Here is a 57,671-nt window from a genome sequence, read left to right as displayed (position 1 = left end):
GCCGAAATCTTCTTTTCTTCTTTATTGCCATTCCCAGTTAAAGGGATCTTGTAGACGTTCCCAAGGGTTCTGAAACTCTTCATTTGTTAACAAACAGTTGTCCAACTGTTTAGTGATGTCTTCTCGATCTAGATCAATGCCAATAATCACAAGTTGTGTCATTCGATCTCCGAACTCTTCATCCCAATCTTCCAATACTTCAGGGCTTTGCTGGAATACATCCTGCTGCTGGGCTTGAGAAAGTGCCGCTACCCAATAAGAGACTGGTTCAGTTTTTGCAGATGACCCCGCTTGCGATAATAATAGCGCAACTTCCTGATGTCTTGCACTCCAAATAATACCCTTCGCTCGTACTATTGAATCTGGCATGTGATCACACCACTCAACAAAGCGCATCGGATGAAACGGTCTTTTGCGTTTATAGGTAAAAGAAGAGATCCCGTACTCCTCAGTCTCTGGTGTATGGTTTTCATGACCAAGCTCCAACTCCTTTAACCAACCAGCCGATTCAGAGACACGTTCAAAGTCAAAGCGCCCCGTATTTAAAATTTCAACTGGATCAATAACACCATTTGTTGTACGTATAAGTTTTGCCTCAGGCTGTAATGCACGTAAAATACGTTCTAATCGCTCAAGCTCCTCTGCGGATACTAAATCGCACTTATTTAAAATAAGGACATCACAAAATTCAATTTGATCAATAAGAAGGTCTGCAACATCACGCTCATCTAATTCACCAACAGCTTCCTTCCGCTCCAATAAGCTTTCCCCAGACTGAAAATCATGCCAAAAACGATGGGCATCTACGACAGTAACCATTGTATCTAATCGACAAAACTTCGTTAAATCAATGCCAAGCTCCTCGTCTAAATAACTAAATGTTTGTGCAACTGGAATCGGCTCACTAATCCCTGTCGATTCAATCAAAATGTAATCAATATTGCCTAGCTTCGAAAGACGTTCCACCTCCTGCAATAGATCCTCTCGTAATGTACAGCAAATACAACCATTCGATAGCTCCACAAATTTCTCTTCTGTACGTGATATACCGCTACCATTTGCGATAAGCTCCGCATCAATATTAATTTCACTCATATCATTCACAATAACAGCGACACGTAAATCCTTTTTGTTTTGCAATACATGATTCATCATTGTTGTCTTACCAGAACCTAAATATCCACTCAATACTGTAAMMKRWATTTTCTTTGTCATTTTTACAACTCCTCAAATCGTAATCATTACTATTTACAATTTGTAATTAAATCATATTACTTTGGAAAATGCAAAGCTTTTTATTACTAGWGAAATTAAACTTGACAATCTCCAGTGAGAAATATATTGTATMAATCGTAATAATTACTATTTAAAAGGAGGTCCTTCAATGCGTGTACAAGTAACGCTAGCCTGTACTGAAACAGGTGATAAAAACTATATTACTACTAAAAATAAACGCAATAATCCCGAAAGATTGGAGCTTAAAAAGTACTCCCCTCGCCTGAAGCGTGTAACCCTGCATAGAGAAACAAAATAATATTGGAATGGGGGTCATGATGAGATCCTCATGAGCGGTTCTGACCTGTTTTAGAGCGGTGTCTTCTACTTTGTGAGCGAGGTTAACCTGCTTTGGAGCGCCTTCCTCTTCTTTGTGAGCGGTTGAACCTTCTTAAAAGCTTTTTATGCAAATCAAAAAATGACTGTTTCAAAGGCATACTTTTGAAACAGTCATGATGAAATTTTATAGCTAAAGCTGCTCACTATTGATTTCTAACGCTAGTTCATTCAATTTCTCATCTAATTCATCGAGCATGCGTAATCTAAAATCTATTTGTTCATCAATATTAACTCCTTGTTTCATTAATGGGCTACCATCCTTAGATTGTTTCTTTAATGCAACTATTTCATTGGATAATCTCTCAATATCTAGATTTTTCGTCTCTAACTCACTTAGTAAATGTCGATGAAGGCTGTCCGATTCTACTTTCTCTCTATGGTATTTTTCTAGTGTCTCTAAAATATTCTCCATTTGTTTACTTGCTATGGTTGTATAGTCACTTAACTTTTTATCTATGCTTTCCACAATAGACCTTTCATTTGAATCGATCGAAGCCTCCTTTGATGCTTGAAATTTGTCCATCAATGACTTTTTTTCAGCCCGCAATTCTGCCAATTCCTTTAATAATGCCTCAATGGATGCAATTTGCTTTTTTCTTTGTGCTTCTCTCTTCTGAATTTCTTCATCGTAAGCTTGCAATTCTTTATCAAAGTCTCTTTTCAACTTTAGGAGTTCCATCGAAAGTTCTTTTTTATGCCTTGTTAATTGAACATTTTCTCGTTCAAGTCGAAGAACCAAAGCATAATAATCACTATCTCTAAGTCTTTTTACTTCATTTTTGTACTTGGCTAACTCGGCCCTTAAAAAAATAATCATTTGTTGGAGCTGTATTGGATCATTGTTTTTCACAATATCATTGTCCATCATCACACCCCCTAGCCTGAATATCTTTTTAGTAAATCGACCACCTCTTCAAGCTGCTCTCTACTTTCCTCTAGTAAATCATCCAGCTGCTTCATCCATTTTTCTTCTAACTTTGAATTCTCTATTTGTTCAACATGACTCTTTTCGTCTGAAACAAGATAGGCTATTAATAGCTGTAATGTACTTTTTTCAAGAAAGGCAAAGCTATTATCTTGTTCATTACGACGACTTAGCTGTTCCTTTACTAATTGTTGAATTACACTACCAAACTCTTGTTTTTCGTTGTCACCCATTGTCTTCCTCCTGTGTTTGGCCCATTCCATTTAGATTAATTGGATTTAAAACAACAACACCTTCTGTGAGCTGATCGCAATATGTAAAACCCATAATCGTGCCTGAATATGATAAATTATGGGACCATTTTATTTGAAAATTGGTAAATGAAATGGTTTCATTCGGTTCGATTGTTGATTTACCAACTGGTCTCAGCCAATACTCCTCTTTGCTTGATTTGTCATTAAAACGCTCCCACTGACTCTGCCCCTGTGTTTTAAAATTCGGAGTGAAATTTTCATGAACATATCTCCCTGAAAAGTAAAACGGTGACTCCTTGGGTATTGTTATACACAAAGATGGGTTCGTGACGGCTGCACTACCAATATTACGAATATGATAGGAGCCTAAACATAAACTCTCTTGCTCAGGATCATAAGAAATATTAATTGCAGTTGTAAAATAACTAATGAGGTTAATCCTATTCGGAATTGCTAATTCCTCAACCAATCTTTTAATATCATGAACATAGGCATTTGTTTGTTCTTTTAGTGCCTGTATCTTGTCTTCAATACGATCTGCCACTTTAAACCTCCTTGTTATTTCCATTAAAAAAAGAGAGGATTACCCTCTCTTCATAGTATGACTTTCTTCTTTTTGTTATCACAATTAACCAACAGTTGGGAAAATAACTGGGCATTGTTGTGGACGAACCGCAGTTGGACATGAGAATGGTAAGTCTGCTCTTGGTTCGCAGAAAGTTGCTAAAAATTCCACAGTAACTGGGAATGTAGATTGAATACTTTGACAAACAGCAACAGTAATTGTCAACGCAGAGAACGTGATTGTACCTGCTGCAGCACCTGTTCCAACACTAAGTGTTCCAGTTGTACAAACGAAGCAATCTAAATCTGTGTATAAAATTTCAACGTCTGTTCCCTTAGGTGCACATAATGTMACTTGCTCACAGCGAGAAACTGGAATATTATTGCTTGTGAAAACAGTACCATTAGGTAAAGTAACGACAATTGTTAGAATGAAGTTCTTTTGAACATTTAGATGTTGCAGACAAACAGTTGATCCATCAATAGAGAATTGGCGATTCTCACGGTTCAGAATCACAATTGGATTTGTAGTTGCTGGAATTACTCGACAAGTAACAATAGCACCTGTTAAGTCAGTAGTTGCTGTAACACCTGGGAATGTAATTGGTCCAGTAGGTGAAATATCAAACGACATTTCTTTTACAATCCAGTCGTATACCTTATCAACATTTATACAGATTAGTTCCTGCGCCTGGGATGGCATATGCTCTTGCATCCTTTTGACACCTCCATAAAATTTTTATCTTTCGTTTGTAGCATATGTTTTTCAGCTATAAGTGCATGGGCTAACAAATAGTTACATTGGATATTTATTAAAATCAATCAAGATTTGTTTTCATACACTTCCCTCATTAACGATACGAATCAAAATGTTGAAAGAACCGTTATATTTGTAACAGAAAGTCAATGTTTTTAATAAACTAATAATGGACTGAAAGGGGTGAACTACAATGGAAGCGTCAAAATTGTATACCACTCAAGAAATTGAAAATTTAAAGGAAAAAATTGAATCTTATAGAGAATCGTTAACCTCGTTAAAAATGGGGAAGKCAATTGAAGATTTCCTTTATATGAAGCAGGAGTTTGATGGACKAAAAACACAGATGGCCCATTTARAAGGGATTACAGAGACATTTGATACTAAACAAAATTCATATATAAAAGGATACGACGATCAAATTAGGGTTCTTTCAACACAGCTTGAGTCTTTGAATCAAACCATTGAAGGAATGAACCAAGAGATTTTATCAATTTTAAATAAACTGTTGCCAGTTAAAGGAAATGATACAAAAACCATAATGCCCTCCATTGACATGCCTGCTCAAACCTATTCTAATCTTTTACCTAGACAACCTAGAATGACACAGACAGCAGATCAAACTACAATTACATCAGCACAACCTTCTTATAGACTACTACAAAGTGTGGCAGGTAAAGCCAAAAACCACCAACCAAATGTAAATATCGGGGGTCCCTCTCCTCAGAATGGTCTACCGGAAACTAAACCTGAAGAACGGCATTTTAATCAGCAATATTTCCAATCAATCAATACGCACCCCAGCCAAATATACAATGGTTTATACAGAAACACGACAGTTGAATCCACCTTCCATTTTAAAAATGCCATGGATGCAAAGGAAGTTCCAGTAAGTGTATATGATCCATCTGCCGTACAGCCTGCTTCAAGAGAAGAAAACATCGAGAATGATACTTTACAATCTTCTATAGTTAATGAATCAGATAGCACTAAAACTGAAACATTAAATAATCCTATCGAGGCTGTGAAAATTGAGAATGAACATAACAATCTTGAGAATCCCATTGTAACGAATGAATCGATAGAACAAGTTATCTTGGAGMAACTTAGCGAACCTGTTAGTCAAGACATTGAAGCAATAGCTAGTGAGCCTCTCAACCAAATCATTGCAGAAACAGTAGCAGAACCTGCAGCTATAGATCATTCTCCTTCATTAGAAACAGAAGAATCTGTTGAAGTGTATCATGCTGATGCAACCTATGAGGTTCATCCGTCCTTTGAAGAAGAAATCATGCAACTTGAATCTGTAAACAAGCCGATTGAGGAAGAACATAAAAAGGGAAAAAACTCATTTTTCGATTTCTTTAAAAGATGGAGTTAACATTATCTTAAACATCCACTATGTCAAAACATACATAGTGGATGTCTTTATGTGTCAAATAAAAGCAGTCATAAAGAAATCATTGAATTTATAGGTGAAATAGATAATTGCCCTTAACCCCTAATCTGAAATGAATAGAATAATGAAGAAAGGGGGTGTAAAAATGTGTTTGAATAACTCAATGTGTGGCTGTTCAGGTAACGGTCATGGTAACGGGGAGTGTACTGCACTAGGACCTTTTGTTGCAATTGACGCTGCATGTATTACTCCACCAGTAGCTACTGGTTCTATTATCCCATTCTCATCAGGAATAACTCCTGTTGCATTAGTAGCTGCTGCTACTGGTTTAATTGCAACTGTAAGTCTTGTAGGTTTTGGTACAGCAGTTCCAGGGATTACTCTTGCTGGCGTTAATATTGATTTAACAACTTCTGCTGCTACAGAAGCATTTACGGTTCCACGTCCAGGTACTATTACATCTATTTCTGCTACAATCTCAGCAACTGCTGCTTTAACTCTAACTGGAACAGCAACTGTCAGAGCACAGATTTACCGCGCAGTTCAAGGAAGCAATGTATTCAGCCCTACTGCAGCATTTGTTGATTTATTACCACCTTTACCACTAATAGCATTAGCAGTAGGTACGATTGCAAGTGGTAATGCAAACGTTTCAGTACCTGTAAGTACTGGTGATCGTTTACTAATGGTATTCTCTATGACTACTACAGGAGTTGCTGCTACACTTGCTGGTAACGCAAGTGCTGGTATTACTATCGTATAAAATAAASTTAAATAAAAAATGAAAASAAGTGAYTTCCTCATTAGCAGAAATCACTTGTTTTTTCATAAAACATCCATATTTATTTAACCAAAGCATTCTGAATATGTGCCAAATGATGCTTACCATGCCATGCATAAAGGCCAATTGCATGCTCAAGAGTCGTCAGGCCTGAATCAGGATGATTAAAGGCTCTTTGTAATTGTTCATCCGATAAGCTTGACAGTAAATAAACCCAACGTTCATGTAAGCTTTCAATTAAATTAAAAGAAATTGCTACTGGCATTTCAGAATCTGGTAGCTGTGCCCATTCTGCCTCATTGTATGGCTTAATGGTTGGTACATCCTCTGTTAACGCTAGCTTAAAACGAATATAGCTATTCATATGACTATCAGCAATATGATGGACTAGCTGTGTCACTGTCCAGCCATTTTCACGATAAGATTTTACTAAGTCTTGCTCGCTTGCACCACTTAATGCCTCTGCAAGTTGTTTTGGTAACAAACGAATTTCATTAATCCACTCTAGTACTTGCTGTGAATTCATTTCTTTGGGAAATTGGAATTGTCCAATAGGATAACGTAAATCTTTCATATTGCTGACCTCCATTTTACTTTTTATCTTACCAATTTAATATTTTTCTTGCTACAACCTTGCACTGTAATTATCTATGTTCAATAGCTTTTCGTATTTAAATTTTTGAATGGCGTCTTCAGCATCTTGTGCATTTCAGAAATATGAAAGCAATACACAATGCAAGCTTACATGCGCACACCATACACCTCCTTTCCCAATACATATACAAACATCAAAAACCCTTATTTTATAAGTATAAATAATTACAAAATAAGGGTTTACTATTATTCCTGGATATCGTATATCAAAGTATCAAAGTATTTTTCATTTGTATACAGTAGAATAGCCCATTCACCAGGCTTAGGAAATTTCACATGAGAAGGTGTATGAGCATCTGCTCCATTAACAGGTCCTCCCAGTCCTATGCTCCAACCATTCGCTAAAATCGGTTGTATGACTTTAGAGTCTCTATGGTATCCAATAACCGTTAATTCTGTATCTCGTACTTCATCTATTCCCCATAGATGCCACATCCATTTTTGTGTGCTTAGACTAGGCATATTCGCACCAATGACACCCGACTTATCAGCATTACCAATAATGCCTCTTTCACCAAATTCCTGTGCCTTTTGATTCCAATCAACTGATGCAATATCACTTTCTTGCACAAAATCAGGTAGATCCTCTGGCATTGTAACATTTGCTTTGTCTGTACAACCCACTAAAAATAATAGCAATATACATACAAATACAACTCGTTTCATAACATCCCCCTTTCTTATGAAACGTTTGTTTTAACCAGATTGTTACAGATAATTCTGTAAATTATGAAACTATCATTTTATCTTACTCTTTACAATATCAACTAATGACTTTAATGGATGGAGAATTGTAATTGCCGTGTGATCTTCAAATCGTTGCGCTGCATCCACCATCGATAGCTGGGCAACTGATATGGATTTTTCTTCAGCTGACAAAGTATGTAAAGCCCTTAAAATAGCATCATCATATGCTTCCTTTTTCCCCTGCATAATGAGATTAAATGTATGCTCAATAATTTTTCCCTCTACATCTACTGATACTCCTTGATGCTTAGCATATTGGTGAAGTCTTGCCATCGTTCCTTCGACAGTTGCAGGATTTGTAAAAAGAATAAATTGAGGCTGTTGCTTACATATACTTTCAAAATAGGGCTCATCTATCTTTATGATAGGGGTCGAGGGATCGAGCAAAGTTTCATCCTCTAATAAAGCAATATAATTTGTACACGTTATTAAAATGGCATCCACATCACAACTAATTATCCATTCAATTTGCTCCTTAACTTTACGTGCTAAACCATCACTACCTTTAGACACGTGCTGTATCACGCCAGGGTCTACAAAATGGAGTATCTCTATGTCTTCAGCGCTTTGAAAAGCCTGCTCAATGTATTGTATATTGGAATAATGAGCATGCAAGCAGGCGACCTTTTTTCTCAATTAAACTCCTCCTCATTGGAAAGTCTCTTTTCCATGGTTGCTATTACTAGAGAGTTACCATTACGATTCTTCACCATTTCCTCTTTCGTTACAACATAACCTAAAGAACGATATAACTCAATATTACGTGGAACACTCATACGTACTTTGCACTGACTAATTGTAATCCCCTTCGATAGTGTATATTGTTCAAGCCAAGAAATTAGTGTTTTAGCTAAACCTTGTCCCTGTCTTTCTGGGATAACTGAAAGTCTAAAAAAATAAATTCCCTTTGTACTGAGGGTAAACCTTACCATGGCAACTGGCTGTTTTTCGATATAGCCAATAAACGCTTGTTCACTTTGCTGCATTGCCTGCTCAATAGAATCCACCGTTTCACTTAGTGCACTGGATGGTGGAGTAGCTTTTTCATATTCTTGAAACGCCTGTAGCATCACCTGATGTATAACTGGGGCATCCTTGCTCTGTGCTAAAACAATTTCCATCCTAAACCACCTCTTATCGTTTTTTATTCATAATAGTGCATATTAAAACAAAAAGAAACCGTATTATTTCGAATACGGCCTACTACTTAGTATGTTTGTCTTTCACTTTTGCTTCCTTTTCAATATGCTTTCTCGCTATTTTCAAACGTTGGATATCCTTTTTCTTAAGAGGAATAATCTCTTCCTTCATCATCTTAATATAAGAAATCATTAATAAAAGTAACACCACTGTAAAGGGTAATGCAGCAATTAACGAGGCCGTTTGTAATGCTTCAAGACCTCCTGTATACAATAAAACACCTGAAATAGCTGCCATCAAAACACCCCATACAAACTTTGATAAAATGGTGGGATTTAAAGATCCTTTTGTCGTCATACTTGCCATAATAAAGGTGGCGGAATCAGCAGAGGTAATTAAAAATATTATGATTAAAAGTATTCCAATTGTGGATGCAATCATTGAAAGTGGTAAGTGTTCAAAAAGCTGGAAAAGAGCAACCGTTACATCATTATGAACAGATTGAGCGATTTGTGCATCTTGATGTAAATCAAACCACATCGCAGTTCCTCCAAAGGTCGCGATCCAAAAGCAGGCAATGAGGGGCGGAATAATTAATACACCTATAATAAATTCTCGTATAGTCCTGCCTTTGGATACACGAGCTATAAAGGAGCCTACAAATGGTGACCAAGCAATCGCCCATGCCCAGTAAAAGATTGTCCAATCCTTCACCCAAGTTCCACCAACATATGGCTGCATCCTTAAACTATATTGAATAAAATTTGAAATATAATCACCAATAGCTAATGTAAAGGTTTCAAGTATAAAGATTGTTGGGCCTGTAATAAAAACAAATAAGAGTAAGACGATTGCTAAAGTCATATTGACATTACTCAGAATCTTCATCCCTTTTTGTAGACCTGTTGTGGCTGATAACATATAGCCAATAAACATGATAAGAATAATGGCCACTTGCAAGATAAATGTATCTGGCAAACCAAAGACAAATGTCAAACCTCCATTTGTTTGTAATACGCCTAGCCCTATAGACGTTGCTACCCCCATGACGGTAGCAATTACTGCGAGAATATCGATCGTTCCTTTAACGACTCGATTTGTTCCAGTGACAGGCTCTAAAGCAGTGGAGATGAGCATATTTCTTTTTTTATTGAATTGTACAAAGGCCATAACAAGGCCCAATATGGCATAAACAGACCACTGGCTTAATCCCCAATGAAAGAATGAATATCCCATCGCCAGTCGGGCTGCATCCGTTGATAGCGGTTTTGTGTCACTGAAGGGTGGTGAAAAATAATGACTCATTGGCTCAGCTACTCCCCAGAAGACCAAACCGACACCAAGTCCAGCTGAAAAGAGCATGGAAATCCAAGTTAGAAAACTAAACTCAGGGCGACCATCTTCCGATCCAAGGCGAATGGTACCATATTTGCTAATTGCCAAGCCAAATAAAAAAATAACGATAATAAAGACTGACATTAAATAAAACCAGCCAAAATAATCCGTTGTCATATGAAATACGCTGTTTGCTACGTTCTTAAATTTTTCTGGTATCGTTGCTCCGATAATGACCAAAAGAAAAATTGCTCCACTTGAAATAAGAAATACTGGGTTTCTTAAAATTTTATTTTGCATACAGCGCCTCCATTTATCCCAGACAGATGACCAAATTTCCTTTATTATGCGTATCATTCGTTAATTTTATTAATAAATAAAAAAGAAACCGCATTATCAAAAGACAATGCGGTCTACTATTAATGTGATTTATGCATAAAACGTATGGCTCTACTCATAACAGTTGGTACGATCGAAGCATGATTTTCGTTTAAAGCCTCATAAAATTCAACATTCATTATTTTTTCTAATACTGTCGCCATTTGGCGCGCATCATCCACCATAAAGGTTTCAAGTTCACCAGCGCTCAAAAACAAAGTTTCGTTCATGTCTTGATGCTCGTTCAGAAATACTGAAGCACACTGCACTAATTCATGCTCATTCCACCAAATGGATGGGCTAATAGCTAGATAGCGCTGGAAGCTGGATTGGTGGTGAAATAGTTGCCACAGTGCAAAGTAACCTCCTAGGGAATGACCAAATAAAGCTTGCTGTGCTTGATTTACTGGATATTGTGCCTCAATCGTCGGCTTTAGCTCTTCTTCTATAAAGAGACTAAAATCCACTGCTCCTCCAAGCTTCTCATGACCTTTTCCTTTAAATCTTGCTGGATAAATATAAGACTCCGCAGGTGCTGTAAAATCATAAAATCTTCTTTCACGCATATCGTCGCCATGACCAATTCCAATAACAATAGCTGGAAGGATACCTGTTTTTGGTGCATTACGACTTTGTAGACGCACCGCTTCCTTTACAAGGTTAAAATAGGATGAGCCATCAAGTACATACAAAACTGGAAAGCCATCTTGTGGCGCTTCCTCCTCTGGCACATAGATATTAATCGTGTACAAATAATTTGTCAATTTTGAAGTCATATGTTGTGTAATGTAGTCTACTTTAGTTGTATTCATTAGATATCCTCCTTCAAAATTTCATAGCCATAACATACAGGTGTATTGGTTACAGGATCTTCCATAATGCGTGCATCAATATTAAATACTTTACGCATTACCTCAGCACTTAAAATTTCCTGTGGCGTGCCAGTTTGCATAATAATACCCTTACGCATTGCAATAAGATGATCTGAATATCTGGCCGCGTGGTTAATATCATGTAGAACCATCACTACTGTACAGCTGTGGTGCTCATTTAAACTTTTAACAATGTCCAATACCTCTAGCTGATGCGCCATATCTAAATAAGTAGTAGGTTCATCCAATAGCAAGATATTTGTTTCTTGTGCTAAGGCCATAGCTAGCCAAACACGCTGACGCTGACCTCCTGAAAGCTGGGCAAGCTCCCTATTTCGATATTCCATCGTATTAGTAACTGTTAAAGCCCATTCAATCATTTCCTCATCCTTATTCGTTAAACGATTGACATTGTTGCGATGTGGATAGCGACCATACGCAATTAACTCCTCCACTTTCAATTGACCAGGAGCTATAGGTGTATGAGACAATATTGCTAGTTTCTTGGCAATATCTTTGGTCGATAAATTTTGCATATTTTGCTCCTGCAAATATACCGTACCTTGTTGTTTTTTTAAAATACGTCCTATCGTTTTAAGGAGTGTAGATTTACCACAACCATTTGGACCGATGATTGTAGTCACTTTGCCCTCTTCTATCGTTAAATTTAACCCTTCAAAGACACGTACCTGCTCATAACCTGAAGCCAAATTTTCCATTCTAAATGCAGTTTGCACGCCATTTCCTCCTATGCCTTAGATTTCACCAGTAAATACAAGAAATATGGAATCCCAATAATTGAAACAACAATACCTACAGCCAGTTCCGATGGTGCAAAAACGGTTTTACCAATAAAATCAGCGAGGATTAACAGACCTGCACCAATTAAAGCACTCACTGGCATAACGTAACGGTGCTGAATACCAACAAGCTGCTTGGCAATGTGGGGGGCCATTAAACCTATGAAGCCAATACTCCCTGATACAGACACACAAGCACTGACAAGACCTACACTGGCTAGTAACAGCTTCATTTTCTCCTTTTCAACAGCTATTCCTAAACTTGTGATGCTATCCTCTTCAAGCTGAAAATAATCGAGTAAATATGATTTTCTATGCACATATATTCCTAAAATCAAAAGCCAAGGTAGCATCGTAAGCGCAAAGATCCAATTCGCATTATAAATTGAACCTGCCATCCAAATAGCCGCTGATTCAAAATCTTGTGCACTCATTTTTAAGGATAGGAACAAGGACAAAGCTCCAAATCCACTATTGATAGCTATACCAGTTAAGATTAATCGCTGCATATCCAGATGACCATTTTTTAAAGCAAATGAAAAAATCAGGATAGCTGCAATTGTTCCACCGATAAAACCGAATAGTGGCATCATTAAAATTGACATCCAGCTGTTCATATCTGCACTCACTAGCTTTACTTGAAAGAAGTACATGAATAGTACGACTGCTGCACCAGCTCCAGCATTAATCCCTAATATTCCTGGATCTGCTAGTCCATTGCGTGTAATCCCCTGTAATACAACTCCTGCCATACCTAAGCCAATACCGACAAGTCCAGCAATGACAATCCGAGGTAAACGGAATTCAAATATAACAAGATCAAACTTTGAATTTGACTCGATCCGCAGCAATGTTTTGATAACATCCATTACAGACATATCAAAAACACCATTTGTAATATGTAAATAGCTCGCAACTAAAATCATTAAAACAAGCATCAGCATGGTTAAAAAGAATACACTTGAGGTTTTTTTACGCACGTTTTTCACCTCCGTGCTTACGAACTAAATATAAGAAGAATGGTACACCGACCAATGCGGTTAAGACACCAATTGGCGTTTCAAATGGATAATTGACAACGCGGCTCAGGACATCACAAAGCACTAAGAAAAAGGCTCCAATGACAGCTGCACAAGGAATAATATAGCGATAATCAACACCAACAAGGAAGCGTGTAATATGTGGTATGACTAACCCTACAAAGGCGATTTTCCCTACAAGTGCAACCGCTGTCCCTGYCAAACATACGACAGCTAGCATGCTAATAATACGTACTACTTTTGTTTTCTGTCCTAGCCCCATGGCAATATCTTCACCTAATGAAGTAATGGTAATCGCTTTTGCCGATAATAAAGCCAAGATCAACCCAGTTAAACCAAATGGAATAGAAAGAATCAGCATATCCATATTTACCATATGTACCTTTGTGTTATACCAAGCACTTACTGTTTGTGATACTTGGAAATACATCGCAATAGCAGTAGCAATACTACTTAAAAATGTGCCAATGACCGTTCCAATTATGGCTAGCCTTACTGGAGATAAGCCATTGCGGATTAACGAGCCAAAACCAAAGACAATACCAGCTCCCAATGCAGAACCAAGCATCGATAATAAAATCATTTGATAGTTTGGTAGCCCTGGAAAAAAAACAATGGCTAATGTAATGACAAATGCAGAGCCATCATTGACACCCATTAATGAAGGCGAGGCTAAATAGTTTCGTGTAATCCCTTGCATGACTGCACCGGCAACTGCTAAAAATGCTCCAACTAGTAATACCGCGGCAACTCTTGGAATACGGCCTGTTCTTATAATTTGATGATCGACATCCGATGGATCAAATGCTGTCATCGACTGCCATACTGTAATGGCACTAATATCTTTTGTCCCATACATAACAGAAATAAGTGCCACAAGGGCAATAAGGAAAGGAGATATCGCTAATATTGAAAACGACACTATGTTTGTTTTTTTCAACTTTCACACCTTTTTCTTTATCCATTTTGCGGTACACAATATCAATCACTTAAGTGTATACCCTTAACAACTGCCTGCAATGAAAAATGCCACATCTTACAAAAGGCTGGTAATAGCCCGGTGATACCACCAAATCTACTACCAGCCTGTTTATACTATTTAAATAATTTTTCAGCTGCAGCATCTAAGAATTTCACCTTAGACCAAGCAGTACCACCTTGTGCTAATGGCTCAATTGTGTTGACAAAAACTTGATTATTTTGTGTTGCCTTTAAGCTAGTGAAAATTGGATTCTTTTGTAGCTCCTCTAAAGCTTTTGGCGTATCCTTATTCTCTGAATCCTCGAATTGCAGGAAAATCACATCTGGATTTACTTGTGCTAATGTTTCAAGTGATAGTTCCGCTTGCGCCTTAGCTGTTGTAACAACTTCTGGTACAGGTGCTCCTAAATCTTCATATAGAACAGGGTTTAAATAAACGCCTGCTGGATAGATGTACATCACTCCACCACGAACACGGATGATTAATACTTGCTTATCTGCTAATTGCTCCTTGGATTTTACTTGGGCATCAGCAACTTTGGCTTCATAGTCAGAGATGATTTTCTTTGCATCCTCTTCCTTCCCAGCTAATTGTGCAAGCAATGTTAAATTTTCTTTCCAATTTGTTGAAATATGTGAGTATGGAATCATTGTTTGAATTTTGTTGAGCTTTTCAGCCGTTTCTTCAGGGAATTTCGAAGTACCCACAATTACATCAGGATCCAGATTAAGAATGGCTTCTGCATTTGGCTCCATTTTATTTCCTACAAGTGTAGCTCCTTCAAAATCTGTTGCTAGATAGGCAGGAACTTTTCCACCTACTTCTAGAACACCTACCGGCTTAATACCAAGCATTGCCGCATCTTCCATTGATTCAAGACTGGCAGCGACAATGTTCTTTACTTCGGCTGGTAGCTCATATTGCTCGCCTAAGTACGTGATGGTCTGCGTTGATTTAGCTTGCTCTGTCTGTGATTCTGTTGCACTTGTTTCTGCTGTATTAGCTGTTGATGTTGATTCCTCTGCTTTGTCTGTTCCACATGCGGCCAGTGATAATGCTAATAGTGCTGGTGCACACATTTTAAAATATTTATTCATAGATATTCTCCCCTAACGAGCTCATATTGATAATGATAATCGTTTTCATATATAAGTCAATATATAATTGATACTCATTATCATTTACGGATACTATCCTAACAAAGTGAAAAAAGATTGTGAATGGACGATTTCGAAAATGACATGGATTTTTGCCGATTTAAGCAATAAAAAAACTGCTTCTTTTTTATAAGAAACAGTCAATTATACATATCTGGCTTCCTCTATTTTTAACTTCCGATAGGCTGAGGGAGATAAACCCGTACACTTTTTAAATACTCTGCTAAAATAAAAACAATCTACATATCCAACACATTCTGCAATTTCAGCTACAGGTATTCCACCATATTCTAGTAAGTCTTTCGCACGTCGTATACGGTATTCTGTTATATATGTACTTGGATTCATACCTGTATGCTGCTCAAATAAATAAGCAAAACGACGACGCTCAATGCCCAATTCCATCGAGATATTTGATACTGAGATTTGCTGTGCATAATTTTCGTGTATATACTGTAATGCCTGTTCCATTAATTCGCTGGCACTATCTAAAACCTGCATTTTTGCCGCTACAAGGATATCTTCCAACAAATTCATAAATAATGTCTTAGACTTGAATACAGCCATATTACCAGGAAAGGAATAGCTTTCTACTAATTGCTGAACATGGCTAATAATTTGTGTGTTAAAGCCTGTATTGATTAGAAAATGTTGCTCGGCTAGCGGATATAGATTTATTTCTTCTGTAGGTAGGCTGTAATGAACAACTGCATACTCCCAACCTTTATGGCCAGTCGCTCTCACTTCTATCGGCATCTGGGGGCCAGCATGGGCAATCATTCCTGGCTCCATCATATAGGGGGTTCCATTAAAGCTAAAGATCGCACTCCCTGCAAGTGGCACTACTAAACCACACTTTTCTGGAGCTGTTGTTCTACCAGCATCTACTTCACCTGGCTCCATTTTTTTAGTAAAAACATCTGTAAATTTTACAGAAGCATGTGCAAAGTAATCAATTAAATACTTGATATCCATATGCTAACTCCTATACATGTATAACATTCTGAATCTGTGAAAAATGATGTAAATCATGATTGATTAATCCAACAAAATAGTCGATTATAGTCATTTCTGACGGCCCAATTTTAAATGACTGTTGCCATTGCTCGTCTGTCCATTGCTGAATGTCCTGCAATAATTGACGCCTTGTGGAAATAAAATCATTCAATGTTTCCTCCATTGTTTGTTCACGGCTTTTCTTAGCTGCCATCGAATTCAAATGTGCTACATCTGGCCCTTTCGGCAGACGCTCATCTGTAAAGAGAAAAGGAATTCGGTACTTTTGCACAAACTTGTCCCATGGAGGAAGATGCCCAATTACCTCTGCAACCGACCATTTCCCAGGTTCAATGGGCATACGCCATTGTGCCTCAGATAACCCTCGTAAATTATCTATCCAATCTAAAGATTTTATATAGTGTTTAATGACATAGGTTTTATCTTGTTGCAATTGTTCCCCCTCTTTCTTTTTTTATTGAAGATGAATTTTCAATTCTGGCCAACATAAATGCCATTGTTTTTGCTGAATTCTTTGACGATAAATCGCATAGGCATACTTATTTTCTAGGTAAAACGATGTTGGCTCTACTATGCCTGCTCCTAAAAGATGAATACCGTACGGTGCTGCAATCTCTAGTACCCCATCTGATAATTTTACTCCAATTGCCGTTGGGATTTCTGGGAAATGAGAGATTCCATCAACAGCAGACTGATATGGTTTACTACCATTTAGGACATGCATTCGTGCTTGATTTTTCACGGACCAAGGCTCGTTTGGAGATAACTTTCTCAGTTCTTGCTCATACTGCTTCTCTACTTCTTCTGCTAAATTTTCTTTATCAAAATATATCACATCAATATCAGCAATTGGTGTTCTTTCCTCCTTATTGTGAAGGTAATCCCATACCTTTGAGCGAATAATTCCTGCGCATATCCACCAATCTGGTAGTTGCAAGTTTTCTACTGTGGATAAAATGCTCATCATCCAGTCATCAGATGCAATTAAGTTCTTCAGCTCTTCCTCCGATTGAAGCAACCTCATTCTGTCAGCCTCCATTAATATAAATTAAATTTATAAATCACTAAAAATTATATATTAGATTTATACATTAACACCATTTACCCTAAAGCTAATAAAAGAAAGGGAGAAGCTTATGAATAAAATGATCATGCTGTTATTATTTGTACTACTTAGCTTAGTTGGACTTTTCTATACAAACATTTCTTTAACACTCATATGTATCGGAATGGTAGCTGCTTTTATTGGTACACTTGCGGGAGGTGGTGGACTAATTACACTTCCTGCCATGATGCTTGTCGGTATCCCTATTCAAACAAGTATTGCCACAAACAAATTTTCGACAGGCATTTCGTCTTTATCCAGTATTTTTTATCTACTCTATCAGAAGGAGCTACATCTCACATCTATCATCAAATATATAGCTCTTGCTATTGTTGGGGGGATTTGCGGCTCACTTTTAGCGGTTTCGCTGTCTGAGCAAACTATGAACTATATGGCCTGTGTACTACTTCTTTTGGCTTTAGTCGTAACTTTAAAAAATAAGGCGTGGACGGAAGTTCCTGATTCGCTAGAACATCAAGCACCTCATTTTTGGCAACCATTTTTCATCGCTATGTATGATGGTGGTTTCGGCCCTGGCTCTTCGACATTTAGCATCTTACACTATCTACGTACTCATCATACTTACATAAAGGCTGTACAGCTCACTCGAGTACTCCTCTTCGGGAGCTGTACAGGAGCATTTATTGTGTTTTATCACACTAGCTTTATTCAATGGCACTATGCATTTGCTATGGCAATTGGCTCCATTATAGGCTCCCAATTAGGTCTTATAGTGCTCCCATACATTCCATTAAAAATAGCCAAAACACTACTAACATTGATTATTATATTGTTGCTTGTTCAAGTTACATTGAAAATAATTTAATGACCACTACTCAAATGCTCATGAATTACCTTCCATTGATCCTTAACTAATGTAAAAATATTAGTTGCTCTACCGCTACCTGATACAAACTTTTCGTTATGATAGCCTTCATAGTGATATGTATAAAGACAGGTAGCCGTCGTTTCATCAACGGTTAACCATTTTACATCAGTAGCTGAATAAACCTCTTCTTTAATGACATTCCATGCATGCTTGAAATAAGCCTCAATCTCCTCTGTTGTTGTGCATGTTTTATCAGAGAACCAATAAATTGCTTGTGGATGCAAAATAGCCTTTACTTGATTAAAATCATGGGTATTTGTTGCTTGGATATAATGTTCCAATGCTTGTTGATGTGTCATCTTCACCTCTCCTTTTTTCACAATATTATCCGATAATTAACTTTTTATAAATCACTAGTTCTGTATCCCTTTCTGCTTTGACAGTAAATAGATGGCAGCTATAATTAAGAAAAAACCACAGACCTGAAGATTAGTTATTTTTTCATCCAATAGAATAGAAGATAAAATCATACTACTAATTGGCAATAAGCTAGTAAGTACGCCTGCCAAGATGCTGAAATTACTGCAAGACCCTGTTGCATCAAAAGAAACGCTATGACGGTTACAACAATGCCGAAATACAATACTAATCCCCACTCTGCAACTGATATTTCTTTAAATTCAAAATATCTGCTTTCAGCTACAGCAAATGGGAAAAATAATATGACGCCAAATAAGCTAACCATAGTTGAGACTGTAAGAGCACTCATACGATAAGAAATTAACTTACCAATGATGAGAAATAAAGATTCACAAAATACTGCACCTAAAATGAATAGATTGCCTAATAATGAAGTTGAATAATGGTTAGTAGTAGAATGGTTAGCAATGTTCATAAGGATAGCTCCCACTACGGCAAGAAGTATGCTAATACCCATATTCCTCGTTAATTTCTCCTTCAAAATAAAATAGGATAGGAATGCCGTGCAGACTGGCAGAGTACCAGTAATAATACCAGCTTCCATAGCAGTCGTTTTTGAAAGACCATGGAGCATTAATAGATTAAATAAAAACACCCCTAATAACGCTTGTAAAAAAATCGCTACTAACTCTTTTCTGTTTAATGTTGAAAATCCCTCTATCTTTATCCACAAAGGAATCAAAATAATTGCAGCCACAAGAAATCTTAGTTCATTAGCTAAGAAAATTGGAAAACTTTGAACAACCAATTTGCCCGCAACAACTGAACTACCAACGATACTCATCGCCACAATAACTTTCCCACTACTCCAGTTCCACCTACTCATTTTTCTATACTACTCGTTCCATGGATTCATTAATAATATCGGTTACTGCTAAATATAGGTTTTCAGGGTGTTCAGCAATTCGGTGGCAAAGATATAAGTACCACTCAATTCCATACGTTAAATATACTCTACAACGATAATCTTTCCTTCTTAATTCATTGAGTAATGTAGGGCGTACACCATAAAGCATCTCAACTTCAACATTTGGGTTCTCAAGATATTGACGTCGCTCTATCTCTTGAATAAGCATTTCATCATGTGTAGCGATTGATAACGGATGATTCGCATTTACTAACTGATCAACATAATCAAGATAATGCTTATTCAGTTCTTCTGATCTGATCATGGCTATATCGACAGACTCTTGAAAAGCCCCTTTAACAAGTCTTATTTTCCCTGGATATTGCATAAGTTCTTGTAAATCTATCTTTGTACGATAAAGATGCACTTGCAATGTAATCCCAACATTTGTATACTCCGTTGCTATTTTTTTGTAAAGAGTAATAATATCACTAGTCTTTGAGGACTCTTCCATACTTATCATCAAAGTTATTCCATACCGCTGAGCTTTTTGTGTAAGCTCTTCAAGATGCTTAAAAGCTATCTCAGCATTAATAGAAAGACCTATATGAGATAAATCGAAAGATACTGTTTGCTTCAAAGATAAAAACCCCATTTCCCCAATTACTTGTAAAAGCTCATCCTTTGCTCTTTGACAATCCCTTAAATTGGTTGTATTTTCCCCAATATATTCAATGGAGATATTATAATTGTCATTAAGATAATTACGTGCAGCAGCGATGGCATCCTCTCTTTTTTCTCCTGTTACATACCTTTTTGCTGCTTTCCATAATAATGGGTAGAGCTCTGTTGATTGCTGCACCGCATATTTCAAGCGCTCGTCTCGTGCCGCGGCTTTTAAGGCCTGAATCACTAATTCTTCTGTTTTCTTCATATTTATTCCCCCTCTTCGGTATTGGTAAGTATTTTATCATGATAAAATTGGTAACTGTAGAACCACTTTAAAGTGATTTTAAAGGTACCACTTTCAAATCGGAGGTATGTAAAATGTTATGGATACCTATAGATCGAGCATTAGATATTCCTTTAAATCGTCAAATCTATCAGCAAATACGGGAAAAAATTTTAAGTGGACAACTTCAGGCAGGTGAAAAATTAGTATCAACACGAGAGCTTTCAGTAGAATTAAAAGTATCAAGAAATGTCATATTAGAAGCTTATGATCAGTTACTTGCCGAAGGATTTTTATTTGCACGAAGAGGAGCTGGTACATTTGTTGCAGAAGGCACATTGTTACCACAACAGACCAAACCTCTTATTACAAATAAAGCAGGAGATCCAATAGTAGGGAAAGAGGTTGTAAACTTACGCTCGGGTATTCCAGCACTCGACTTGTTTCCTCGTAAAACTTGGGCGAGGATAAGTCACCAGCTATGGCACGATAGTGAGTCCTCCATATTAGGATACGGGGTTCCAGAGGGGCGCATAGAATTAAGGCATACTCTTGCCCACTACTTATTAAGGACAAGGGGCGTTGAATGTCATCCAGAGCAAATTATTATTACATCTGGTGCGACACAGGCAATGATGCTTGTGTCGAGATTATTGCTGTCATCTAATGATATTGCTATTATGGAAGATCCTATAACGAATGATATTCAAACTATCTTTAAAGCTTCTGGTGCTACCATTTATCCGGTACCAGTAGATGAATTCGGGATGAAAACAAGCCTATTACCAGATAATATAGATCCTAAACTTGTCTTTCTAACTCCCTCTCATCAATTTCCTTTAGGGAGTACCTTACCTATTCAGCGTAGAATTCAATTAATTGAGTATGCTAGAAAGAATCATTGCTTTTTAATAGAAGATGATTATGATAGTGAGTTTCGCTACGAAGGGCCACCTGTTAGCTCTTTACAGGGCCTAGATCCAGAGCTAGTTCTCTACATCGGTTCTTTTAGTAAAATTCTCTCTCCCGCATTAAGAATAGGATACATTATCCTTCCAACACAGCTTACTGAAAAATGCCGTCAATTAAAATGGTTTACGGACTTACATACACCTTCCTTAGACCAGCTTATCCTTTCTCGCTTTATACAGGAGGGCTATATGGAAAGACATATCACAAAAATGAAGAAGTTCTATAAAAGCCAACGTGATTTTCTGATTCAATGTTTACAATCCACTTTTTCACATAACATAAAAATATTTGGCTATTCTACAGGTATGCACTTAGTTGCAGAATTTGAGAAGATTGATTTTACACGAAACTTATTAGTGAAAATAGAACAATTTGGTGTAAAGGTTTACCCAGTAGAGGATCATACAATTCAAAAGGGAAAATATAATAACAGATTGATTATTGGCTATGGTCATTTACAAAAGCATGAAATTGAACTAGGCATCACTAGACTTTTTCAAGCAATTTATCATTAGGAGGATGTCTGTGCTAGCTACTATTGAAAAACAATCAAATTACCATATTGCTACATTCAAACGGCCATTACTATATTCAATAGATGCCGTTTGGGCCGCTATGACTAACAATGAAAACCTACAAAAATGGATGAGTAATTTAGAAATAATTGAGCTACGTAAGAACAGGAAAATACATTTTAATATGAATGATGGAACAGGTAATTTTGAGGAAATAACCATCACAGATTATGTTGAGAAAGAAGTATTAGAATTTGGTTGGGGAACAGATACGGTGAGATTTGAATTATTTTCTACTGAAAAGGGTTCTTTATTGGTATTAGTGGAGACACTTCAAAATCTGACAGAGCATACACCGAAGGATTTAGCAGGATGGCATATTTGTCTTGATATGTTAAAAGATCTACTAAATGGCGTTGACCATCAATATTTCCCAATGGATGAATGGCAGCAAAGATTCAGCGAATACCAAAAAATGCTGAATAGTATAAAGTAAAATAATACAAAAAATCCTAGAGCATCATTACTCTAGGATTTCTATTATTGATAAAAGGCTGTAGCAATTGCTAGTGCTTTTAAAGGATCTTTGATTGAATCCAGTGTGTAAACAAGCTTTTCATCCTGCCACACAATTAAATTACCTGATTGATAGACATCTAGCTGAGCCATGCCATATTGCCTTGGAATAGGCAGCATGTGGTTTTCTAAATACGCTACTGCCTGCTTAGCAAGTTTGACACCTGCATCAGGATTATCAGTTCGTGTATGAGTGGCAATTGCCCATCGCCCTTCGTTCCAACCAGTCCATAATGAACCAGCGCCTGCATCTTGATAACCTTTTATATTGTAACCAAGATCAACCTCTTGCCCGCCATTTTGATTAAAATTATCAAATGCTATCTGTGTGCTTGCACCTTCCACACTTTTATATTTCTTGACCAGCAATCTTCCAATAACAGTCGCTGATTTCTTTAATCGAATATCGTTAATTGGCATATTCTCTTTGCTCTCATAAAAAATAACTTCAACCTGGTCGCCCTGTGTTCTTGCTGTAGCTGATAAAAATGTACCCTCTGCAATAGGTAACGTTGTTGGCATTTTTATTGGAACATTGAAATGTATCTGCTCCTTTATTTGTTGAAGAGCTTCAGTTGCTTGAACCGTATCAATTTGATCATTATTAGACAGTGCTACAGATGTACTTGTTTCAATCTCATGTTCTTGTGCATTCTTATTTCGTTCAGCACAAGCACTTAAGCTACAAATGCTTAACAATAAAAAGAGAAATACTACCTTTTTCAACATGTTAACCCCCATTTAAGAAATGCCTTCTCTCCATATTTTCCCCTGAAAAAGGTTAACTTAAACGCTTCAGCTATCGAAGTTCATTGATGCGCTTCGTCAGCTCATTAAACTTCTGATCGAGCATGGTGTAGTCCTTATCTTTTACTGTTAGAAAGCTCAGTTTGCCTAAAATCTCTTGTCTTTCCGTTTCAAGCTTTAAACGGAGAGCCGCTGTATCATCCACTTTATTCGGTGTGACTTCTGTCCACTTTTTCTTGATGTGCTGACCGTGAAGCTCCCAAACACTGTTCGTGACTTTTTCTAGAAAGTATCGATCATGTGAAACGACAAGCAATGTTCCATTATATTGAGTAAGAGTATGCTCTAACTGCTCACGAGAAGGTAGATCAAGATGGTTTGTCGGCTCATCTAAAATAAGAACATTTTTATCCTCTAAAATATAAGCCATCAGCTTACACTTTACGCGTTCTCCCATACTCATTTTGCCTATGGGAGATGTCCAATGTGTCAGTGTAAACCCTAAATTCTTCATCAAGTTGCGCACTTTAGCACGCTCTTCAAATGTCTCTTGATAAAAATATTGCTCTGGTGTCTGATCAAGTGGTAAATCAAATACTTCCTGTGTCAGATAACCAATGTTTGCAGCTGGTGATACCCATACTTCACCCTCAGCTTCTAGCTTGCCTAAAAGAACTTTTAAAAAGCTTGTTTTCCCACTTCCATTCTTTCCTGTGATAGCTATCTTATCTCCAAATTGAGCCGTAATATTCACATCGTTAAATAGTATGCGTTCACCAAATTTTAAAGATAAATGCTTGATTTCCAGTAAGCGTTTGCCGACTCGTTGATTCGTGCCTAAAGAAAAACGAATCTCTGCTTCTGGCTCCACTGCTTCCACTCTTGTCTTCGCAAGTTCAGCCTCTAATCGCTTTTTCTTAGATTTCACCTGAGAATCTAAACGCTTTGCTTTCACACGATGGTACTCCTTAAAACCTTCCAGTTTTGTTGACTGGGCGTGGCCCTTTTGTGACCAAGACGTCAGTTCCGACATTTGAGCCTCAATTCGTTCAATGTTTTTTTGCTGCTTCTCGTAGGCACGTTGCTGTGTTAATCGTCGGTGTTCCCTATCAGCCATGTAGCTTGTATAATTGCCATCATGTTCAATCAGGCTTTTTGCCTCAATAGACCAGATTTTTGTGGCAACCTTATCTAAAAAATAGCGATCATGTGATACCACGATGATTGTCCCCTTATAGTTTTGTACTTGTCTGATGAGGAATGCGGTACTTTGTTCATCTAAATGATTCGTTGGTTCATCAAGTAATAAAATTTGAGCATTCTGGGAAAAACCTTCTGCAAGACGCATTTTCAGCTTTTCACCCCCACTTAACGCTGCARATGACACATTAGGTACCTGCCACTTAGCCAGCAGATCAGCTTCTCTTGCGGATACTTCTAGTTTGTCAAAATGAGCTAGCTCCTGTTCAACAAATGTAATTTTTAAAGCCTGTGCTCCCTGAATTACTCCCATAGTTGGTGATAATGTACCTTGAATCAATTGTAATAATGTCGATTTCCCAGCACCATTCCTCCCTATAATGCCGATGACTTCGCCTTTTTTTACTGTGCCTGTCACATGCTCAAATAACAACATATCCTTTATTTCATAACGTACATCCTGTAATTTKAAAAGTTACTTCATACTATCCATCCTCTCCAGTTGGAGGGAMAAAAAAATCMCTCCAATTCATTTGGAAGGATTAGTCGCTACAATATCATACACAAATAAGCTCCAAAACTATTGTGAAAACAAGCTTTGGAGTAGCTAATTATCGGCAGTGGTTTGCGAATATAAAGCAATTATTATGAAAAATGGGCAGACTAATCCTATTTTTGTTGTTCGTGAAATATAAAATTTCCTATACAAAAATTAAGATTAGTTATTCATTAGCCACCCATCTTCCCTTCATTCATCGTTATCGTCATTGTAACATCATTTTTTTAAAAATAAAACTCCATACCTTGAGCTAAGTCTATCTAAAACATTCATAGGAACGAATTTGGCTTCTAGAAATGGTACGGAAATACCAGCCATATCTTCGACTCCATCTAAAGCCAGCAATGATTTCCCTTCCTACAGCTGTTGGGAAAAACCAAAAACTTCTACCACTATTCATCCAAATATACGTATTTCTAAATAAACAGGAGCGTATACCACTAGAACCTTCTCGCCAAGCAGGAATTGGTGGTGAAAAACCTGGTGGTGTGCTTATGGGCATTTGTCCTGCGGGAGGGGGGCCGAAATGAGTTGGCCCAAATGACGTTGTTTCAAAATCATTATAACCTCCCCAACCACCAGGTCTTCTAAAATTATCTTCTCTAAATGGATTATTATACACACAAACCCTCCTTTTACATTATTCAATATATGTAAAAGGGCGATTCACCGTTGAGCCATTGCCCATTTACCAAAGGTTACCTAGTTCCTATTATTATATAATGGAAGGAAAATCATTCAAAAAGGAGTACTTATGAAAAAATTATTGATACTCTTATTAGCCCTGCTTATCTCAGGTAGTATGTGGATGCTGCTTGCTAAAAATTCAGTCTCTTCTTCCACAAGTATCCAAGCAAAGCTTGCTGATGTGAAAGATTACACATACTACTTAGATAAAGGCAACGATGCCATTGGCAAGAGCATGACGAAGTTAGATTTAGTGATTGTAGAACCTCTTGAAATGCAGCAAAAGTATATCGTCAATGCTCAAAAAAGCGGTACTTTAGTGTACGGCTATATTAATGTGATGGAAGCAGACAAATGGAATACAGCACTCTATCAACAATTGAAGGAAGAAGATTTTTATCGAGACAAACAGGGTGAAAGAATGTATTTTGCCAAATGGGATTCTTTTTTAATGGATTTGACTTCTACGCACTATCAAGACATTTTGCTAGCAGAAATAGAGCAGCAAATTGTTCAGAAAGGCTTAGACGGTGTGTTTTTAGATACGGTTGGTAATATCAATTCCTATTTACCTGAAGATGAACAAAAGTGGCAAAATGAAGCCATGTTATCTTTTATCCAACAAATCAAAAAACGACATCCAAATATATCTGTTGCTCAAAATTGGGGATTTCAAACACTCGCCGATTATACAGCACCATTTATTGATTTTATTATGTGGGAGGATTTTTCGTATCCTGTGGTAGGAAAAGATGAATGGTCACTCGATATGATGCAACAGCTTGTCCACATACGCAATAAATTWGGTACACAAGTGATGACAATTGGTTTTGAAGAAGAAGCAAAAAGCCGTGCTTTAGCTGAGAAGCATCACTTCAAATTCTTTTACAGTCCTGCTGGCTCTTACTATAATAGCTGGCAATCATCCTTACTTCCCTCTGACAAACGACTGTTTTGAGGGATATTTGTTTAAGAGCTCATCTCAGGGGTAGACTAAAAGAAAATCAGCTTGAGGTGATAGGATTGGATACGACCAATATGTATGAAGAACAAAAACATAAGCATGAAAATCGCTTTCAATATAAGCAGCGTAACATGTGGACTGGGATTTTATTTGGGCTTGGGGTTGTTGCATTTATAGATGAGGTGATTTTTCACCAATTATTACACTGGCATCATTTCTATGATAAGTCTACAGCAGCTATTGGACTAGTTTCAGATGGTTTATTTCATGCATTCAGCTTTTTTGCTACGATTGGATCTGCTTTTTTATTGGCTGATCTACATAGAAAACATGGGTTTTGGCTAAAAAGATGGCTAGGCGGTATTTTTCTTGGAGCAGGCTCATTTCAGCTTTACGATGGAATTATACAACATAAATTCATGAAACTTCACCAAATTCGTTACAATGTTGAAATACTTCCCTATGATATCGTTTGGAACATTTTGGCGGCGCTATTAATAATTATCGGTATTGTCTTACTGCTCCAAACAAATCAAAAAGATCGATAGGAGGTGGCGCATCTTGCATTCTCACGATGTTCATGCTCAAAACTTTCCTATGATGGTTCAGCTTTTACTGGCCTTGCCATTTGTTCTAGCTCTTATAGGCTATATGCTCGCTGTTATGATTTCTAATCAACATAAAAAACGATGGCCTCATTTCCGTACTTTCTGTTAGATTGTTGTAAATGTCTGTGCTCTGATTACATTAATCGGCCCATTGGCTGCTCTTAGTCATATTCATTTTGACGCACATATGATAGGACATTTATTGCTTGGCATGCTGGCACCATTACTTATGGCTTTAGCAGCACCCATGACTCTGCTGTTAAGAACCTTACCAGTAAACAAGGCACGTATTCTCTCTCGGCTACTAAAAAATCCGTATGTTCGTTTTATTCGTCATCCAATTATTGCATCTATTCTAAATGTAGGAGGCCTATGGTTACTCTATACAACCTCACTTTTCAATTTGATGCATGAACATATACTACTGTATGTATTCATTCATCTCCATATTTTTCTAGCGGGTTATTTGTTTACTATTGCCTTTATTTATATTGATCCTACTCCACATTCATACTCTTATGTTTTTCGATCCCTTACATTAGTAGTAGCATTGGCTGCTCATGCCATATTGGCAAAATTTATTTTTGCAAATCCGCCTCATCATGTACCATCCACTGAGGCAGAACTAGGTGCTAAGATCATGTACTACGGTGGAGATGCTATTGAAATCCTTCTTGTGTATATTCTCTTTTATCAATGGTTTAAAAGCACAAGGAATAGTATTCACCCCAAAGCAGCTACTTCATCACGCTAATCTCGCCCTGTTGATTAGGCTAAATAGGATTGGATAATCCGCCAGTCCTCTAGCTTTTCAGTGAACGTTTTAATATTTTTCCCTGGTATTGGACTTGTTGATGGCATTTTTTTATAGGCTCGTCCTTCTAGAAGCCCTAAGCCAATATGCTTTTTAAAAACCTCAAATGCTTTCGCTCCATTAAAAAGCACTAATTGAATATTAGGGTATTGTTCAAAAAGGGTTTGAAAATCATTGGGCTTTTCATTGCGTATCGCTGCATCTAAACTTCCTTCACGTTCACAAGTTGCAATCGTGTCCCAAAGACCGATTGCATTGTTTTTTAATAAGTCTATTCTCTCTGTATAATCATTTGGAATCGCTATCTGTAATAACTCACCCATAATAGGCCAAAAGTGATTGCGTGGATTGCCATAGTACTGCTGTTTCTCTAACGATTGTTTTCCTGGCATGGATCCAACAATGAGCACCCTTGTTGATGAGTCTACAATTGGTAATAATATATTTTTTAATTCATTGGACACAACAATCACTCCTTTTCTCTATTGTAGCGGAAAATTCGAACCAGTAAGTAAATCTTGGCTTGAAATGAACAAGGGATGTTGGCATGAATGGTTCATTTTATACGACTGCACAATTTTGTAGCCTATACAGTAGCCTATCCAAGGTGGAAGGGCCCCCCCGTATAGAAATGGATGATGTTGTTTGATTCCTTGGAGTTGTAAATTCGGTAAAAAATGATGCTCCCATAAAGCTAAAAGTTCTTTTTCTGAGTAGGATTGTAACCAAGGAGCAATCCACCTTTCTCCGTATAAATCTTTCACCGCATCTTCTGCTAAGCCTTCTAAAATGAGAGAATCCAATAAAGTCATATCATCTAAAGTTTTTTTTAATATGTGTATACGACAAACATGGTTATATTCATGAGCAAATAATGCTTGAAGCTCCTGCTTTTCTAAATCACCCACAAATAAAAAAAGCGAATGAGGATAAGCGACACCATTTTTATTGGTTATCGTTTGCTGCTGAGTAATTGGGAAAATATAAATTGGTATTGATGGGCCATTCCATTTCCTCTGTAAGTATAGGAACTCCTGCTGTACACTGGCCCATAATTTTTGCCTCTTTAATTTTTCAACATCGACTTCCTCATGAGGTAAAAAAAGACCCTGTTGCTGTAATGTATAGTGAATTTCTTCTGGAAGCCCATCTCGAAATAGTTTGACTAATCGACCGCAAAGAATCGAGCATTGTAAGCTTGTTCGCTCATCCTTTCTAGTTGATTTTCTAGCACTTACAAATTCATCTAACCACTTATCCGTTGACACAACTGCCATATTATCACCTCTTCACAGCATATGTCTTGAATAGACAATCGGCTAGTGATAAATGCATCAAATCGCATATATTAGCTTGTAATGACAATGAAAGGAGGGATATGTGTGAATCCAGCTGATGCTTATAGTCTTTGCTGTAAATATCATGGTAAACGTGTTCGAATCTCGGATTCATCTGGTAAAGTACATGTTGGAGAAATCACAAGGGTAGATAGAAGACAGGTATGGATTCTACCTGATAGAAGATATAGTGGTTATGGTTTAGGGTTTTGGGGATTTGGAGGAGAAGGTTTTGGCTATGGAATTGCTCTAGGAACAATTTTAGGTATTGCGCTAGCTCCAATTATTTTCTTCTAATTCAAACCTTTTATTTAAATGAAAAAGAAGCCATTTCAAACATTCTTGAGATGGCTAATTTTTCATTATTGAACTTGTTCTTGTTGCTGTTTGCTTTCAATCAGCTCGGATATTGTAACAAATGTGTAGCCTTGCTTTTTTAATGCAGGTAGTATTTCTTCTAGTGCTTGAATTGTTTGTGTACGGTTCCCGCCACCATCATGAAATAAAATAACATCTCCAGGCCTTGTTCCCTTCATTACCTTTTGCACAATTTTCCTTACACCAGGCTCTTTCCAATCTTGCGTATCCTGATGCCAGGACCACATTACTACCTTATAGCCGTCCTTAACAGCAGCATTAATCATAGCATCCGTGTAATTTCCACCAACGGGACGGAATAAAACTGGGGAAAAACCAGTAATACTATAAATCGTGTCATTTGTCTTTTGAAGCTCCTCTTGCAATTTTTTGATGGAAACTTTAAATGGATGTGTATACGTATGATTTGCTAATTCATGGCCTTCTGTATAAGAACGTAAAACAAGCTCTGGATATTTTTCTGCATTTTTTCCAATAATAAAAAAGGTGGCTTTTGCATCATATTTTGCTAATAAATCTAGCACAGCTGCTGTGTATTTAGGATGTGGACCATCATCAAAGGTGAGTGCAACAATTTTATCCTCTGTTTTGATATCCCAAACAACTTCACCTGTCTCCTCATAATAAGGACGACCTCTATCTGCGTAGCCTTCCTGCACTAAAAATCCCGAGATGATTAAAAAGAAAACCATAAAAATGAATACGTAATTACGTGTCATAGCATCACCTCCCAAGTCCGAAATCACAGAACTCCGTCAACTTACTATTTACGAATTACCCGGAAATATACTTGTGAAGGATTGTCTGTTTTCTCCTTTTAATTATTTCAAAAAAATTTTAAACGTTCTTTATAATTTTGAACAATATGTGAAAATCTTTGAATAGTACTTTATTTTTTTATTTATTGATGTAAAATTAAATCAAATCTGATATATAACAGTTATTATAAATATATAAATGTTATGCAACACAATAAAGGGGATGACATATATGTGGATTATTACAGTATTTGAAGAAAACACTTATCGCATGTTTGAGTACAGTTCTAAACGTGAGGCAACAAATGCATTACATAAATTTAAAGAAACTGCTTTGCTTTCTTATACAAGATAAGAAAGGATAAATGGAATCTATTCATTTGAGTAGATTCCTTTTTGTTATAAAGTACCTCCGATGCTTCCCCTCATTCCTTTCATCCTTATACATCTAGCAACATATTTAGTTTTTTTTTCATGAAAATGTCGAACACCTTGCTAGCCTTCACCATATGTATATAGAGAAAAGGAGTGATTTCAATGGTGACAATTGAACCTATTATGATTAAAGGGCATTTCTTCACTGCAGTAGTTGTTCAATTACCTAAAACAACATTACTAACTATTTCTAATGATACAGGCTACATTATGTGTGGTGCTTTAGATGTCGGCCTATTAAATAGTCGCTTAGTTGATCGGAAAATTATTGCTGGTCGTGCAGTAGGCGTGAAAACAATTGACGAGCTATTAACAGCTCCATTAGAATCTGTAACATATGAAGCAGAACAGCTTGGTATTACAGAAGGAATGACTGGTGTAGAGGCACTTTTAAAAATGATCTAATTGGCTAAAAAAGCGTCAACTAGACGCTTTTCTTTTTTGTTTGCTAACTATTTGAATAAGCAATTTCCCCATTTCCCATACTGTTTGACAAAGGGAGTTGTTAGTATGAATAGTAGGCAACATGTTAAAATACACGCCACCTTACTTATTATTGTTTTAATTGTTTTCATCTGGTCTGTTATAAAGCCGTCCTCCTATTTAGATTGGCTAGCTGAAGTCAGTCCTGGAATTGTGGCAATAACAGTCGTTGTTTGCATTTATCATAAATTTCGCTTTACCACATTTTCTTATTTTATTATCGCTCTCTTGTCGATCCTGACATTTATAGGTGGGCATTATACCTATTCGGAAGTCCCTCTTTTTAATTGGATAAAAGATGAATTTCATTTACAACGTAATCACTATGATAGGTTTGGCCATTTTTTAAAAGGTTTATTAGCCATCGTAATAAGGGAAATACTAATCAGGAAAACACCACTTACAAAAGGAGCTTGGCTTACAGGTATTACGATCAGTATTCTGCTCGCAATTGCTGCTTTTTATGAAATCATTGAATGGTTAAGTACAAGAATCTCGAAGGGAAGTAAAGGAGCAAAGGATTTTTTAGGCAAGCAGGGAGATAAATGGGATGCACAATGGGACATGTTTTTAGCCTTGCTGGGAGCTATTTTAGCTTTACTTCTATTCACAAAGCTCCATGACAAATTTTTAAAAAGAATAAACAAATCCTAAATATTTTTGCATAGCATGATTATATAACCTATGAAAGGTGGTATTAGATGTACTATGCACAGGTCAATCAACAAACACATCATCCATCACGTACTATGATTGTAATCGGCTATGGACAGGTAATGGCTACACCAAGCTCTGTACAATTACAAATTGAAGTCCAAACACAGGGCAACCATGTACAAGGTCCTCAACAGGAAAATGCGGCAATCATGAATGAAGTTATGCAATCACTTATCGCACTTGGTATTCCAAGAGAACAAATTCAAACGGCTAGTTATACAATCACACCACTATATAATTTCGAAGATGGCAAACAAATTTTTAATGGCTATGAAGTAGTCAACGCCATTTCCGTCAACGTTTCGGATACCAATGATTTGGGCTTAATCATTGATACGGCTGTAGAAAATGGGGCAAATCGAATAACCAATATTCAGTTCAAAATGGACCATACCGATGCTTACTATCAGCAAGCATTAAGTTTAGCGCTACAGAATGCTCAATTGAAGGCGAAAACAATAGCAGAAACTATGCACCTGCCTTTGCAGCCACTCCCTGTAGAGATTGTGGAAGAGCAGGCTAACACACCTATCCTTTATCGCTCTATGGCTGTATCCTCGGGAATCACGCCTATAGAACAGGGACAAATTGCTATTGATGCTACTGTTCGTGTAAAATTTCAATACTAAAGTTAGGAGCCTTCCGCTAGTCAAAGTGTAGAAGGCCCTCATTTATTTTACAAGTGTATTTTTTTCAATAAGGATTTCATCATCCTGAGTTTTAATAACCATATCAAAATGTTGGCAATGTGGATGCATAAATAATTCATATTGAATACGTCGCTCATCATGTGATTGTTTTAAATAATTTATATCTGTCCCTCTTTCAAGCACATCACGATCTGATCTTCTCTTAAGCTCTGTAGCCCCATCCGTATAAAAATAAATCTTTAAATCGAATAACTGCGGATCTATAAATGCTACACACATTCCTTCTACTATCGTGATCTGTTTTTTCGAAGATATTAATGTACTTTTCATATAATGTGTATCGATTGTCATTAAATCGAGTCCTACTCTTATCATCTAAACATCTCGCTCCAAGAAGGGCAGATGTTGAGCAGCGGGATGACAAGCCGTCATTTTAAAACGATGATGTTCATTTTGATATGTATAATCAAGTATAGTTTGTTTGCGAATATCAGAATTCACAATATACGGATCAGTATTTAAATAATTCACTTCATCTTTATCTAAAGCATGTATAAGTTTTTTGGCAAATGTCGTTTTTCCAGCAGCTCCATGACCAGAAATGCCGATTATGATTTTTTTATCAGCTTGTTTAACCCATCTTAAAATTTCTTTTAATATCGTCTCCATCTTACTCGCCTTCACTATAAAAGGTATGGCAAGAAACAATTCCTACCATACCACTTAATATTAGCCTTCATTATACGGGGAATCCCATATTCGCTCTATCATTACTCCATTATGCTTAGGGCTTAGTAGAAAAACATCTGGGTTGCTTAAATTTTTCCAACAGTGAAAATCAACATCCTTATCATAATACTTCAGTAGCAAAGAGATGATATTGCCATGACTCACAATTAATGTATTATCAACATCCTGAGCAAATGCATCTTTTACAAGGTCTACAATTCGATGCATCGCTTCATTACTGGATTCTCCACCATCATATTTTAAATCCATATCAACAAATGTCGCCTGTAATTTTTCGTACCAATCTGGAAAATCTCTAGTACTTAAAAGGCGCTCCGAAAGACGTTCATCAATTTCAATCGTTATACTTTCTCTGCTACTTAATGGTTCAATGGATTGGATTGCTCGTAAGAAAGGGCTAGATACAATTCGATCAATTTTTAGATTCTTGAAAAATTCAGCTAAACTATTTGCTTGCTCTATTCCCTTCTGTGTTAAGGGTGCATCTAGTGATTGTCCTTGTGCTAGACAATGTCTAATGACATAAATTTTCCCCATAAAAACCTCCTAATTTAGAAAGTCATTTATAAACGATTATTATACCCCGTTTTCTAAATAGCTCCGATTTAAATGTTCCTATTCATTATCTCACTTGTTCTACATTTTTCCGCCCAAAATAATTCGTCCCTATCACACCAATAATAATCATGATGCCACCAATAAGATGATATAGATGGAAATCTTCCTGTAAAAATAAGACCCCTGCCAAAATAGTAATAAGTGTTGCAAAATTGCTAAAGACACTCATTTTAGATGCTTCCAATTTAGATAAAGCATAATTAGATAAATAGGATGTACCAAGTGAAGATAGTATACCTAAATATAAAATAGCGAAGACAAAATGAGCATGTGTTAATGGCTTAAAAAATTCATTGAGTGTTCCATTCATCATATGACTTCCAAGAGCCATTCCATTAAAAATAACAAATCCACACAATGTCATGACATATGTTAATGCTAGTAAAGAATATTTCTTGGTAAGCCCTCTAGCAAAAATATTATAAAGTGATGTCGCAATCGCTGATAGTAAAATAAATCCACTTCCTATGACATTTCCTGTAGTAGTATTTGCTCCATTCATCATTAACAGATAGATGACACCAAGTACGGACAAACTTACAGATACAAGTTGACCCCGAGTAGCTTTTTCCTTTAACAATAAACCTGCCAATGCTAATGTAAAAATAGGAATTGTCGCTTGAATAATTCCCGCCTCTGATGAGGAAATTTTAGCAAGTCCAAGCACTTGAAACGTAAAAAAAGCAATTGGATACAAGATGGCTAACGGTAATATTTTTAGTATGTCCTGCATGTTCATTATTAGCTTATTTTTTGTCATTACCATGATTATAACAATACCGATGAATGCAAAAGTAAAACGATGTGCAAGTATATCAATAGGACTTGCTACAGTCAACGTAACTTTCACAAACATAAATGAGAGCCCAATGACAAATGCATAAATTATTGCTGCTATATAGGCATTTCTATTTTCTGACATAGGATCGTACTCCTTCTTTAAACATTCCGGCCGGTATAGTTATCGTATTAAATAGAGAACTTATTGACGATATAAAAAAAACACATCTGTACCGATACAGATGTGCTGGAGGTTATGTATGCTTAAATACGAATGGATTTATTCTCAGCTCCTGACTCAGATCCAAACAGGCTCACTTCAAGCAGGGGCAAAACTCCCCTCGATTCGCCAGTTATCACAGCAATTTTCCTGTAGTAAGAGTACGATTTTAGCATCTTTAAAAAAACTGGAGGATCAGCATCTTATCTATTCAATGCTTAAAAGTGGCTACTATGTTGTTGATCATCAACTGCCCATCCAACCAAAAATGAAAAATTACATAGATTTTGCTACATCTTCGCCCAATTGGCATGCATTCCCTTATCAAGATTTTCAGCATTGTATTAATAAGGCCATCGACATATACCAAGCAGATTTATTTAGATATGGGACACCAAAAGGCCTACCGTCATTAATAGCGGAAGCAAAAAAACTATTAACAAGCTATCAGCTGTTTACAAAGGAAGAAAATATTTTCATTACTTCAGGTGTCCAACAATCTCTATCCTTGCTAAGTATAATGCCCTTTCCAAATGGTCGCTCAACGATCTTAGTGGAACAACCTAGCTATCATTTGTATATGGATTATTTAAAAACCTATGAACTTCCGGCAATGGGCATCAAAAGAACAACGGATGGCATTGATTTAGATGAATTAGAAAACATTTTTAGTAAACACGACATAAAGTTTTTTTATACGATGCCACGTCTGCACAACCCTCTAGGAACTTCCTATAGTAAAAAAGAAAAGGATTCAATACGAAAACTTGCCTATAAATATAATGTGTATATAGTTGAAGATGATTATTTAGCGGATTTTGAGCAAAATACAAAAATAGATCCCCTATTTACGGAGGATACACAGGATCGGGTTATTTATTTAAAAAGCTTTTCTAAAATTATGTTTCCTGGCTTACGTATCGGACTTGCCGTATTACCAAATGTTTTGATTAATACCTTTCAACAGTATAAAAATACCACTGATATTGATAGCTCCATGATCTCCCAAGCTGCATTAGAGCTCTACTTGAAAAGTGGTATGTTTGAACGTTATCAGAAGAAAGTCAGTGAAGCTTATGCAAGCCGAGCAAATCAACTTCAACAATCTATAGCAACTCATCTGGCAGACTATCAATCCTCAAAGGAAATCTGTATGCATAGCCATATCATTCTACCGAGACAGGTGAATACTTCTAAGATTATTGATCATTTGGCACAACAAAATATTTTGTTAGATCCTATTAAACGCAATTATTTAGATGCATTTTATCGGGAACGTATTATCAAACTAAATGTATCGAATATAGACGAATCCAAGATTGATGTTGGCATAAGGGAAATTGCGCTAGCCCTTCATAACACGAGCAATTATTTCTAAAGAACATTATTCATGAAACCTTATTGTAGCTCATATAATTAGACATCATAAATTGGTTCAATAAGGAGGATTCAATGCAATCTGAGAAATTGCGACTAAGGAAGATTCAACGTCTTGCATATGAAATTATGGATGAGATGCACAAAGAAAAGCATCGCACAGAAATGCACAAATTAATTCCGATTATTGATAACTTGTCGCGGGCAATTGGGGATTTAACAGATTCTGTTGGTAAATACTCACTGGATTATGTAGAAGAAAAAGTAAAAAATGCCCATGCTCTTTTATTTAACAAWGAAAAGGTAGATATTGATGTCTAATTATAGAGCTAAAGGGTAACCATATACATGGCTACCCTTTTGGCATTAATGCGTTTCAGGTTCGAATGTTTTACAGTCTGTTTCCTCGCTGTTGGAAGCATGTTGTCCCTTTTGGCTGACAACATAAATTTTTTCAGCTGTGCATTTGTTACCAGAATCCCAAAATGTGCAGTTATTGACTTCACAAAGAATTTCTTGTGCCATCGTCTCACACCTCCTCCTTGTTATCTTTAACAAATTAGAGGTAATCAATACGTTATTCAAAAAAGTCATCTTGCACTTTTGTCAGTGCTGTCTGATTCACTCCATACTGAAGWCTAGATTAGTAGGATGATTTGATAAATGTTCCTGCGTAAGCATATTTGTTGAGGGTACCTTGTTGTCAACTTCTTCAAAACGGAAGCCATCTGCCCAGACTTTACCCGAACCAATTAGTAACACACCAAAATAAATGGAATTACCTTCTTCAGGTACGTCTAAGACAATAGAATAATGATTCCATTCAGTAGAACCTGTCACAGGGCGTTGATCCATATTATCAAATTGAATCGTATCACCTGTACCATTGTCAATACGCATCCATGCACCACACTTTGTAGCATCTGCCGTCTTTAAGTAGCATGACATTTTCAAGCGTTTCCCTTTATAGTCAGCTGCCTGAAAACCCTGCATCATTGTAGCAAATTGACCATGATTTGCTGAGGCAGTTGTGGAATACAATACTCCTGAACGCTTCCCTGAATGAAATACCTTGTCATCTGTATGAAATTTATACAATTCGGGATTAGCACCACTCAACACCCAACCTTTAACCTGTTCAACTGTTTCCATGTAATGTTCCTCCTCCATCATATTTAATGATTGCATTACTTTTCGATACTTTCCTGGTGGTAAAGCATAAACTTCTTTAAAGGCTCTTGTAAAAGCCTCTTGTGATTGAAACTGAAGTGTTACAGCAATCGTTAATATCGATACATTAGAGTACATCAAATAACTCGCTGCCATAGCTAGCCGACGTATACGAATATATTCACCAATCGTAATTCCCGTTTCTTGCTTAAAAATTCGGCTTAGATGGTACTTCGAATAGCCAGCAGTATTAGGAAGACATTCAAAAGAAATTTCTTCCATCAATTGCTCCTCGATATAGGCAATAGTTCTTTGTGTCGCTTGACTATACTCCATGTTACTCACCTCATCTTTATCATAATGGAGAAGGAAACAGATTTTTTGATGGAGGTTGCTAAATTTAGCTTAATCAATTATTTTTGTTGGTGTTGCTTCTTGCACAACGATGAGACCATCATAAGCTTCCTCAGGTGTCATTTTAATGGTGTACAGCATTTGTGTCAGCTTATACCACGGACGAAAATCATCGCCGATATTGCCCATTCTTTGCTTTTTGGAAAGAATATTCGCCAGCTCCTTCGATTGTTTGGCAGCTTCAAAATCCACATAAAAGATGTTATTATCAATGTCACTAAAGGCATCCACTAAAGCATTGTGATGCTCAATCGTATATTCCTTTCGTGCTCCAGACCCATTTTGTGCCTGGAATGTATTTTTCACAAAGTCTGTGCCAATCGCAAAATATTGATCTTTATATATCTCACTTAAATAATGCCCCATCGATTGATAGCCTGCCATCGTAGCAGAAGTTTTCTCAATATGACCATTATGAGCAGACATTAATACAACAACAACACCTAGTGTCACTTCATCTTCAACAATAGACTGCAAATTGTCAGCTAAATATTCGTCCCTTAAATTCATATAATTACCATCATTTAAAAATAATTGCGTACGCTGCTTCATAATTTGCGCATATTGAACAGCAAATGCGAATTCATCCTTTGAAGATTTTTGCTCATACATCGCTTTGTTTGATTGTAAATCGTTGATTATTGTATCAATGGTTTTATCAAGCTCAAGTAGCTGACTATCCGATAAATCTCTCATCGTTTTGTTGGAAACATGCTCTAGCTTAGTCGTGAATTTTCGTGCATTGTCAGCATGTACCTTGGCGTAAAAATCAAGTAACCCCTTTTTGCTGTAATCATAGCGTTGCATATCATTTCCATAAAAGTAAATTTTATCTTGAACATCAACTGTCTGATTATAGTCATGCATCCACTGCACAAACTCTACCATTTGTTCTGTTTTGTAGATGCCATAGTCTAACGCTTTTATAGCTTCCTCCGCCGTTCCGACACCGTTTTCGATAAATTGATTTATCTGCTGGGCCCCACCAAAATCTCCTTCTAAAACGAAAACATGGACATTTTCATTTTTTATCATCGCTTCAAATACATCTTTTTTTAATGTTTGAAATTCGATATTGCCATGTGTTGCTTCCCCAAAACCAATAATTTTTACATCATCAGGAATGTTGATATCTTTAATTTCATTCGTATATTGTGCGGCATCTTTTACTGCCTCTCTCTGTCCACATCCTACTAAAGCTACTAATAGCATCGATGCAGTTAAAAAACGTAAGCTACGTTTCAGCATTCTCATTCTCCTTTTAGCTTAAATAGATTTTCGCTGGAAATAGTAATATCCTCCGAGGAAAAATACGATGAATCCGCCACCTACTACGGTTAACAATTGCTCCCACGGTACAAAGAATACATCGTCTGTATTGCCCCCTATATACATCATCGAAAAGGGTTGTGCCCAAGGATAATACGGACCAATTCTTTCAGAATTCACTGCTAAAATTGATGGTAAAGTAAATATGACATTAACAGCAAATGGAGCAGCAAAGCTTTTAAACATAATGGACATCCACAATTGCAAGGCTACTAATGGCAATGTCGCTACCCAGCCTCCTACTATGCTTTTCCAAACAATCTCCATAGGAAAAGAATCTGTATAGCCTTTTACCATCCCAACAGCAAAGACCGAGCCTAAATACAATATCTGCATTGCTAAAACAAGCAGCATAATCAATATGTATTTAGCTACAAATACTTTCCCTCTTGTTACTGGTAATGCTAAAAGTTGCTTCCATCCACCAGACTGATGTTCATACCTACAAATAAGACTGGTAAAAACACCAGAAATAAGAGGTAAAAATAATAGAGCATATGTTAAATTCATCGAAAATAACGATATATACCACTAATTGATTTCAATCCCCTGCATGTTGTCCTCTAAATTAGCGGATAGTCCTATAAAAAGTCCAATCATGGGTCCTGCTAAAATAATTGGTACCATTTTTGATTTACGTAACTTAAACCACTCAGCTTGAAGTAAAGCAATCATTATTTCACGTCCCTTCTTGCAAAATCAACCATGCCGATAATATAGAGTAAGATACCAATTCCTACGCYKMATAAGACATTGATCATCGGCTCATTCCATTGGTTCATCAATGATGGCCATTTCCATATCATCCAATCTGGAAGAACATAGGAAGAATAGGTAAAAATCACCCCAAAAATGCCTACAGTTATAGGAATCCCTTGATTATGACTTACACTCGCTATCCACAATTGAAGTGCCAAGATAGGTAATGCTGCAAAAGCAGGGAAATAACTATATTTGGCTAGCTCCATGTAAGGTACCGTGTCACCTAATTCTAAAAACAACCCGTAGCTCAGCGTAAAAAACATTAATAACGTTGAGGCGAAGAATAGTAAGATAGCTAACAACGTAAATTTAGACAAATACACGGTTAATTTCGAAATAGGTAATGCAATGAGCTGCTTCCAAGCATTGGTCTCATTTTCAATGCTTGCTATGAATGACGTAAGAATGGCAATACCCAAGACTATGGCAAGCGGTGTAAATGAATGCACATTTAATAAGAAATAGCCCCAATCATCCTCACTTTGCTGTAAGAGATAATCCTTTCTTACTCCATAATTGACCATTTGCAGAGCAACCACCCCTAAAGGGCCAATAAGCGTTAGAAGCCATAATCCTTTACGTTTGATTTTTAAGAAGTCAGCAGTTAATAGCTTTCCCATCATATCCCCTGTTCTCCCATCGTCATTTGGAGGAATATATCCTCCAATGAACGTTTCTCTTCCTCGACTCGGAATACCGATATACCCTCCTGAACAAGAACTTGGACAATATGAGCAACCTTTTCATCCGAGCACTCTTCTAAGAAAATCACACCACCCTGATAATCTGCCTTAATACCATTTGCTAATAAGAAGCGCCATCCTTTTTCACCATTGTTTACTTTAAAGGTAACCTTTGGTTGGGCAAATCGACGCATAGCCTCAATAGAATCTTGGAAAATTAATTTCCCTTTCGAAACAATCCCAACTTGTGTTGCCATTTGATCAATCTCTGATAATAAATGGCTGGAGATTATAATGGTCATGCCATATTCCTCTGGTAATCTTTTAATTAAATTACGAATCTCTATAATGCCTGAAGGATCTAGGCCATTCGTTGGTTCATCTAAAATAAGTAATTCAGGACTATGTAGTAAAGAAGCAGCAATACCAAGACGTTGCTTCATTCCTAAAGAGAAACCTTTGACCTTTTTATGGGCAGCTTCCTTCAAACGGACAATTTCCAAAACTTCATCGATTCGAGTTTTCGGTACACCTAGTATTTTTCTTAGTGCCTCTAGATTCTCATATGCTGTTAAATGTGGATAATAAGAAGGGTTTTCCACCAACGAACCAATCTTAGCTAAAATTTGGATACGTTCCTTCGTAATATTCTTTTCAAAGACTTTAATTGTTCCAGAAGATGGCTTCATTAAACCTAGAAGCATTCGAATTGTAGTCGTTTTACCTGCCCCATTCGGACCTAAAAATCCATATATTTCACCTTTGCGTATTTGCAAGTTCAAATTTGATACAGCTTGCTCTTTTCCAAAGCTTTTTGATAAGTTTTGTGTTTGTACGATAAAGTGCTATGTAGACACCTCTTTAACTATCTTAAAAAGGGAAGTTTAAAAAAAGGTATGGGCTAAGTTTAAATTTTGTTTAAAAAATCATTTCTATCATAAAAAAAATCTGCGAAGCATTTATTTCTCAAGCTTCGCAGATTTTTTTATGATAATTTTAGTACCAGAGTGATCGGAATGGATATCCCATTCAAGATGCATGCCCTTTATCATGACATCAAMAATTGACAAGCCGATTCCGGCTCCCTTTGCATTCGACTCATTTTTCATCCCTTGACCATGATCCTCAACAATAAATGCTGTATAACACGCCGTCGATTCGGTTTTCACACTTATATATTTACCACTATTCGCGTGGCGCAGTACGTTTTGGAAAATATTATCAAATACTCTCCCTAACCATAATGGATCAACACGCCATTCAACAGGTTCAAATGACTGTAGCTCAATATCGATTGTAAAACCTTCTCGCTCGAAAACTGGATACCATGTCGTTAGATGTTCCCTTACAAATCGGATAACATTGATGTCTTTCGGTTCAAATTTATATTTACTTGCCATAAGCAGTGTGTAGGACATCAAATTTTCAATTAAAGCATCAATATTCACTATGGATGTGTCCATAGCCTTTAATGCCTGCTTCCCTTCCTCAGATAACGCTTCTTTGCTAATTGTATAGGATTGAGCTCTTACCTTTGTTAAAGGTGTCCGTAAATCATGTGATAAATTAGCAATCAGTTCACGTCTTAGCTGTTCTTCCTTCTGTTGACGTTGTTTACTGTCTCGCAGTTCACAAACCATTCTGTTAAAACTATGCTCCAATTGCCCAATCTCATCTCGTTTTTTCACCTGAATTTCAATAGGTAGACCATCTACATCACGTATTTCCATCGCCTCTTGCAGATGTAAGAGTCTTTTTCGAATTCCCTTGAAAAATAAAAGCGAAACTATAATAAAAAATAAAATAACTGCAATAACACCAAAAAATAAAAAGTTACCATAGTTATCATAGACCTTTATAAGTGGAGGATTAAATGCTACCCTTGGAATCTCTAATACAATAAAGCCATTTGATATATCATCACCTAAGAAGGCAATAACAGTAAATGGATCATCTCCATAACGTTCTTTTATAAATTGAGTTGTATAGGCTGGTGTCCACTTTGCTGGTAACAGATCCTTCACATTCCATGTAGTCAGTAAGTTCCCCTCTTCACTTACCCAAAACATAGAAGCCGTAGGAAATTGCTCTTGCCACTTTTGAAATAACTGCGTAATCGCATCATCTGTTGCATTGGTCATATTTTTAGCCTGTGCATGCCATTGCTCTTCAATATCACTTTCTACAAGTACTCCACTTGAAAAATCTCCTGTCCCTGTCTTTGTAATGCCTAATACGAAAATAGCAACACCCAGATAGGAGATTTGCACAATAGATATGGCTAATATAATAATGAGCATATATTTCGCTAATAATGATCGAAAAAATTTCATTGTTTCACCCTATAGCCAATGCCTCGGATTGTTTCAATAATCATAGGCTTTGCAGGATTGATTTCTATTTTTTCTCTTAAGTAACGAATATGCACCATGAGTGTTTTATCACCTTCTATATAGCTCTCACCCCAAACACCCTCATAGAGTTGTTCCTTCGTTAAAATTTGATTTAAATGACGAATAAAATATTGTAATAAATAAAATTGTTTTCCTGTCAAAAGAATTTCTTCTTCATCAATCGTATTGATTATTTGCATATCTTTCGTATCAATTTTAAGGTGCTGCAATGTCAGTACATCATCACTTTTTTGATATCTTCTTAATAATACTTCCAGTCTTGCTACGAGCTCATCAGGGTGAAATGGCTTTGTTAGGTAATCATCAGCAAAATGCAGCCCTTCAATTTTATCTTCAATAGCTGTTCGTGCTGATAACATTAGAATTGGCAGGTCTTTATTTTCCCGTTTAATTCTTTTACCTATGGAGAAACCGTCCAATCCAGGTAGCATCACATCCAATATAGCAATATCTTTTGAGTTAATATGTTGCTCAAGCCCTTCCCCTGATTCCAGCCATGTCACGTCATAACCTCGTTCAGTTAATTCCTTGCTTACCCATTGTCCGATTTCTTTTTCATCTTCTATGTACAATATACGAATCAATGTTCATCCTCCTTGATACATTTAACTAAAATTAGAAATTTATAATTTCCATACATGGTTATTATAGGGGAACTGTTATTTATTTTCTTAGGAAATTCAAAAACGTTGATTTATTGAAAAAAGCAACTAATAAAAGTTGCTCTTTGATAGTATACGTTGCTACTTTATCAACTGCTTCAAATTCATTTAGAAAGGTGAAGGGAATCGGTATTACAAGGCAAGCCCCAAAGCATGCAAGAATCATATACTCCTAAGTTGAATTATTTTTTCATCGACGTTGCTCGCTTCACATTTAGGTGCTCGAAAAAAGAAACTTTACTTCTTTTTTCTTTGATAAATATGCTAACATGGCCCTAACTATATTAAAAATATTAGAGAAATATAATTTACTTAGGTTTTACCTATAATAGAGGGGTGTTTATGTTTGGATATAAGACAACTACGCTATTTTATAGCGATTGTGGAGGAAAAAAAGATTTCTGCTGCGGCTGAAAGGTTACATATTTCTCAACCACCATTAAGTCAGCATTTAAAAACGATGGAGGAAGAACTCGGTTCAAAGTTGGTAGAAAGGAGCGGCAAGTATTTTGAAGTAACTGAAGCGGGAAAGACATTATATAAATATGCGTTGCAGGTTGCACAATTAATGGAAGAGGCAGAAGCAGAGGTTAAGGATATTGGATTAGGCCTTCATGGTCGATTGACATTGGGCATTAATACATTTTCAGTAATTGAGCTACCTCAATTACTACAACAATTTCAACAATATTATCCAAAGGTGACTTATAAAATTCAACAAAACGAATCTTCTTATCTATGTAAATTAGTAAGGGACCGTATTGTAGAACTTGCCATCATTCGCTTACCTTTAGAATTAGATGATTTCTCTGTTCTTCATATGTACACTGAACCATTTTACTTTATACAATCCAAAAAATTCGACTTCTTAGAACACAATGTATCTTTAGCTGACATACAAAATTGGCCAATCCTTTTACCAAGCACTGAAGGCTTAGGCGTACATTATTCGATATTAGAAGCATTTTCTCGCTTCCAGTTGCAGTCCCACATTGTTGGAGAATGCTCAGATACGGCACTGTTAATGAACTTGATCGCTGCTGGCTTTAGCTCCTCTATCGTACCTGAAACTATTTTAAAACAATATGGAGATTTACCACTTCATGCATACAAAATTCCATCAGCAGAATTATCCACCTCAGTAGGACTCGTATGGCTGAAGAATCATTATTTATCTAAAGCCGCTCAAAACTTTGTGGATTTAATGAGGAAATATTATTGTTAACGATTAATAAAAAAGAGAACAAATTAGAAACGTTAGTTTGCTCTCTTTTTGAACAGTTATTGAATAATCAGCATATCATTCTCATCAAACTGCCACATGTCGCCATAGGCAACTTCCCAATAGTAGCCATTTGGATCTTGAAAATATCCACTATAGCCACCCCAAAATACAGTTACGGGCTCCTTAATAATTTCTGCACCCGCCTTTTTTGCTAATGCAAAGACTCGATCTACTTCTTCTTTTGATTTACCATTATAGGCAAGCGTGATTCCACCAAAGCCTTGKCTAATTTCTGGTGGATTGGATTCATTAATATCTTTGACTAAACGTTCAATTGGAAATAACGATATTTTTGTTCCTCCATTATTAAAGAACATGACATCGGGATTCGTCTCCTCTCCGTATACCACCACTTCAAAACCCAGTCCCTCTCGATAAAAATTTAGAGATTCCACCATATCTTTAACACCTAATGTAATTAAATTTAAACGATTCATCTTCAAAATCCCCTTTTTAAAGTATTACTACTTTAATTCTCTACCGAACGTATATTTCCTTTTATTACCGCAAGATAAATATTTGTTTAATTGTCTCCAAAGCCTTTTGTAGACTACTCGATATTTTTTACTAGTAGTTAAGACCAATCAGGTGTGACTTTTTTATTTAATCGTTCATCATCAATAAATATTTTTACTCCTCTAATCATTGCCAGCTCACAAAAGTTACCTCTACGTTTCTATGACACAAAAAAGTACGTACTTTTTTTGAGAGTTTATTAGCAGCATAATGAGTAAGCAATCCAATAATCACAAAACATGGAGGACTAAAAATGATTACTCATTTACAAGATACAATCACTTTAAATAATGGCCTACAAATGCCTGGTATGGGTTTAGGGGTTTTTCAAGTAGAAAATGACGCTACTGCAGAAATGGTTAAAAATGCTATCGAGGTTGGTTATCGAAGCATCGATACTGCTGCTATTTATGGCAATGAAGCAGGTGTAGGAGAAGGTATTAAACAAGCTCTAGCATCTACTGGCTTACGTCGTGAAGATTTATTTATCACATCTAAAGTATGGAACGATGGTTTAAGCTATGATGAAACAATTGCTGCATATGAAGAGAGCCTAAAAAAATTAGGATTAGATTATTTAGACCTTTATCTAATTCATTGGCCTGGTAAAGATAAATATGCTGAATCGTGGAAAGCACTTGAAGACTTATATGAACAAGGCAAGATCAAAGCAATCGGTGTATGTAACTTTACTGTGGCACACTTGGATAACTTATTATCATTTGCTCATATTAAACCTGTTGTGAACCAAGTGGAATTCCACCCACGCTTACAACAAGTGGAGCTTCGTTCATTCTGTGACAAGCACCAAATTCAACTTGAAGCATGGGCACCTTTAATGCAAGGTGGACTTCTTGAAGATGAAACAATTTCAAAAATCGCAACAAAATACGGAAAATCAAATGCTCAGGTTATTTTACGCTGGGATGTACAAAATGGAGTGATTACAATTCCAAAATCAGTACGTAGAGAGCGTATGATGCAAAACGCTGATATCTTTGACTTTACTTTAACAGACGAAGAAATGGCATTAATCAATGAGATGAATCGTGAACAACGTGTTGGACCAAATCCAGATGAATTTGACTTTGCTCTATAAGCATTAAAAAGAGGAAAGAGACTGTCTTGTATATGACAGTCTCTTTCTCCCCTCATTATGATGTTTGCTGCATGGCAATATCATCATCACGTTGTTTTAACAGTACATCTTCACCTTTATCCTGTAATAATTCAACATGTTTTTCACCCCACGTACAAAGCATGTTCAGAATTGGTTCCATTCCTTGTCCATAGGCTGTTAATGAATATTCAACTTTTGGTGGTACTTGATTGAAGACCTTTCGATTGATTAACCCAGCCTGCTCCAGTTCCCTTAATTGGTTTGTGAGCATTTTTTGTGAAATACCTGGGATCAATCGTCGAAATTCGTTTGTTCGAATTTTACCATGGTGGTTTAAATGACAAAGAATAACTGGTTTCCATTTACCACCAATAACTTCTAGTGTAGCTTCAACACCAATATTATAAACTTTTTGCATCGTAAACCTCCTGTAATATCCAAAAGTAACTAAAAGTACTCTACATATCTTTTTGGTATGTATGAATATTACTACACATAATAAAAAAAATCAAAGGAGATAGTAGTAAAATGTCAAAATCAAAAAAGCCAAATGCTAAACTTACCTTACTAGCACTTGCTATCAGTGCATTTGGTATAGGGTCCACTGAATTTATCAGTGTGGGACTTTTACCATTAATTACAGATGACTTTGGTATTTCTCTTAGCACAGCTGGCTTAACCGTTTCTATATATGCACTAGGGGTAACTGTTGGGGCTCCCTTACTAACAGCTTTAACATCCCGCCTTAGTCGAAAAACCGTATTATTGCTTGTCATGTCCATTTTTATAGTGGGTAACCTAGCAGTCGCTTTAGCTCCTAATTTCGCATTACTATTAATCGGACGTATTATTTCAGCATTAGCACATGGTGTGTTTATGTCCATCGCTTCTGTTATAGCAGCAGATGTAGTGGAACCAAATAAACGAGCAAGTGCTATCGCCTTTATGTTTACTGGCTTAACATTAGCTACTGTAACAGGTGTCCCACTCGGTACATTTATTGGACAAGTAACAGATTGGCGTATGTCATTCGTTTTTATTGTTGTCATTGGAATTGTCGGTTTAATTAGTAATGCATTTTTAGTACCTAGCCAATTATCGAAAGGCAATCCCATCTCTATCCGTGATATTGGCAAAGTATTAGGCAATATTCGAATGATCTTAATACTATTCATTACCGCAATTGGATACGGCGGTGCTTTTGTTGTCTACACATATGTTTCACCTATTTTAGAGCAATATATGGGGTATTCTCCACATACAGTCGTCATTATTCTAGTTGTCTATGGTATTTGTGTAGCTATCGGTAATACTCTTGGAGGTCATTTTGCTAATCATAATCCACTACGTTCCATCTTTATTATTTTTGTTGGACTTGCATTGGCATTGCTTGGCATTGGCTTTACTCTTGAATCACCTATTATGGGATTAATAATGGTGCTGACAATGGGATTGTTCATGTTTATGAATGTCCCAGGATTGCAGCTATATGCTGTTCTACTATCTGAAAAATATATACCATCAGCAATTTCAATGGCCTCAGCATTGAATATTTCTGCTTTCAATATTGGCATATTTTTAGGATCATATATCGGAGGCTTTATTATTCGCCACCAATCGTTGGCGCATACGCCTATATACGGATTCCTGATGGTTATGCTAGCAGCAATTGTTACACTTTTATGGTTACTTTTCGATAACAAAAAACAATAACTCTCTGAATTTCATTTTGTATAAAAAAGTAGTAGAGAATGTGTATTGTTTGTTGATATGTAGTATCCTATAATTTACTTGAACCAAACGAGAATGATTATCATTCTAATTTAAGGGAATACCCTTACTGTTTTAGTAAATCTATAGGAGTGAATAAAATGCGTAGAGGTCGATATTTTTCATTTGTAGTTTTCTTTGCACTTATATTCGTATTAAGTGCCTGTGGCTCAAATGAAGTAAAAGAGGATACAGCTACAGAAGAACAATCATCTAAAGATACAAGAATTGTAGAAGACGAGTTTGGAAAAGTAGAAATTCCTACAAATCCACAGCGTGTAGCTGCTATCTATTTGGAAGACTATTTAACTGCTTTGGATGTAAAACCCGTTGTGCAATGGTATCACCCATCTTGGGGAAAACAGGACTATTTAGGATTAGATGTTCCTGAGTTCGACATTACTGGTAGCATGGAAACATTATTACAAGCCAAGCCTGATTTAATCATTGTAGATGGTGCCGCAGACAAGGCAAAGTATGATGAATACTCAAAGGTAGCGCCTACTTACCGCTTGAAAGAAGATATTCTACAAGATCCACGTAAAATTGTAGAAACAATAGCTGATGTTTTAAATATTCCTGATAAAGCAAAAGAAATGGTTGATCGATATGAGCAACGTGTTTCCGATTTAAAAGCAAAACTAGATGAATCAATCGGAGACGAAACAGTTGCTGTTGTACGACTAAATGTAGCAGATAATACATTAGCGTTATTTGGCATTAAAAATCGCTACTCTGGCTATATTTACACAGAGGCAGGCTTAACACCACATCCATTAGCCCGTGATATGACAGAGTTTCACGAGGTTTTATCAGAAGAGGCTATCACGGAATTAGATGCGGATCATATCATCCTTTTCCCTTCAAACGGAACATGGGAGTCTAAAGAAAACCAAGAAGCCATTAAATGGTTAGATAGTACACTATGGAAAACACTCCCTGCTGTAAAAAATGGGCATGTTTATATTGCTGATCGCACATATTGGCAATCTGGCGCAATCACAGCCAACTTGCTAAAGTATGATGATTTAGAGAAATRGTTCGTCAAATAATTTTCCAAARAAAGCTYTTAATGAGGGCTTTCTTTGTGTTGTTCTGCCAATTMAAAAAAAGGGGGGAATTATCAATGGGTAACTTAACACATGTTTATACGTTACAAAATATCTCTTATTCAATTCAATCATCAAAAAAGTTATTGATTAGTAGTGATTTCTATACACTTTTGATCGTAATGAATGGTAGCGGAAAGCTAGCCATAGATCATGACACCATTCATTTTAGTGAAGAAAAGTGCATATTGATTCCGCCAAATAACACGGTTAGTATCCATATTCAAAGTAAGCACCTTTGTTTTTATCAATTACAATTCAACATTGTCAATCTCAGCAATAGTCAAAATTCATATAGTCATTTTACAAGTATCAGCGAACGACATCTTCTCCCCTTTTCACAATGTCATAGACTGCTAGAAGTAATCTATCAGAACCGGTTARCGGAGGATGATCACACGATTTTTGAACAGCATGTACACTTTCAAGAGCTGATGTTATTACTCTTACATCAAACCATACCCAAGCAGATGCAAAAAAATGATCGACAATCTGTTGAGCAGTCCATTAACCATTTACATAAACATTTTGAAAAAGAGTGGACGGTTGAGCAGCTAGCACAGCTAGCTGACGTACCAAGATGGAATTATACGCGCATTTTTAAAGATATTACGGGACAAATTCCTCTTCACTATTTAACTAAACTTCGTATTGAAAAAGCTAAGCAATTATTAATGACAACAAATGATCGAGTATTTGAAATTAGCCAGTCTGTCGGATTTAATAATGAGTATTATTTCAATCGTCGTTTTAAAGAACATATTGGCATCTCTCCAGGACAATATCGAAGAAATCAAAGCAGCCATATACGTGTATTTGCACCATTCTTAGAAGATTTCTTTGTTGCGCTTGGGATTACGCCAATTGCTCAATTCAGTCATTCAAAATGGGGGAAACAAGACTATTTAGGTCTACAGAAAGTGCCAGATATCGATGTACAAAATAGAGAAATGGATCGACTCTTTTACTATAAGCCAACTTTAATTATGTTAGATTCTGGTGTAGAGCGTTGGGAATCCTTTCAGCACTTAGATGAAGTAGCCCCCGTCTGCCATCTTTCACACCCTGGAGAGAATTGGCAATCTACTTTATTTAAAATTGCAGATCTAACAGGAAAAACCTCCTTGATGCAAGACGTAATCCTACAATATGAAGATAAAGTACAACAAGCAAAAGGAATTCTTAGCAAATCTGTTTATGGGCAAAGTGTAGCATTTCTCCGTATTTCAGCCATTGGCATTACTCTATACGCGGGTCCTGAATGTGGCTATACGGGCCCCATTTTATATCGTGACTTAGGTTTAATGCCACATTCACTAGTATGGAGTATTCCGCACAATCAACGTAAAGCACAACTGACATTTGCTCAATTGTTGCAATTAGATGCTGATCATTTATTTATTACCTTTGATAAACAACATTCCATTTATGAAAATGAGGAACGTGCTATTTTAAAAACTCCTACTTGGAAAAACCTAGCTGCCGTTAAAAGCAACTGTGTCTATGAAGTAGACTTTTTAACATGGATGAATTATGGCATTTTATCACATAGTAAAAAAATTGATGATGTCTTGAATGTACTTGGCTAAAAGGAAGCTTACTTTAGCTTCCTTTTTCAATGATTAGGACAAACATTGCACTGCTAATAACACCGAAAGCCGTTTTGCTACATAAGATAGGATATCAGTTATAGGATAGGAGGAATGACCTTGTATTACAATCCTTATCCGTATTTTGTGCATCCCTATCATTATCCAACATCGCCTATCGCTAATCATTTTGCCATTAGACCCTTTTCGCAACATCTAGCAATGCCGACCAATAATCCTTTTCCACCTGTCGATACACACAAATTAAAAGCTTCAGCATCACGGATAAAGGCGATGATGCAGCAAGCCCAATTACTTACGGATAAAATAGATAGCTCCCAACAATTCGCACATGATTTAATGAATGCTGCTCAACTTTCAAATAAAACAGAGGTTGAAAAATTAATCACATCAACAGGCATTACGATGAAATTTGAAACAAACTATACACCAGACAGTTTTAGAATACGTCTTATTGATAATGATTGTTGTGGAGTCACCTTAAATTTGAATTGGTGAAAATTCCTAGTGAACTTGTAAACTATAAAAAACTATGCTAAAGTGTTTGTATTGTTATTTCTGAAAATTCTTATATTACTTTTCTTATCAAGAGAGACGGAGGGATTGGCCCGATGAAGTCTCAGCAACCAGCTAACAGTATGGTGCTAATTCCAATTGGCAAAATGATCAGCCTTGAAGATGAGAAGAAGAACTACCGTTGTTGCAGCAGGAGTCCTCTTCTATTAGGGGACTCCTTTTTATTTACAACTATTTTTACAGAAAGCAGGGAAATCAATGTCTAATGAACTTTTACAAGCATTGCAATTATTAAAATCGAAACAGTGGGTTGACTTAACACATACATTCGGCCCTAATTCACCACATTTTTTTATGTTTGAGGACGCTAAATTTGAAACGTTATTTTCTCATAAGGACGGTTTCTTCGCTCAACAATTCACGTTCCCTGGTCAATATGGCACACATATCGACCCACCCATTCATTTTGTGCGAGATACTCGCTACTTAGAAGAATTAGAACTAAAAGAGCTTGTTCTTCCCCTTGTTGTTATTGATAAATCACAAGAGGCTGCGAGCAACCATGATTTTTCATTAAGTGTTGAAGATATTCTTGATTTTGAGGACAAGCATGGAGAACTTGAAGCATGAACATTTGTAGCATTACGCACAGATTGGAGTAAGCGCTGGACAGATAAAGAGGCTTTCAGTAATAAGGATGCAGATTTACATAACCATATCCCTGGCTGGGGTTTAGAAGCTTTACAGTTTTTACTAAAAGAACGCAAGGTAAGCGCAATTGGTCATGAAACTTTCGATACGGACTCTGCTGCTGATTTTCGTAAAAATGGCAAGCTAGATGGCGAATATTTTGTGCTTGACCAAGACACCTATCAAATTGAGCTAATGACGAATTTGGACAAGCTACCTGCGAAAGGCGCTATCATCTTCAATATCGTACCTAAGCCAGAAAAAGCATCTGGCTTCCCTGTGCGCTCATTTGCTATTTTGCCATAACATAAAAGTCGGTATAGCGTATACCGACTTTTATGTTTGTCCATTTCTTTTTTTGAATAAAAAGTAAGCAATGAGCATCCCTACAATAAATAAAAGGATAAGATAGATACTATAATGAGTCAGATAGTATCCAACAAATCGCCATTTCTCTCCAAGCATCTTTCCTAATGATATAAATGTGAACGTCCAGATAAATGCCCCTGTATAGGCAAAAAGCGCAAACTTTCTATAAGGATAATTATTAATAGCCGCAATATATGCTGTCAAATGGCGTACCCCGGGGATAAAATAGCCAATTAATAATAGGGTAGGTCCTATTTTTGTAAACATCTTTTTCGTAAAGTCAATTTTTTGCTCTGTAATATGAATTTTAGGGCCATATTTCTGCAATAACGGTAAGCCAAAACGATAACCAATATAATAGCTTAAGGTAATGCCTCCAACCGCACCAATCATTGCACTGACTAAAGCAGGAATATGTTCAAGACTTTCTCGGTAAACACTATAGCCTACATAAGTTAGCAAAACCTCATCATGAAGTTGCACCCATCCAATACCACCAATTATAAGCACGGNNNGACCAAAGTATCCGTAATGTTCAAATAGAGACTGCACGTGATGTGCCATAAATCATCCCACCTAAATTTATTAAAATCTACCTGCTATATATAGTGTAGCCTCAGCGCTCTAAATGACTTGAAGCTGACGTAAAGCAAAATTGATACCGCCATCTGTAGATGTCTTTGTAACAAAATTCGCAACACTTTTTAGAGCTTTACTACCATTTCCCATGGCAATTCCTACTCCTACATATTCCAACATGTCAACATCATTATCCCCATCCCCAAAGGCAATCGCATTCTTAGGGTCAATATTGAAATGATCAAGCACCGCTTTAATAGCTATAGACTTCGAAACATCCTGCTGTAATACATTCACAATATAAGGATGCCAACGCTGTAAAAATATATTCGAAAACTGGCTAGTATATCTTTTTTCAGCCAGCTCATCCGCATATAGACACATGAGAAAAACCTCTTCATCTACAATTTTTTCATTTATAAGTGGAAAATCCCGTAAAGATAAAGTTTCTTGCATCGCTCTTAAAGCTACTGGACTTTGTATGCTATTCATGGATAGCTGCTCTGTAAAAAATGTTAGGCTATGCTGCTGTTCCTGTGCAAATGCCTGTACATTGCGGACAATTTCTTTGGCAATCGGAGTTTTATGTATGACAAGATCCTTATGTTTCACATAGGCCCCATTTGCAGTAATAAAGGTTTCAATCCCCAGCGCTTTTAACTCATAGCACATAGATAAGGGTCTTCCAGTAGCCGCTACAAGATGGATTCCTTTTTCTTGCAATAGCTGAATAGCTTGTTTTGTACTTTCTTCCACACAGCCATCCTCGTAATTAATCAATGTGCCGTCTACATCAAAAAACACGATATTATACTTCATTTTKAGAACCTCCTTTATAGTCATTTAGAACCAATTTATAATTTTTCTCCCATGAAATATGTGAAAGTATTTTGACAAACTTTAAGCAAACTATATAACTTCCTTTTGCACCACCGATAAAAACTATTACAAGCGTATTTATAATAATATTTAACTAAAAATTCCTTGAATATTTTTATTTAATAATTCTAAAGGAGTATACCAAAGAACACAAAATTGTTAAAATAAAAGATAATATCTTAAATACATTGAACGATAAAATCTGACGTATAAATAGAACAAAAGAAATAAAATTTTAGTGCACGCAAAGGAGTTGATTCTTATGGCATTTAACATTTACTACTATGAAAGTAGTGTGGATTGTAAATTTTGCAAAAAGCAGTTTACAACATATAAAGTTCGCCCTAATCGATATAAAATTATCGAAGAACAGACGGATTTCATGCCTGTTTACGATGGCCTAAACCCTTTGCTATATGAAGTTGCCGTATGTCCACATTGTGGCTATGCCTACCATAAATCTATGACACGGACATATGGACCTTTCATGCTACTCATTGATGAACTATACATTAAAGAGCTCCAGAAACCTATGGATATCTGTCAGGAACGTACAATTGATGATGCCATTATCAGTTTTAAGCTCGCCTATTTAGTATCCCGTGCATCAATGGAAGAATCTCTTTTAATGGCGAATTTCGCTTTAAAAATTGCTTGGCTCTATCGATTAAAAAAGGACGAAGAATCCGAAAAGCGTTATCTTTTTGCAGCTAGAGACTTTTATAGTAAATCCTTTGCCTCTAATCAAGAAGGTGGAGAGAGAATTCAGTTTTTACATGCTGAATTAAGCCTTCGACTTGGTGATATTCCTGAAGCAAAAAAAGGATTTTCACGCTTAATCGCTGATCGAAATGTTTCGCCAAAATATCGCAAGCTTGCACGCAATCGTTGGGAAAATTATAAATATGACGAACAACCCATAACAATTAATGAAATCATTAATTAATGGGACGAGGAGATGATTAATTATGTTGCTATTTCAAAAGAAAATTGATGTGAGAGAAGAGGATATATTTTCAGAGCTACATCATTTTTTATTAAGAAAAAATAATCGCTACCTAACAAACGAAGAAGTTGTCGCTCTAACAGGCGTATCATCTGAGCTGCTTTACAAATGGGTAAAAGCAGGTAAATTAAAGAACTCCATTTTTCCTAATTTAGGGGCTCCATGCGAACGATGTGGACAGATTACGCAAGCTAAAATTTGCGTGAGCTGCTCTTCCTCCATTGTTGGGACATTAAAACAAGAAGAAAAGGATCGTGCATGGTTTAACCAAATTCAACGTAACCATGTAAGAGCAAGTACGTATCATTATAAATAGCATTCCAACATCTCCATCAATTGGAGGTGTTTTTCTTTTTTACATACTAAATTTAAACTAATTTTAAACAAATTCTTCCTAAACTTTAAACTTGCCTTTCTATAATTAGTATCAATATAAAGTGAAGGGCTGATAATTAATGAGGAAAGCTAGGAAGCATAAGGTTTTATTAAGTTTTGCACTGGCAAGTTTAATGACAGTAAGTGGAGTAGTAAATGTCTCTGCTGCTGTCCCTGTAAATGAGCAGATTATTAAAAACGATTCTGCCGTCAAACAAGCTAGGACTTCTAATGAAACATTACTTGATTGGAAAAAATGGGCGAATGACCATGCATACAGCCTGTCATCCATCCAGCCTGAAACGTTTGACGGACAAAAAATTCCCGCTAACAAATTTGACGATTTAGAGATGCTAAAACCTTTATTACATGATAAACGTATTGTCTTTTTAGGGGAAAGCTCTCATGGAGTGGCGCAATTCAATCTAGCGAAAACACGTTTAATACAATTTTTACATCAAGATATGGGCTATAATGTCCTTGCCTTTGAAAGTGGTATGGGTAATGTGATGAATGCTCAAGGACAAATTGATAAACAAGCAGCTCTACAAACAATGAAGGATGCCATTTTCGGCGTTTGGTGGACAAAAGAAACTTTGCCTCTGTTTGACTATGCAAAATCGACTCAAGCAACAGAGCAACCTCTTGTACTTACTGGCTTCGATATTCAACAGCAAGGAGCATTTACGAACGGAGATTGGCTGCAAAACCCTAAGTTGGCTCAGCAATTCGATGAAGCTGAGAAGCAACTTGCTGAATGGAGCTCGGGAAAAGATTTGAAGGGCTATCAAAAAGTAAAAGCTACTATAATTGATGTATATAAACAGGTAAAATCACAAATACAATTCAAAGAAAAAGAGCTACAGGCAGCTTATCCAAAAGAGCCTCATATTGTAAAACTAATGGATCGCACTCTAGCAGATCGTATTCGACTAGCAGACGAATATATAGAGTTAACAATTCAGTCCAATATCGACATTGAACAAAATAATATAGAATCATTTTTGCAAACTATGGAATGGCGAGATCAAGCGATGATGGAGAACTTACTTTGGTTAGCTGAAGAGGTGTACCCTACAGAAAAGTTTATTGTATGGGCTCATAACGATCATATTCGTAAAGCACAATCGGATGTAATGGGATCTCCTTACCCAGTTAAATTAATGGGGGAACGTTTACCTGATATCTATAAGAAATATAGCTATGTATTAGGTCTATACATGACTAGTGGAGAGACAGCTAATAATATGGGAGAACCTATGCCTGTTTTACCTCCTGTCAAAGGATCTATTGAAGATATTCTGTCTTCAACAAATAAACCTTACACATTCATCGATTTACGCAATCGACAAAATGAACGAGGCAACTCATGGATGTTTGAACCACGCTTATCCTATAGTTGGGGAATGATACAGGAAAGTCTTGTTCCGCGCGACCAATACGATGGTATACTTTTAATAGATCAGGTGAATAAACCAACTTATATCAAATAATCTCTCTTATTAAACAATAGCAAACTAGATTTCCTAGTTTGCTATTATTTTAAGTATCCATCGATATAGTATCCCATTCTTCGTCTTGATATCCAATCATCCAAAATAAGCCTCTCCGTCTTTCCATCACAACACTTTCATTTAAT

64 protein-coding genes, 6 pseudogenes and 1 riboswitch (2 of these 71 cut by a window edge) are annotated in these 57,671 nt (G+C 36.6%); of the genes and pseudogenes, 27 read left to right on the top strand and 43 right to left on the bottom strand.

What is annotated here, in order from left to right; genetic code table 11:
- On the top strand, window position 1 holds a 1-nt sliver of the coding sequence (locus ACHZEU_RS15470) for an isoprenylcysteine carboxyl methyltransferase family protein (RefSeq protein ID WP_404803541.1). Its footprint begins 542 nt before the window's first position; a 1-nt sliver of its 543-nt coding sequence is all that appears in the window; the start codon falls outside the window, past its left edge; only part of the stop codon is in view: it crosses the left edge, with 1 base visible at window position 1.
- A 20-nt stretch (window positions 2-21) separates the two neighbouring features.
- On the opposite strand, the gene ACHZEU_RS15465 is transcribed toward ACHZEU_RS15470, so the two are convergent.
- A complete protein-coding gene (locus tag ACHZEU_RS15465; RefSeq protein WP_404803540.1) occupies window positions 22-1,215 on the bottom strand; it encodes a GTP-binding protein in 1,194 nt (397 codons plus the stop codon).
- Window positions 1,216-1,384: 169 nt separating this feature from the next.
- Between ACHZEU_RS15465 and rpmG the strand changes: the two genes are divergently transcribed.
- Entirely contained in the window at window positions 1,385-1,534 is a 150-nt protein-coding gene (rpmG, locus tag ACHZEU_RS15460) for a 50S ribosomal protein L33 (protein ID WP_004231780.1), read from the top strand.
- Between the two features lie 210 nt (window positions 1,535-1,744).
- Here rpmG and ACHZEU_RS15455 read toward each other — a convergent pair whose 3' ends face one another.
- The 4 genes from ACHZEU_RS15455 to ACHZEU_RS15440 all read right to left on the bottom strand — a co-directional run bounded on the left by ACHZEU_RS15455 (window position 1,745) and on the right by ACHZEU_RS15440 (window position 4,072).
- The gene (locus tag ACHZEU_RS15455; RefSeq protein WP_112116798.1) at window positions 1,745-2,479 is read right to left on the bottom strand and encodes a hypothetical protein; all 735 of its coding nucleotides are present in this window, start codon (window positions 2,477-2,479) and stop codon (window positions 1,745-1,747) included.
- 11 nt (window positions 2,480-2,490) lie between these two features.
- Entirely contained in the window at window positions 2,491-2,772 is a 282-nt protein-coding gene (locus ACHZEU_RS15450; protein WP_048394106.1) for a hypothetical protein, read from the bottom strand.
- Window positions 2,765-3,337 (bottom strand): hypothetical protein, encoded by a 573-nt coding sequence (locus ACHZEU_RS15445; RefSeq protein WP_404803539.1) that lies wholly within the window; start codon window positions 3,335-3,337, stop codon window positions 2,765-2,767. The genes ACHZEU_RS15450 and ACHZEU_RS15445 overlap by 8 nt, the downstream gene beginning before the upstream one ends.
- A gap of 84 nt (window positions 3,338-3,421) precedes the next feature.
- Window positions 3,422-4,072: a hypothetical protein gene (locus tag ACHZEU_RS15440; protein ID WP_004231775.1), complete on the bottom strand. Its 651-nt coding sequence runs from the start codon at window positions 4,070-4,072 to the stop codon at window positions 3,422-3,424.
- A gap of 235 nt (window positions 4,073-4,307) precedes the next feature.
- Here ACHZEU_RS15440 and ACHZEU_RS15435 point away from each other — a divergent pair, with 235 nt between their 5' ends.
- Both ACHZEU_RS15435 and ACHZEU_RS15430 read left to right on the top strand, forming a co-directional pair.
- Window positions 4,308-5,495, top strand: a complete 1,188-nt coding sequence (locus tag ACHZEU_RS15435; RefSeq protein WP_404803538.1) for a hypothetical protein — start codon at window positions 4,308-4,310, stop codon at window positions 5,493-5,495.
- Window positions 5,496-5,658: 163 nt separating this feature from the next.
- The gene (locus tag ACHZEU_RS15430; protein ID WP_048394100.1) at window positions 5,659-6,276 is read left to right on the top strand and encodes an exosporium glycoprotein BclB-related protein; all 618 of its coding nucleotides are present in this window, start codon (window positions 5,659-5,661) and stop codon (window positions 6,274-6,276) included.
- A 79-nt stretch (window positions 6,277-6,355) separates the two neighbouring features.
- Here ACHZEU_RS15430 and ACHZEU_RS15425 read toward each other — a convergent pair whose 3' ends face one another.
- The 13 genes from ACHZEU_RS15425 to ACHZEU_RS15365 form a co-directional block, all read right to left on the bottom strand.
- The gene (locus tag ACHZEU_RS15425; RefSeq protein WP_048394098.1) at window positions 6,356-6,868 is read right to left on the bottom strand and encodes a YfiT family bacillithiol transferase; all 513 of its coding nucleotides are present in this window, start codon (window positions 6,866-6,868) and stop codon (window positions 6,356-6,358) included.
- 266 nt (window positions 6,869-7,134) lie between these two features.
- Window positions 7,135-7,614, bottom strand: coding sequence for a hypothetical protein (locus ACHZEU_RS15420; protein ID WP_048394097.1), 480 nt, complete (start codon window positions 7,612-7,614; stop codon window positions 7,135-7,137).
- A 72-nt stretch (window positions 7,615-7,686) separates the two neighbouring features.
- Window positions 7,687-8,331 (bottom strand): hypothetical protein, encoded by a 645-nt coding sequence (locus ACHZEU_RS15415; protein ID WP_048394095.1) that lies wholly within the window; start codon window positions 8,329-8,331, stop codon window positions 7,687-7,689.
- Window positions 8,328-8,816, bottom strand: a complete 489-nt coding sequence (locus ACHZEU_RS15410) for a GNAT family N-acetyltransferase (protein WP_048394093.1) — start codon at window positions 8,814-8,816, stop codon at window positions 8,328-8,330. The genes ACHZEU_RS15415 and ACHZEU_RS15410 overlap by 4 nt, the downstream gene beginning before the upstream one ends.
- A gap of 82 nt (window positions 8,817-8,898) precedes the next feature.
- On the bottom strand, window positions 8,899-10,470 hold the full coding sequence (locus ACHZEU_RS15405) for a BCCT family transporter (protein WP_048394092.1): 1,572 nt from the start codon (window positions 10,468-10,470) through the stop codon (window positions 8,899-8,901).
- A 119-nt stretch (window positions 10,471-10,589) separates the two neighbouring features.
- A complete protein-coding gene (locus ACHZEU_RS15400) occupies window positions 10,590-11,360 on the bottom strand; it encodes an alpha/beta hydrolase (RefSeq protein ID WP_048394090.1) in 771 nt (256 codons plus the stop codon).
- Entirely contained in the window at window positions 11,360-12,139 is a 780-nt protein-coding gene (locus ACHZEU_RS15395) for an ABC transporter ATP-binding protein (protein WP_404804596.1), read from the bottom strand. Before ACHZEU_RS15395 ends, ACHZEU_RS15400 begins: the two co-directional genes overlap by 1 nt.
- 29 nt (window positions 12,140-12,168) lie before the next feature.
- On the bottom strand, window positions 12,169-13,164 hold the full coding sequence (locus ACHZEU_RS15390; protein WP_016993066.1) for an iron ABC transporter permease: 996 nt from the start codon (window positions 13,162-13,164) through the stop codon (window positions 12,169-12,171).
- A 28-nt stretch (window positions 13,165-13,192) separates the two neighbouring features.
- On the bottom strand, window positions 13,193-14,200 hold the full coding sequence (locus ACHZEU_RS15385; RefSeq protein ID WP_404803537.1) for a FecCD family ABC transporter permease: 1,008 nt from the start codon (window positions 14,198-14,200) through the stop codon (window positions 13,193-13,195).
- Window positions 14,201-14,355: 155 nt separating this feature from the next.
- Window positions 14,356-15,339, bottom strand: coding sequence for an ABC transporter substrate-binding protein (locus ACHZEU_RS15380; RefSeq protein WP_048394087.1), 984 nt, complete (start codon window positions 15,337-15,339; stop codon window positions 14,356-14,358).
- Between the two features lie 204 nt (window positions 15,340-15,543).
- A complete protein-coding gene (locus ACHZEU_RS15375) occupies window positions 15,544-16,374 on the bottom strand; it encodes an AraC family transcriptional regulator (RefSeq protein ID WP_048394085.1) in 831 nt (276 codons plus the stop codon).
- Between the two features lie 10 nt (window positions 16,375-16,384).
- Window positions 16,385-16,849, bottom strand: a complete 465-nt coding sequence (locus ACHZEU_RS15370; RefSeq protein WP_048394083.1) for a DinB family protein — start codon at window positions 16,847-16,849, stop codon at window positions 16,385-16,387.
- 21 nt (window positions 16,850-16,870) lie between these two features.
- Complete coding sequence (locus tag ACHZEU_RS15365) at window positions 16,871-17,440, bottom strand: nucleotidyltransferase family protein (RefSeq protein WP_048394081.1); 570 nt, start codon at window positions 17,438-17,440, stop codon at window positions 16,871-16,873.
- A gap of 112 nt (window positions 17,441-17,552) precedes the next feature.
- On the opposite strand from ACHZEU_RS15365, the gene ACHZEU_RS15360 reads away from it, so the two are divergent.
- Complete coding sequence (locus ACHZEU_RS15360) at window positions 17,553-18,347, top strand: sulfite exporter TauE/SafE family protein (RefSeq protein WP_404803536.1); 795 nt, start codon at window positions 17,553-17,555, stop codon at window positions 18,345-18,347.
- Here the strand turns inward: ACHZEU_RS15360 and ACHZEU_RS15355 are convergent.
- The 3 genes and pseudogenes from ACHZEU_RS15355 to ACHZEU_RS15345 form a co-directional block, all read right to left on the bottom strand.
- A complete protein-coding gene (locus ACHZEU_RS15355) occupies window positions 18,344-18,709 on the bottom strand; it encodes a DUF4440 domain-containing protein (protein WP_048394078.1) in 366 nt (121 codons plus the stop codon). The two genes, ACHZEU_RS15360 and ACHZEU_RS15355, sit on opposite strands and share 4 nt — an antisense overlap.
- A gap of 54 nt (window positions 18,710-18,763) precedes the next feature.
- A pseudogene (locus tag ACHZEU_RS15350) lies at window positions 18,764-19,614 on the bottom strand (DMT family transporter).
- 46 nt (window positions 19,615-19,660) lie between these two features.
- Window positions 19,661-20,611, bottom strand: coding sequence for a proline dehydrogenase family protein (locus ACHZEU_RS15345; protein WP_048394075.1), 951 nt, complete (start codon window positions 20,609-20,611; stop codon window positions 19,661-19,663).
- 113 nt (window positions 20,612-20,724) lie between these two features.
- On the opposite strand from ACHZEU_RS15345, the gene ACHZEU_RS15340 reads away from it, so the two are divergent.
- Together ACHZEU_RS15340 and ACHZEU_RS15335 are read left to right on the top strand one after the other, a co-directional pair.
- Window positions 20,725-22,116 (top strand): PLP-dependent aminotransferase family protein, encoded by a 1,392-nt coding sequence (locus tag ACHZEU_RS15340; RefSeq protein ID WP_048394073.1) that lies wholly within the window; start codon window positions 20,725-20,727, stop codon window positions 22,114-22,116.
- A gap of 4 nt (window positions 22,117-22,120) precedes the next feature.
- Window positions 22,121-22,612, top strand: a complete 492-nt coding sequence (locus ACHZEU_RS15335; RefSeq protein WP_404803535.1) for an SRPBCC family protein — start codon at window positions 22,121-22,123, stop codon at window positions 22,610-22,612.
- 44 nt (window positions 22,613-22,656) lie between these two features.
- Here the strand turns inward: ACHZEU_RS15335 and ACHZEU_RS15330 are convergent, their stop codons facing one another.
- From ACHZEU_RS15330 to ACHZEU_RS15320, 3 genes and pseudogenes are all read right to left on the bottom strand, one after another.
- The gene (locus ACHZEU_RS15330; RefSeq protein ID WP_231595682.1) at window positions 22,657-23,421 is read right to left on the bottom strand and encodes a hypothetical protein; all 765 of its coding nucleotides are present in this window, start codon (window positions 23,419-23,421) and stop codon (window positions 22,657-22,659) included.
- A 70-nt stretch (window positions 23,422-23,491) separates the two neighbouring features.
- A pseudogene (gene abc-f, locus ACHZEU_RS15325) lies at window positions 23,492-25,123 on the bottom strand (ribosomal protection-like ABC-F family protein).
- Between the two features lie 331 nt (window positions 25,124-25,454).
- Window positions 25,455-25,820: a hypothetical protein gene (locus tag ACHZEU_RS15320; RefSeq protein WP_082148158.1), complete on the bottom strand. Its 366-nt coding sequence runs from the start codon at window positions 25,818-25,820 to the stop codon at window positions 25,455-25,457.
- Window positions 25,821-25,952: 132 nt separating this feature from the next.
- Between ACHZEU_RS15320 and ACHZEU_RS15315 the strand changes: the two genes are divergently transcribed.
- The 3 genes and pseudogenes from ACHZEU_RS15315 to ACHZEU_RS15305 all read left to right on the top strand — a co-directional run bounded on the left by ACHZEU_RS15315 (window position 25,953) and on the right by ACHZEU_RS15305 (window position 28,211).
- A complete protein-coding gene (locus ACHZEU_RS15315; protein WP_404803534.1) occupies window positions 25,953-26,843 on the top strand; it encodes an endo alpha-1,4 polygalactosaminidase in 891 nt (296 codons plus the stop codon).
- Between the two features lie 80 nt (window positions 26,844-26,923).
- Window positions 26,924-27,397 (top strand): DUF2243 domain-containing protein, encoded by a 474-nt coding sequence (locus ACHZEU_RS15310; RefSeq protein ID WP_181574671.1) that lies wholly within the window; start codon window positions 26,924-26,926, stop codon window positions 27,395-27,397.
- A gap of 13 nt (window positions 27,398-27,410) precedes the next feature.
- Window positions 27,411-28,211 (top strand): annotated as a pseudogene (locus ACHZEU_RS15305) (cytochrome c oxidase assembly protein).
- Window positions 28,212-28,225: 14 nt separating this feature from the next.
- Here ACHZEU_RS15305 and ACHZEU_RS15300 read toward each other — a convergent pair.
- Both ACHZEU_RS15300 and ACHZEU_RS15295 read right to left on the bottom strand, forming a co-directional pair.
- Entirely contained in the window at window positions 28,226-28,735 is a 510-nt protein-coding gene (locus ACHZEU_RS15300) for a DNA-deoxyinosine glycosylase (RefSeq protein ID WP_048394061.1), read from the bottom strand.
- A gap of 18 nt (window positions 28,736-28,753) precedes the next feature.
- Window positions 28,754-29,548, bottom strand: a complete 795-nt coding sequence (locus tag ACHZEU_RS15295; protein WP_048394058.1) for a DUF2268 domain-containing protein — start codon at window positions 29,546-29,548, stop codon at window positions 28,754-28,756.
- Between the two features lie 105 nt (window positions 29,549-29,653).
- Between ACHZEU_RS15295 and ACHZEU_RS15290 the strand changes: the two genes are divergently transcribed.
- Complete coding sequence (locus ACHZEU_RS15290; RefSeq protein ID WP_259950507.1) at window positions 29,654-29,905, top strand: hypothetical protein; 252 nt, start codon at window positions 29,654-29,656, stop codon at window positions 29,903-29,905.
- A gap of 65 nt (window positions 29,906-29,970) precedes the next feature.
- On the opposite strand, the gene ACHZEU_RS15285 is transcribed toward ACHZEU_RS15290, so the two are convergent.
- Window positions 29,971-30,705, bottom strand: a complete 735-nt coding sequence (locus tag ACHZEU_RS15285) for a polysaccharide deacetylase family protein (RefSeq protein ID WP_053075725.1) — start codon at window positions 30,703-30,705, stop codon at window positions 29,971-29,973.
- A gap of 271 nt (window positions 30,706-30,976) precedes the next feature.
- Here ACHZEU_RS15285 and ACHZEU_RS15280 point away from each other — a divergent pair, with 271 nt between their 5' ends.
- The 4 genes from ACHZEU_RS15280 to ACHZEU_RS15265 all read left to right on the top strand — a co-directional run bounded on the left by ACHZEU_RS15280 (window position 30,977) and on the right by ACHZEU_RS15265 (window position 33,008).
- A complete protein-coding gene (locus ACHZEU_RS15280) occupies window positions 30,977-31,099 on the top strand; it encodes a hypothetical protein (protein ID WP_004231718.1) in 123 nt (40 codons plus the stop codon).
- 182 nt (window positions 31,100-31,281) lie between these two features.
- The gene (locus tag ACHZEU_RS15275; RefSeq protein ID WP_004231716.1) at window positions 31,282-31,584 is read left to right on the top strand and encodes a YunC family protein; all 303 of its coding nucleotides are present in this window, start codon (window positions 31,282-31,284) and stop codon (window positions 31,582-31,584) included.
- A 105-nt stretch (window positions 31,585-31,689) separates the two neighbouring features.
- Window positions 31,690-32,316, top strand: coding sequence for a DUF2238 domain-containing protein (locus tag ACHZEU_RS15270; RefSeq protein ID WP_048394057.1), 627 nt, complete (start codon window positions 31,690-31,692; stop codon window positions 32,314-32,316).
- Window positions 32,317-32,363: 47 nt separating this feature from the next.
- Window positions 32,364-33,008, top strand: coding sequence for an SIMPL domain-containing protein (locus ACHZEU_RS15265; protein WP_048394056.1), 645 nt, complete (start codon window positions 32,364-32,366; stop codon window positions 33,006-33,008).
- Between the two features lie 42 nt (window positions 33,009-33,050).
- On the opposite strand, the pseudogene ACHZEU_RS15260 reads toward ACHZEU_RS15265, so the two are convergent.
- From ACHZEU_RS15260 to ACHZEU_RS15250, 3 genes and pseudogenes are all read right to left on the bottom strand, one after another.
- A pseudogene (locus ACHZEU_RS15260) lies at window positions 33,051-33,698 on the bottom strand (uridine kinase).
- Window positions 33,699-33,758: 60 nt separating this feature from the next.
- Window positions 33,759-34,316, bottom strand: coding sequence for a histidine phosphatase family protein (locus ACHZEU_RS15255; RefSeq protein WP_048394052.1), 558 nt, complete (start codon window positions 34,314-34,316; stop codon window positions 33,759-33,761).
- Between the two features lie 85 nt (window positions 34,317-34,401).
- A complete protein-coding gene (locus tag ACHZEU_RS15250; protein WP_048394051.1) occupies window positions 34,402-35,319 on the bottom strand; it encodes a DMT family transporter in 918 nt (305 codons plus the stop codon).
- A 118-nt stretch (window positions 35,320-35,437) separates the two neighbouring features.
- Here ACHZEU_RS15250 and ACHZEU_RS15245 point away from each other — a divergent pair, with 118 nt between their 5' ends.
- On the top strand, window positions 35,438-36,775 hold the full coding sequence (locus ACHZEU_RS15245) for a PLP-dependent aminotransferase family protein (protein ID WP_048394049.1): 1,338 nt from the start codon (window positions 35,438-35,440) through the stop codon (window positions 36,773-36,775).
- 74 nt (window positions 36,776-36,849) lie between these two features.
- A complete protein-coding gene (locus ACHZEU_RS15240; RefSeq protein ID WP_404803533.1) occupies window positions 36,850-37,095 on the top strand; it encodes a group-specific protein in 246 nt (81 codons plus the stop codon).
- A 45-nt stretch (window positions 37,096-37,140) separates the two neighbouring features.
- On the opposite strand, the gene ACHZEU_RS15235 is transcribed toward ACHZEU_RS15240, so the two are convergent.
- The 8 genes and pseudogenes from ACHZEU_RS15235 to ACHZEU_RS15200 all read right to left on the bottom strand — a co-directional run bounded on the left by ACHZEU_RS15235 (window position 37,141) and on the right by ACHZEU_RS15200 (window position 44,130).
- Window positions 37,141-37,299: a DUF1540 domain-containing protein gene (locus ACHZEU_RS15235; RefSeq protein ID WP_004231699.1), complete on the bottom strand. Its 159-nt coding sequence runs from the start codon at window positions 37,297-37,299 to the stop codon at window positions 37,141-37,143.
- Between the two features lie 96 nt (window positions 37,300-37,395).
- The gene (locus tag ACHZEU_RS15230) at window positions 37,396-38,280 is read right to left on the bottom strand and encodes a helix-turn-helix transcriptional regulator (protein ID WP_404803532.1); all 885 of its coding nucleotides are present in this window, start codon (window positions 38,278-38,280) and stop codon (window positions 37,396-37,398) included.
- A gap of 69 nt (window positions 38,281-38,349) precedes the next feature.
- Window positions 38,350-39,606, bottom strand: coding sequence for an erythromycin esterase family protein (locus ACHZEU_RS15225; RefSeq protein ID WP_404803531.1), 1,257 nt, complete (start codon window positions 39,604-39,606; stop codon window positions 38,350-38,352).
- Window positions 39,607-39,624: 18 nt separating this feature from the next.
- Window positions 39,625-40,362, bottom strand: a pseudogene (locus ACHZEU_RS15220) (ABC transporter permease).
- Entirely contained in the window at window positions 40,362-41,072 is a 711-nt protein-coding gene (locus ACHZEU_RS15215) for an ABC transporter permease (protein ID WP_404803530.1), read from the bottom strand. The pseudogene ACHZEU_RS15220 and the gene ACHZEU_RS15215 overlap by 1 nt, the downstream one beginning before the upstream one ends.
- Window positions 41,069-41,914 carry an ABC transporter ATP-binding protein gene (locus tag ACHZEU_RS15210; RefSeq protein ID WP_404803529.1) on the bottom strand — a complete coding sequence of 282 codons (846 nt, stop codon included), beginning with the start codon at window positions 41,912-41,914 and terminating at the stop codon, window positions 41,069-41,071. The genes ACHZEU_RS15215 and ACHZEU_RS15210 overlap by 4 nt, the downstream gene beginning before the upstream one ends.
- 177 nt (window positions 41,915-42,091) lie before the next feature.
- Window positions 42,092-43,465, bottom strand: coding sequence for a histidine kinase dimerization/phospho-acceptor domain-containing protein (locus ACHZEU_RS15205; protein WP_404803528.1), 1,374 nt, complete (start codon window positions 43,463-43,465; stop codon window positions 42,092-42,094).
- Window positions 43,462-44,130, bottom strand: a complete 669-nt coding sequence (locus ACHZEU_RS15200) for a response regulator transcription factor (protein WP_048394040.1) — start codon at window positions 44,128-44,130, stop codon at window positions 43,462-43,464. The genes ACHZEU_RS15205 and ACHZEU_RS15200 overlap by 4 nt, the downstream gene beginning before the upstream one ends.
- A gap of 424 nt (window positions 44,131-44,554) precedes the next feature.
- Between ACHZEU_RS15200 and ACHZEU_RS15195 the strand changes: the two genes are divergently transcribed.
- The gene (locus ACHZEU_RS15195) at window positions 44,555-45,433 is read left to right on the top strand and encodes a LysR family transcriptional regulator (protein ID WP_048394039.1); all 879 of its coding nucleotides are present in this window, start codon (window positions 44,555-44,557) and stop codon (window positions 45,431-45,433) included.
- Between the two features lie 56 nt (window positions 45,434-45,489).
- Here the strand turns inward: ACHZEU_RS15195 and ACHZEU_RS15190 are convergent, their stop codons facing one another.
- Window positions 45,490-45,930 carry a VOC family protein gene (locus ACHZEU_RS15190; RefSeq protein WP_404803527.1) on the bottom strand — a complete coding sequence of 147 codons (441 nt, stop codon included), beginning with the start codon at window positions 45,928-45,930 and terminating at the stop codon, window positions 45,490-45,492.
- A gap of 332 nt (window positions 45,931-46,262) precedes the next feature.
- Between ACHZEU_RS15190 and ACHZEU_RS15185 the strand changes: the two genes are divergently transcribed.
- Window positions 46,263-47,108, top strand: a complete 846-nt coding sequence (locus ACHZEU_RS15185) for an aldo/keto reductase (protein ID WP_016992626.1) — start codon at window positions 46,263-46,265, stop codon at window positions 47,106-47,108.
- 55 nt (window positions 47,109-47,163) lie between these two features.
- Here the strand turns inward: ACHZEU_RS15185 and ACHZEU_RS15180 are convergent, their stop codons facing one another.
- Window positions 47,164-47,547 (bottom strand): helix-turn-helix domain-containing protein, encoded by a 384-nt coding sequence (locus tag ACHZEU_RS15180; protein ID WP_016992625.1) that lies wholly within the window; start codon window positions 47,545-47,547, stop codon window positions 47,164-47,166.
- 110 nt (window positions 47,548-47,657) lie between these two features.
- Here ACHZEU_RS15180 and ACHZEU_RS15175 point away from each other — a divergent pair, with 110 nt between their 5' ends.
- The 5 genes and pseudogenes from ACHZEU_RS15175 to ACHZEU_RS15155 all read left to right on the top strand — a co-directional run bounded on the left by ACHZEU_RS15175 (window position 47,658) and on the right by ACHZEU_RS15155 (window position 53,130).
- Window positions 47,658-48,842: an MFS transporter gene (locus ACHZEU_RS15175; RefSeq protein WP_048394031.1), complete on the top strand. Its 1,185-nt coding sequence runs from the start codon at window positions 47,658-47,660 to the stop codon at window positions 48,840-48,842.
- Window positions 48,843-49,000: 158 nt separating this feature from the next.
- The gene (locus tag ACHZEU_RS15170) at window positions 49,001-49,951 is read left to right on the top strand and encodes an ABC transporter substrate-binding protein (RefSeq protein ID WP_404803526.1); all 951 of its coding nucleotides are present in this window, start codon (window positions 49,001-49,003) and stop codon (window positions 49,949-49,951) included.
- A 74-nt stretch (window positions 49,952-50,025) separates the two neighbouring features.
- Complete coding sequence (locus tag ACHZEU_RS15165; protein WP_404803525.1) at window positions 50,026-51,597, top strand: helix-turn-helix domain-containing protein; 1,572 nt, start codon at window positions 50,026-50,028, stop codon at window positions 51,595-51,597.
- 120 nt (window positions 51,598-51,717) lie between these two features.
- Window positions 51,718-52,116 (top strand): hypothetical protein, encoded by a 399-nt coding sequence (locus tag ACHZEU_RS15160; RefSeq protein ID WP_016993417.1) that lies wholly within the window; start codon window positions 51,718-51,720, stop codon window positions 52,114-52,116.
- A gap of 81 nt (window positions 52,117-52,197) precedes the next feature.
- Window positions 52,198-52,303, top strand: a riboswitch (SAM riboswitch).
- Window positions 52,304-52,392: 89 nt separating this feature from the next.
- Window positions 52,393-53,130: pseudogene (locus ACHZEU_RS15155) on the top strand (cyclase family protein).
- 30 nt (window positions 53,131-53,160) lie between these two features.
- On the opposite strand, the gene ACHZEU_RS15150 reads toward ACHZEU_RS15155, so the two are convergent.
- Window positions 53,161-53,757, bottom strand: coding sequence for a DedA family protein (locus tag ACHZEU_RS15150; RefSeq protein ID WP_404803524.1), 597 nt, complete (start codon window positions 53,755-53,757; stop codon window positions 53,161-53,163).
- Window positions 53,758-53,817: 60 nt separating this feature from the next.
- Window positions 53,818-54,591: a Cof-type HAD-IIB family hydrolase gene (locus tag ACHZEU_RS15145; protein ID WP_048394023.1), complete on the bottom strand. Its 774-nt coding sequence runs from the start codon at window positions 54,589-54,591 to the stop codon at window positions 53,818-53,820.
- 322 nt (window positions 54,592-54,913) lie between these two features.
- Here ACHZEU_RS15145 and ACHZEU_RS15140 point away from each other — a divergent pair, with 322 nt between their 5' ends.
- The 3 genes from ACHZEU_RS15140 (at window position 54,914) to ACHZEU_RS15130 (ending at window position 57,525) form a co-directional block, all read left to right on the top strand.
- Window positions 54,914-55,597, top strand: a complete 684-nt coding sequence (locus ACHZEU_RS15140) for a DUF2225 domain-containing protein (protein ID WP_016993422.1) — start codon at window positions 54,914-54,916, stop codon at window positions 55,595-55,597.
- 22 nt (window positions 55,598-55,619) lie between these two features.
- Complete coding sequence (locus ACHZEU_RS15135) at window positions 55,620-55,973, top strand: hypothetical protein (protein WP_016993423.1); 354 nt, start codon at window positions 55,620-55,622, stop codon at window positions 55,971-55,973.
- A gap of 139 nt (window positions 55,974-56,112) precedes the next feature.
- Entirely contained in the window at window positions 56,113-57,525 is a 1,413-nt protein-coding gene (locus ACHZEU_RS15130; protein ID WP_279493370.1) for an erythromycin esterase family protein, read from the top strand.
- Window positions 57,526-57,574: 49 nt separating this feature from the next.
- Here ACHZEU_RS15130 and ACHZEU_RS15125 read toward each other — a convergent pair whose 3' ends face one another.
- Window positions 57,575-57,671, bottom strand: the end of a protein-coding gene (locus ACHZEU_RS15125) for a DUF4272 domain-containing protein (protein WP_259419980.1). 1,079 nt of this gene lie beyond the right edge of the window; only the last 97 of its 1,176 coding nucleotides appear in the window; its start codon lies off the right edge, out of view; it ends in the stop codon at window positions 57,575-57,577.

This window comes from Lysinibacillus sp. S1, assembly GCF_044986265.1.
Lineage (GTDB): Bacteria > Bacillota > Bacilli > Bacillales_A > Planococcaceae > Lysinibacillus > Lysinibacillus capsici.
Note: the sequence above shows the minus strand (reverse complement) of the source record. Positions and strands in the feature narration are given on the sequence as shown.

Coding starts and splice junctions, on each gene's coding strand:
- rpmG (WP_004231780.1), top strand. CDS start 1,385: ATGCGTGTACAAGTAACGCTAGCCTGTACTGAAACAGGTGATAAAAAC.
- ACHZEU_RS15455 (WP_112116798.1), bottom strand. CDS start 2,479: ATGGACAATGATATTGTGAAAAACAATGATCCAATACAGCTCCAACAA.
- ACHZEU_RS15450 (WP_048394106.1), bottom strand. CDS start 2,772: ATGGGTGACAACGAAAAACAAGAGTTTGGTAGTGTAATTCAACAATTA.
- ACHZEU_RS15430 (WP_048394100.1), top strand. CDS start 5,659: ATGTGTTTGAATAACTCAATGTGTGGCTGTTCAGGTAACGGTCATGGT.
- ACHZEU_RS15425 (WP_048394098.1), bottom strand. CDS start 6,868: ATGAAAGATTTACGTTATCCTATTGGACAATTCCAATTTCCCAAAGAA.
- ACHZEU_RS15420 (WP_048394097.1), bottom strand. CDS start 7,614: ATGAAACGAGTTGTATTTGTATGTATATTGCTATTATTTTTAGTGGGT.
- ACHZEU_RS15410 (WP_048394093.1), bottom strand. CDS start 8,816: ATGGAAATTGTTTTAGCACAGAGCAAGGATGCCCCAGTTATACATCAG.
- ACHZEU_RS15405 (WP_048394092.1), bottom strand. CDS start 10,470: ATGCAAAATAAAATTTTAAGAAACCCAGTATTTCTTATTTCAAGTGGA.
- ACHZEU_RS15400 (WP_048394090.1), bottom strand. CDS start 11,360: ATGAATACAACTAAAGTAGACTACATTACACAACATATGACTTCAAAA.
- ACHZEU_RS15395 (WP_404804596.1), bottom strand. CDS start 12,139: ATGGAAAATTTGGCTTCAGGTTATGAGCAGGTACGTGTCTTTGAAGGG.
- ACHZEU_RS15390 (WP_016993066.1), bottom strand. CDS start 13,164: ATGCTGATGCTTGTTTTAATGATTTTAGTTGCGAGCTATTTACATATT.
- ACHZEU_RS15380 (WP_048394087.1), bottom strand. CDS start 15,339: ATGAATAAATATTTTAAAATGTGTGCACCAGCACTATTAGCATTATCA.
- ACHZEU_RS15375 (WP_048394085.1), bottom strand. CDS start 16,374: ATGGATATCAAGTATTTAATTGATTACTTTGCACATGCTTCTGTAAAA.
- ACHZEU_RS15365 (WP_048394081.1), bottom strand. CDS start 17,440: ATGAGGTTGCTTCAATCGGAGGAAGAGCTGAAGAACTTAATTGCATCT.
- ACHZEU_RS15360 (WP_404803536.1), top strand. CDS start 17,553: ATGAATAAAATGATCATGCTGTTATTATTTGTACTACTTAGCTTAGTT.
- ACHZEU_RS15355 (WP_048394078.1), bottom strand. CDS start 18,709: ATGACACATCAACAAGCATTGGAACATTATATCCAAGCAACAAATACC.
- ACHZEU_RS15345 (WP_048394075.1), bottom strand. CDS start 20,611: ATGAAGAAAACAGAAGAATTAGTGATTCAGGCCTTAAAAGCCGCGGCA.
- ACHZEU_RS15340 (WP_048394073.1), top strand. CDS start 20,725: ATGTTATGGATACCTATAGATCGAGCATTAGATATTCCTTTAAATCGT.
- ACHZEU_RS15335 (WP_404803535.1), top strand. CDS start 22,121: ATGTCTGTGCTAGCTACTATTGAAAAACAATCAAATTACCATATTGCT.
- ACHZEU_RS15330 (WP_231595682.1), bottom strand. CDS start 23,421: ATGTTGAAAAAGGTAGTATTTCTCTTTTTATTGTTAAGCATTTGTAGC.
- ACHZEU_RS15310 (WP_181574671.1), top strand. CDS start 26,924: ATGTATGAAGAACAAAAACATAAGCATGAAAATCGCTTTCAATATAAG.
- ACHZEU_RS15295 (WP_048394058.1), bottom strand. CDS start 29,548: ATGGCAGTTGTGTCAACGGATAAGTGGTTAGATGAATTTGTAAGTGCT.
- ACHZEU_RS15285 (WP_053075725.1), bottom strand. CDS start 30,705: ATGACACGTAATTACGTATTCATTTTTATGGTTTTCTTTTTAATCATC.
- ACHZEU_RS15280 (WP_004231718.1), top strand. CDS start 30,977: ATGTGGATTATTACAGTATTTGAAGAAAACACTTATCGCATGTTTGAG.
- ACHZEU_RS15275 (WP_004231716.1), top strand. CDS start 31,282: ATGGTGACAATTGAACCTATTATGATTAAAGGGCATTTCTTCACTGCA.
- ACHZEU_RS15270 (WP_048394057.1), top strand. CDS start 31,690: ATGAATAGTAGGCAACATGTTAAAATACACGCCACCTTACTTATTATT.
- ACHZEU_RS15265 (WP_048394056.1), top strand. CDS start 32,364: ATGTACTATGCACAGGTCAATCAACAAACACATCATCCATCACGTACT.
- ACHZEU_RS15255 (WP_048394052.1), bottom strand. CDS start 34,316: ATGGGGAAAATTTATGTCATTAGACATTGTCTAGCACAAGGACAATCA.
- ACHZEU_RS15250 (WP_048394051.1), bottom strand. CDS start 35,319: ATGTCAGAAAATAGAAATGCCTATATAGCAGCAATAATTTATGCATTT.
- ACHZEU_RS15245 (WP_048394049.1), top strand. CDS start 35,438: ATGCTTAAATACGAATGGATTTATTCTCAGCTCCTGACTCAGATCCAA.
- ACHZEU_RS15235 (WP_004231699.1), bottom strand. CDS start 37,299: ATGGCACAAGAAATTCTTTGTGAAGTCAATAACTGCACATTTTGGGAT.
- ACHZEU_RS15225 (WP_404803531.1), bottom strand. CDS start 39,606: ATGCTGAAACGTAGCTTACGTTTTTTAACTGCATCGATGCTATTAGTA.
- ACHZEU_RS15185 (WP_016992626.1), top strand. CDS start 46,263: ATGATTACTCATTTACAAGATACAATCACTTTAAATAATGGCCTACAA.
- ACHZEU_RS15180 (WP_016992625.1), bottom strand. CDS start 47,547: ATGCAAAAAGTTTATAATATTGGTGTTGAAGCTACACTAGAAGTTATT.
- ACHZEU_RS15175 (WP_048394031.1), top strand. CDS start 47,658: ATGTCAAAATCAAAAAAGCCAAATGCTAAACTTACCTTACTAGCACTT.
- ACHZEU_RS15145 (WP_048394023.1), bottom strand. CDS start 54,591: ATGAAGTATAATATCGTGTTTTTTGATGTAGACGGCACATTGATTAAT.
- ACHZEU_RS15140 (WP_016993422.1), top strand. CDS start 54,914: ATGGCATTTAACATTTACTACTATGAAAGTAGTGTGGATTGTAAATTT.
- ACHZEU_RS15135 (WP_016993423.1), top strand. CDS start 55,620: ATGTTGCTATTTCAAAAGAAAATTGATGTGAGAGAAGAGGATATATTT.
- ACHZEU_RS15130 (WP_279493370.1), top strand. CDS start 56,113: ATGAGGAAAGCTAGGAAGCATAAGGTTTTATTAAGTTTTGCACTGGCA.